This is a genomic window from Asaia prunellae JCM 25354 (assembly GCF_000613885.1).
Lineage (GTDB): Bacteria > Pseudomonadota > Alphaproteobacteria > Acetobacterales > Acetobacteraceae > Asaia > Asaia prunellae.
Genome location: NZ_BAJV01000009.1, coordinates 114,862 through 172,532, shown reverse-complemented (window position 1 = coordinate 172,532; position 57,671 = coordinate 114,862). Strand labels below are relative to the sequence as shown.

The window sequence follows — 57,671 nt, the reverse complement described above, 5'->3', positions numbered from 1 at the left end:
AAAAGCGCTAAAGAGTTCAGCAGCACCTGGTCAGTCTGACACCACTCTGGACGGAAGCTCTGTCCAGACGGCACGCAACAAGACAGTCATGCTTCGTACAGCCCGCGGCCGGTCAACAGCCCAGCAGCGCTGGCTCAATCGCCAGCTTAACGATCCCTATGTTGCTGCCGCAAGAAAACAGGGCTGGCGATCCAGGGCCGCTTTCAAACTCATAGAAATCGATGATCGCCTGAATCTGATCAAACCGGGCATGAAAATCATCGACCTGGGAGCTGCACCCGGTGGCTGGACACAGGTCGCCGTCAAACGTGGTGCCTCTGCTGTCGTAGGCGTCGATCTCCTGCCTGTCGACCCGGTAAGCGACGCAACCATTATCGAAGGTGACTTCACCGATCCGGATATGGCTACGCGCCTCATGGAACTACTGGGAGGGCCGGCAGATCTCGTTCTGTCTGATATGGCACCCAATACGACAGGTCATGCACCGACAGATCATTTGCGAATCATGGGACTTGCCGAAGGCGCGCTGGATTTTGCCATGCAGGTTCTCGCGGTTGGCGGCGGATTCGTTGCAAAGGTGTTTCAGGGAGGGTCAGAACGCCAGATGCTTGACCCAATGAAGCTGGCCTTTTCCAGTGTTCGCCACCTCAAGCCACCAGCTTCTCGCAAGGAGTCAAGCGAGCTTTATGTTGTGGCGACCGGATTCAGACCCGATCGCCTCAAACAGGACTGATTATTCCACGACATCCCACAGCCAGGCGGCGCCACGTACGCCTGAGCTGTCGCCGTGCTTGTTACGCACGATTGGTGTTGTGCATGTCGGGGTAATGACATGACGCGCCAGCAGAGGCGGAACGCGTTCGTAAATGCTGTCGAGATTGGATACACCGCCACCGAGCACGATGATATCCGGATCGAGGAAGTTGATCGCCAGCGCACAGGCGCGAGAGAAGCGATCCATGTAACGGTCCAGAGCGCCGATGGCTGCGATATCTCCCCCAGCAGCGGCCTCTTCGATGCCGGCCGTGTTATGATGGCCGATACCTTTCCAGTCCTTGGCAAGCTCCGGCCCACAAAGATAGCGTTCGAGACAGCCCTCGTTGCCGCAGAAACATTTGGGCAAGGGGAATTCTTCGAGCCGGACCCAGGGCAACGGTGTGTGTCCCCATTCCCCTGCAATACTATGACGACCGCCAATCACCTTTCCGTCAACAACAATACCGGCACCCATACCCGTACCGATAATGATGCCGAAAACCGTGCGATTGCCAGCACCTGCGCCATCAGCCGCTTCGGACAAGGCAAAACAGTTCGCATCGTTTTCAACACGGACTGAACGATTGAGCGCACGGTCCAGATCAATACCGAAAGGCTGGTTGTTGAGCCAGGTCGCATTGGCATTCTTGATAAGCCCGGTCTCGGGTGAAATAGACCCCGGAATACCGATACCAAGCGTGGAGCTGAGCTGACCTGGCTTGGCCAGATGCGACGGCACACTTCCAAGCCGCTGATCGACACTGGCAACCAGATCGCGCACAGCGATCACGGCATCTTCATAAATTCCCGGGTTGGGAACACGCTCACGGAGCTGCAGATCGCCCGCGCGATCAAGAACCGCGATTTCGATTTTAGTCCCACCGAAATCGATGCCGAGGCGATAATCAGCCATCTCATGCCTTACTGAAGTTGCTTGTGAAAACTCGTGGCGCATGTTGCGGACGAACGCGGTCTTAGTAAAGACGTATTGGCAAAACAGTGTGCGATCTTGAAACACAGCCCGAGCTTCGCGCATAGTCCCCTGATGACGTCTCCCCCTTCCGAAACCCTTCTTGATGTACGTGGGCTTGCATGCCCATTGCCGGTCTTACGGGCCCATCGGAGCCTGAAATCCATGCAGGCAGGCGCCCGTTTGCGTGTCCTGGCAACCGATCGCGCAAGTGTTGCAGACTTTCAGTCGTTCTGCCGTGAAACAGGTCATGCATTAGTTGCATTTTCTGAAGACGGAGAAACGCTTTCTTTCGTTATCCGTCGCAAATCGGACACAGCTGTGTCACCCCCTGTTACGGAATAATCATAGTCATTACTTCCTTGGGCTTGGAGAATGGAGTGCGACAGGCTATCCCTCCTCCCGACAAGCCGTCTCTGGTGACGGCAATTTTCCGAAACAGCGGAGCGGGACGGCATTATCGGCATGGACGCACAGCTTTCACAGCTCTCTTTCGAAGATGCCCTGTCCGAACTTGACAGGATCGTACGCGGCCTTGAGAGCGGTCAAATGAAACTTGAAGACGCCATAAGTGCCTATGAGCGGGGTGCTACCTTGCGCCGCCATTGTGAAACCAAGCTCTCGGAGGCCGAGATGCGTGTACGTGCCATCACCCAGCGCGATGGTTCGGCAACAGCTGCGCCCCTCTCCGAATTTGACGAGAATTCTGGCGGAAAAGCTCCATGACGACCTCTACCCCTTCTTTTGTCGCATCGCCTGAAGCACTGGCATCGTCGTTGCACACAGCCGCGCGCGCCATTGAGATAGCTATTGATCGCCTCCTCCCCATGGTTGATGGTGACGAATCGGTTCTGCTCGAAGCCATGCGCTATGCCGCACTGGGCGGTGGCAAGCGTCTTCGCGGCTATCTGGTGACCGAAATCGCGTCTATTTTCGGCGCTGAGCCCGAGGGCGCTCTGCGTGTTGCGGCCTCGGTCGAGATGCTGCATGCATACAGCCTCGTTCACGACGATCTTCCTGCAATGGACGACGATGATCTCCGTCGCGGGCAGCCCTCGACCCACAGGAAATTCGACGAGGCAATTGCCATTCTAGCTGGCGATGCGCTTCAGACTTCGGCTTTCGAGATCCTGGCCGACGAAGCAACACATTCAGATCCGGCGGTACGCATTGCGCTTGTGACAGCGCTTGCCCGAGCGTCCGGTGCAGCCGGCATGGTCGGTGGACAGGTGGTCGATATACGTGGCGAAGGGAAGTCCCTTCCCCTCAATCAGGTCCGCCGGCTTCATGCGATGAAAACAGGCGCACTCATCCGCTATGCTGCCGAAGCCGGTGCCATCCTTGGCGGCGCGGACCAGATACAGCGCGATGCGATCATCGCCTACGGGCGCGATATCGGCACTGCCTTCCAGGTTGCTGATGACGTGCTAGATATGACGGCCAGCGCTGAAGAACTCGGCAAGACCGCCGGCAAGGATGAAGCCTCCGGCAAATCAACCTACGTTTCCCTGCTCGGAATTGACGGTGCACGCGCCGAGGCGTCACGCCTATCCGAACAGGCCACACAGGCCCTGACCTCTTTCGGGACCGAAGCAGCCGCGCTCAGAGCCCTTGCACAATACGTCGTCGAGCGCAGGAATTAAGAGAATGAGCGATAACACCAAGCCGAACACTGCCACATCCATTCCGACGATGGGCCGCTTTCCTCACCTTGATCGCGTGGTCGTTCCCGCCGATCTGAGGAATTTCTCGACCGAGCAGCTCAAGCAGCTTGCCGAAGAACTGCGCTCCGAAACGGTAGATGCCGTTTCCACGACGGGCGGCCATCTCGGCGCCTCGCTTGGCGTTGTCGAGCTGACTGTTGCCATGCATGCCGTATTCAATACGCCTGATGATCGGATCATCTGGGATGTCGGTCATCAGGCTTATCCGCACAAGATCCTTACCGGCCGACGCGATCGTATCCGTACGCTACGTCAGCCCAACGGGCTGTCCGGTTTCACGCGGCGCTCTGAAAGTGAATACGATCCGTTTGGTGCTGCCCATTCCTCGACGTCGATTTCTGCCGGTCTGGGCATGGCTGTGGCCCATCATCTGCGCGCAACCGAAGATCCCTCCTATCATGAACGCAATGTCATTGCGGTAATCGGCGATGGATCGATTTCGGCAGGCATGGCATACGAGGCGATGAACAACGCTGCCGTGGCCGGTGCCGGTGCCAAGCGTCTGATCGTTATCCTGAATGATAACGAGATGTCCATTGCGCCGCCTGTCGGCTCGATGTCCAATTATCTCTCGCGTCTCATGACCTCAAGCAAGTTCCTGAGCCTGCGTGATCTGGCCGGCAAGCTGGCCAAGCGCCTCCCCGCCGGGCTCGAGCGCACCGCCAAGCGTGCGGACGAACTGACACGCGGTCTCATTACGGGCGGTACGCTTTTTGAGGAGCTTGGCTTCTATTATGTCGGTCCCGTTGACGGGCACGATATGAACCAGCTCGTGCCGATCCTGCGGAATCTGCGTGACGCCGATGAAGGTCCGGTTCTGCTGCATGTCATCACCGAGAAGGGTCGCGGCTACAAGCCCGCTGAATCGGCCGGAGACAAATACCACGCCGTCAACAAGTTCAACGTTGTCACGGGCGAGCAGAACAAGGCACCCGCTGGCCCACCGAGCTACACCTCTGTCATGGCACGCGAGTTGCTCCGGCATGCCGAAAAGGATGAACGCATAACGCGATCACAGCCGCTATGCCATCCGGGACAGGCCTCGACAAATTTGCAACGAAGCACCCTGATCGTTTCTTCGATGTCGGTATTGCTGAACAGCACGCCGTAACCTTTGCCGCAGGCATGGCCTCGGAAGGACTGCGTCCGTTCTGTGCCATTTACTCGACCTTCCTGCAGCGCGCCTATGACCAGGTGGTGCATGACGTTGATCTGCAGAACCTGCCGGTCCGCTTTGCAATCGATCGTGCCGGTCTGGTCGGTGCCGATGGTGCAACCCATGCCGGGTCGTTCGACCTCAACTACCTCTGTTGCCTGCCGAACATGGTCGTCATGGCACCGAGTGACGAGGTTGAGCTGACTCATATGACAGCCACGGCCTGTGTCTATGACGCGGGGCCGATCGCATTCCGTTATCCGCGTGGCAGCGGCACCGGACTCGAGCTACCTGAGGCTGGCGAGATTCTCGAAATCGGCCGTGGCCGTATCGTGCGTGAGGCCGCACGTCAGCCGGGTAACAAATCTGGTGTGGCCATTCTCTCTCTTGGTACACGCCTGACCGAATCGCTCAAGGCAGCCGATCATCTTGCTGCGCAGGGTATTGCTGTTACCGTAGCCGATGCCCGCTTTGCCAAACCGATCGATACGGCACTGGTCGAACGTCTGGCACGCGAGCACGACGTGCTGATCACGATCGAAGAGGGTGCGGCAGGTGGCTTCAGCAGCCTTATCGTACGTCATCTTGCGGAAACCGCCCTGCTTGATCAGGTAAAGTTCCGTCCGATGGCTTTGCCTGACACCTATATCGACCACAACCTGCCCGACGTTCAGTACGATGAAGCGGGGCTCAATGCGCCGCAGATCGTCACTGTTGCCCTGTCGGCCCTGGGTGCACAGAACGCCCAGCAGACGGCCTGATGGCCAAAAAGCGGGCTGATGTATTGCTTGTGGAACGCGGACTCGTCGAGAGCCGCGCCCGCGCACAGGCGCTGATCATGGCGGGACTTGCCTTCAGCAAGGACCGCCGCATCGCCAAGGCAGGCGACATGCTTGCTGAAGACGCCCCGCTTGATCTGCGCGGGCAGGATCATCCCTGGGTGTCGCGTGGAGGGCTGAAGCTCGACCACGCGCTCGACCATTTCGGACTTTCCCCTTCCGGTGCAACAGCAATTGACGTAGGCGCTTCTACTGGCGGCTTTACCGATGTGTTGCTTACCAACGGTGCAAGCAAGGTTTTTGCTGTCGATGTCGGCCACGGCCAGATTGCCTGGAAGCTGCGGTCTGACGAGCGTGTCGTGGTCATGGAAAAAACCAATGCCCGTACGCTCGACACGACCCTGATCCCGGACACAATTTCCGTTGTCGTATGCGATGCCAGTTTCATTGGCCTTCGCACAGTCCTGCCCCCGGCTCTGGCACTCTGCCAGCCGGGCGGCTGGGCCGTTGCGCTGATCAAACCCCAGTTTGAAGCGGGGCGCGCCGAAATCGGGGCCAAGGGCGTCGTGCGGGATCCGGCGGTGCATGAGCGTGTCTGTGCAGAGATACGCCGCTGGTGGGAAGGGCTGGAAGGCTGGCAGGTTCTGGGTATAGAACCCAGCCCCATCACAGGTCCGGAAGGCAACCGCGAATTCCTTATCGCCGCGAGACGTTCTTCCTGATCCAGAAAATTTCCGGAGGGTTACTGCCTCCGGGAGTGAGCGCATTCTTCCGTTCCCGTTCGAAGAATGGTTTTTCTTGCGTTTTGCGGGCTCTTCCATGATAGAGCAGCCCCATGTCCGACATTTCGACCCCTCTCGACCTGAATGAGCAGGAGCGTGCGCGCATCCTCGCCAAATCTGCTCTTTTCGCTCCCCCGCCCGCAGTGCTGCCGGATGGACGTCGCGACCTCGTGGGCCTGTCCCGCGAGGAGCTAATTGCGGAAATGGCCGAGTTTGGCGAGAAGCCGTTCCGAGCCAAGCAACTCTGGCACTGGATCTATCATCAGGGCGCGACAGATTTTTCGCGTATGAGCAGCATCGCCAAACCGCTCCAGGCAAAACTGGCCGAGCGTTATGTGGTCGGGCGACCTTCAACGTCTCTGGAGCAGACTTCCAGCGACGACACACGCAAATTTCTCTTTCGCTTTCGAGACGGACAGGAAGCCGAGACCGTCTATATCCCTGATCGTCGTGAAGACCGGGGCGCGGTCTGTATTTCGTCACAGGTCGGCTGCACCTTGTCCTGTACATTCTGTCATACAGGCACCCAGAAACTGGTACGCAATCTCGGTGCCGCCGAGATTGTCTCCCAGTTCATGGCTGCCCGTGATTCCTACGGTGAGTGGCCGAGCCCGAAGGGTGAAACGCCGCGCCTGCTATCGACTATTGTACTGATGGGCATGGGAGAGCCGCTCTATAATTACGACAACGTGGCCAAGGCCATGCGTATCGTCATGGATGGCGAAGGTATTGCCCTGTCACGTCGTCGCATCACGCTCTCCACCTCGGGCGTCGTGCCGATGATGGATCGCTGCGGTGAGGAGCTGGCGGTCAATCTGGCCATTTCCCTTCATGCCGTTACCAATGATTTGCGTGACAAGATCGTACCGCTCAACCGGAAATACCCGATAGAGGAACTGATGGCGGCCTGTCGTCGCTACCCGGCAGCCTCCAATTCACGGCGCATCACTTTCGAGTACATCATGCTGCGCGGAATCAATGACAGCGAAGCCGATGCCCGAGAACTGGTGCGTCTGATCAGGGGATTACCTGCCAAGGTCAATCTGATTCCGTTCAATCCATGGCCCGGCTCTGATTTCAAACCCTCCACCCGCGAGCAGCTTCAGAAATTTTCGTCCATCGTCATGGATGCAGGATTTGCCTCACCGATACGCATGCCACGCGGACGTGACATTCTCGCCGCCTGCGGTCAGCTGAAAACCGAAAGTGAACGCCAGCGTCGCAATGCCACAGCAGAGGCTGAATAACAGGAACTGGTTTATCCCAAAGACTGGTCTGATCGGGAGACGGGTGATAAGAAAGGCTTTGAACTCGTTATCTTTATAGAGGGAAGCCTGGCCTTATGACCGCCCGGGACATCAAGAAAGTCGTTCTCGCCTACTCGGGCGGGCTGGATACTTCCGTTATCCTTCGTTGGCTCCAGAAGGAATATGGCTGCGAAGTCGTGACCTTTACAGCCGATCTGGGTCAGGGTGAGGAACTCGAGCCTGCGCGTCGCAAGGCAGAGATGTTCGGCGTGAAAGAGATCTTCGTTGAGGATCTGCGCGAGACCTTCGTGAAGGATTTCGTCTTCCCGATGTTTCGCGCCAATGCGCTTTACGAAGGGCAGTATCTGCTTGGCACCTCAATCGCACGTCCGCTCATTGCACAACGTCAGATCGAAATTGCCAAGATGGTCGGCGCAGACGCCGTGGCCCATGGTGCCACCGGCAAAGGCAATGACCAGGTTCGCTTCGAGCTTGGCTATTATGCGCTTCAGCCCGACATCAAGGTCATTGCGCCCTGGCGTGAGTGGAACCTGACCTCGCGCACGAAGCTGCTTGCTTTTGCCGAAGAAAACCAGATTCCCGTCACCAAGGACAAGCGCGGTGAGGCTCCCTTCTCGGTCGACGCCAACCTCCTGCACTCATCCTCGGAAGGCAAGATCCTCGAAGATCCCGCCGTAGCCCCGGATGAGATCGTCTTCCAGCGTACCATCTCCCCGGAAAACGCCCCCGATGTTGCAACCGAAATTGCCATTGATTTCTTCGAAGGGGATCCGGTCGCATTGAATGGTGTCACTCTCTCTCCTGCAGAACTGCTGACACGCCTGAACAAGCTCGGTCATGACAATGGCATTGGTCGCCTCGACCTTGTCGAGAACCGGTTTGTCGGCATGAAATCGCGCGGCATCTACGAAACACCGGGTGGTACAATCCTGCTTACGGCACATCGCAGCATCGAATCCATCACGCTCGACCGTGAGGCCATGCACCTCAAGGACAGTCTGATGCCGCGCTATGCAGAGATCATCTATAACGGCTTCTGGTTCTCGCCGGAGCGCTACATGCTTCAGGCACTGATAGATGCAAGCCAGAAATCAGTAACAGGCCGCGTACGCCTCAAGCTGTACAAGGGCAATGTCATCTGCACCGGTCGCGAAAGCCCGAACAGCTTGTATGATACACGCGTTGTCACCTTCGAGGATGACGAGGGCGCCTATAACCAGATCGATGCACAGGGCTTCATCAAGCTGAATGCCCTGCGCCTGCGTCTCGGAGGCCAGATCGGCCGCACCGGCGGCAAACCCTGATCGCCAGATCCTGATCGCTTCACGCGATTATCGGCTTCTGCTCCCTTCACCGTCCTGCGCGGGTGAAGGGAGCAAGGCCATCGCAAGTTCCAAGAGGTCCAGACATGCGTATGCTCCGCTCCATCAAGACCCTCGTTGCCGGGGCGTCTCTCGTCGCTCTCGCCGCCTGCGGTGGCCCGAAAGAAGAGCCGGAGCTGACACCTGAACAGTTCATGGCAAAAGTTCGTGCTGAACCCGGTGTCAAAACCCTCCCCGATGGCCTTGCCTACAAGGTCCTCAAATCCGGCCCGAAGGATGGCGAGCAACCATCCAAGGGGCGCATGATGATGCTCATCTATGAAGGTCGTCTGCCCGATGGCGGTATTTTCGACAGTTCCGAGCAACATGGTAACGGCGCCTATATGCAGATGGCGCTTGACGGGCTCGTACAGGGCTGGATGGAAGCATTGCCCATGATGCATGTAGGTGACACCTGGATGCTCTATGTCCCACCAGCACTGGGCTATGGCAAGCGCTCCATGGGCATCATTCCCCCCAACAGCCCGCTGGTTTTCAAAATCCAGCTTCTTGGTCTCGGCGGTCAGGAACAGTAAGGCCTCAGGATGCGATCCCTTTTTGCCTTTGCACTGATTGCAACGCTAGCCTTGTCAGGCTGCGGCAAAAAAAGCCCGGGGCAAAAGCTTTACGGCCCGAATTGCGGGATCTGTCATCATGGAGGCAATGGCCTGCCCGGCGAAGTCCCACCACTGGTGGGACGCCTTGATCTGATCGCCAGAACACCCGAAGGACGTGATTACCTTGCACGCGTCATGCTTAACGGGCTCGACGGCCCGATCATGGCCAATGGCACACGCTATAATTTCTCGATGCCGAGTTTCCGACGCCTGAGTGATGAGCAGCTCAGCCTGATCCTGAACTGGCTTATCTCACGCGGGGCGACCCAACCTGTTCCGGTCATGACACCAGAGACATTTGCATCGGCCCGAAAGCAGGAAATCGGCTCGAACCGCGTTCATGAACTGCGCAAGGCTCTTGAAAGCAAGGAACAGATCCCCTGATCTGTCGGTAAAATACGCTCAGCGAAAATAAGGCCGTTCTACTCTGGTGACGTCCAGTGAGTATCGCAACGCGCTTCGTATAGCTCGTCATCGCCCGTTTCCAGGACCTGACCTGTCTGGCGCTTTTTTGCAGTCCAACGGGCCGGCAATGCACAGACATGACAGCGCGCAGTGAGAAGAACATAACGATCGGCTCGGACACGCAGACGCGCCATCACGGTAAAGTCCTGCCTTAGAAAGTCCGTATCAAGCCCGGCTACAGTGATATTGACCCCTGCAGCCAGACTTGATTCGATATCGGCCACCACATCTCCTTCGTAATGAGGAGGGATCATGAAATGACCCTCATCAAGCAGAATATGACGAAAATTCGCAAAATCCTCAGGCCAGCGCGAAACTGAACGCGCAGGACGGGACAATCCTATCCGGCTGTGAATACTTGCCCCCGATCGTGTGTCAAAAGCGGGTGCGAGACAGAGCGTCGCCTCCTGTGGGAGATGGTCCTGAAGAAGATGCGCCGATTTTCCGGCAAACATCGGTCCGGCGTAAACCGTCAGAATTCCCCTCGGCAACACGTGCTCTCCCTGCAGACTGGCACCCGGAAAAAGAAATGCCGTGCTGGCCTTACAGCCATTTGCGCGATCCCGGCAATCTTTCCCCTTGACCATACGCCAGACGCATTCGACAACATCGGGCATGCAACGTGTATTTTCCGGCATTCAGCCGACCGGCGTCCCTCAGCTTGGCAATTATCTTGGTGCAATCCGCAATTGGGTGCGGTTGCAAGAGGATCATGATTGCGTGTTCTGTCTCGTCGACATGCACGCTCTGACCGTCTTTCGTGAGCCAGGACAGCTGCGCCGCGACACTCTTGCACAGGCTGCCTGCCTGATCGCTTCCGGCATCGACCCTGAAAAACACGTTCTCTACAATCAGTCGGCTGTCAGTGCTCATGCACGCCTGGGATGGATTTTCAATTGCGTCGTGCGCCTTGGCTGGCTGAACCGCATGACGCAGTTCAAGGAGAAAGCAGGCAAGGATCGCGAGCAGCATTCTGCCGGTCTCTTTGTCTACCCGGCACTCATGCAGCCGATATTCATGCTTTCCACGCCACACGTGTGCCCGTGGGAGAGGACCAGAAACAGCATCTCGAAATTGCCAATGATATCGGCGCCAAATTCAACCACGATTACGGGGTGGATTTCTTCCCGATAATCGAAGCGCTGATACCGCCTTCGGCAGCTCGTATAATGAGCCTGCGGGACGGGACGAAAAAGATGTCCAAATCTGATCCTTCTGCCCAGTCACGTATCGAACTCACCGATACGGCAGATGATATTGCGCTCAAGATACGCAAGGCGAAATCAGATACCGAGCTTTGCCTTCGGAAACCGCGGGGCTGGAGAACCGCCCCGAGGCGCGGAACCTTGTCACCATCTATGCAGCCATGGCCGATCAGAGCAGTGAAGACGTGCTGGCCCGTTTCGGCGGTCAGGGCTTTGGTCCATTCAAGGCGGCGCTGGCTGAGCTTCTGGTCGAGACGCTCTCTCCTGTTGCAAGTGAAACGCGTCGCCTGCTTGAAAACCAGGATCATATTGAAAACATTCTGCGTCAGGGTGCGTCCCGTGCCAGTGCGATCGCAGAACCCATTGTCAGTGAAGCCGAACGGCTCGTCGGTTATCTGCGCTGAACGTAGATCAGGAAAAAGGGACTATCCCCCTCATGCAGCAGGCCTTCCATCGCCTTTCGATACGCACAAGAGGCAAGGGTATGACCATGATCACTGCCCCTGTTCTCGATTGGGTTGCCTCCACAGGCATTGAGGATGGTCTTCTGACACTCTGGTGCCGTCACACCTCGGCATCACTCATCGTGCAGGAAAATGCAGATCCGACGGTACAGCAGGATATTGCCAGCTTTTTTGACGATATCGTTCCTGAATCACGAGCCTATCGTCATGATTACGAAGGGGTAGATGACATGCCCGCCCATATCCGCTCGGTGCTGACGAACGTTCAGCTCTCGATACCGGTCATGAACGGCAGACCTGTACTTGGCACATGGCAAGGCATCTATCTTTTCGAGCATCGACGCATCCCTCACAGCCGCGAGATCGTGCTTCATTTTCTGGGCTCGTAGCCTGATGTCCCCGCCTCGTCATATCGGGGCCATGCTCGGGCTCGTATTCGCAGGGCTGCTTTATGGCATCCAGCCGGCCAAAGCCGGGCCCATCCTTGATGTCACCCAATTCGGCGCGCGTTGCGACGACAGCACCGATGACACTCAGAGCTTTCAAACAGCCATCAACAAGGCGAGTGCCAAAGGCGAGATCCTGCACATGGCAGGCATCTGTCGGGTCAGAACGCTGCGCGTTCCTTCTGACGCCAAAACATTCATTCTGGAGGGTAGCAACGGCACGCTCCGGTTCATGGAGGGTGGGCTCGTACTCAGCGCACCGAAACCAGGCATTCCGGCGATCCCCTATATCATACGCAATCTGCGACTACGTTCAGCCAATGCCTATACGGACACGGCAATCAGCGTTACCGGTGCTTTCAAAGGACTGGTCGATAACGTCAATATCGATCGTTTCAAGAATGGCGTCGCACTCATTGCGACGTCGGACAATATTGTTCGGGGATCGTTTTTTGATTCGTTCGGCGATTCCAACGCCATCATGATCAGTGGCACCATGGCTTCCGAACAGAAGGTATCTGCCTATGCCTCGAACAATACCGTGACCGACGTGACCGATATCCATGGCACAGGCGTCTTTATCGGGCCGGGCGTGCAGGGAACGAAAATCCGCAATCTGCGTGTACTCGAGGCCTGGTACGGAATCTACGCCGTCGACGGAAAAGACGATGAGGATCTCAGTGTGTCGGATTCCTATCTCGAAGGCAAAAGAGCCGGGCTCTTTGCCGATGGGGTCGATCTTACCCGCGTTGTCAATTGCAGTGCAGATCTCCCTTCAAGTGGCGCCGATCCGGACTGGGCGGGCTTCCATATGGATCGGATGTATGGCGGCATCCTGGCCAATTCCAGTGTGTGGGGCGCAGCCGCCGCTCATTCGCCCGTCATCGTGGTGGGGGGCAATATTAACGTTACTGGCAATCAGGTCACGGGGCCGGCAGAAGGCCCGTGCATGAGACTACTCCCTTTTCCCAAACCGGATGACTCGCCACTTCTGGTTTCAAACAACACGTGCTGGGCCTCGGGAGGATATGAGCTCGCGAGACAAGGCCCTGTTGCAGGAAACAACAATCTCTGGTCGCGCCCGGATAATCACCATCTGATGACGCGCAACTTCCTCGTGCCATGAACGCCCCCTCCCCTTCAGGGAGCGCTCATGAGCCCGGTCACCAGCGCTTGAGCCAGAAACGAGCGGGACAATTATCCTGCCTCTGTGGCGAATCGAGATAACTCCCGGCGCCCGGAAATTCGTTCATCCGGTCCGGGCGCAGCGTGAACCATAGCTGGGTCAACACGATCCTGCCTTCATGATCCGTCTCGCAACGCAACTGGAGCGCGCGGGGTGGAACCGCTCCTGTTGCGGAACGGAAGAACGAGAGAATCTCGTCATGTGCGACAGTGGTTCCTGCACGCTCAGCCAGAAACTGCATCATGGGTGAACGGGTAAAGCGCCTGTGAAGCGCACTGGCCTTGGCAAAGAACAGGCGCGGATCATAGCCAAAACAGACACCATGCTTGACCCATTCATGATCAATAAGCGATGGGCTCGTATGCGGCATGATTTCGCCAAGCGTGGTCAGCATGGCGTTATCAAGGACTGGAGGCGCTGCTTCCGGACCGAACAGCCCACATCCCTCACGCCACCACCTCTCAACCGGTATGTTCCGGGCTTCAAGCGAATGAGGTTCAGAGGCCCATAGACCATGTAGACCCACCAGGGAGAGATGAGACTGTTCCGCAGTACAGCCGGAGCCTGCGGAACAGAAACCGGGCTGCCAGGTCAGGGCCAGCGTATTATGGTCGAAATCGCCATGAGTCTGCGGTACGAGTTTTGAAGGCGCGGGCTCAGGACCGACACAACCTGCCAGAAACAGAAGCGAAAGACCGACAAACCCACGTATCACAAGTAGCCTCCAAGAATACGGGCATGATGGGCAACATGATCGCCTATCACACTCTGGATGAACCAGTAGGAGTGATCGTACCCTTCATGATAACGGAGTGTCAGAGGCTGCCCGGCACTCAGGGCAGCCTTCTCGATCAGATCGGGACGCAATTCCCTTTCAAGAAACTGGTCAGCGCTTCCCTGATCAATCAGGATTTCGCAAGGATGGCGCTTGCCTTCCTCAATCAGCGCGACAGCATCCCACGCCAGCCAGTCTTCCCTGTTTTTACCCAGATAGGCCATAAAGGCCTTCTCTCCCCAAGGTACGATAGCAGGATGAACGATGGGAGCGAGCGCACTGACAGACTGCCAGAGCGAAGGATGGCGCAAGGCATGAACGAGCGCCCCATGCCCGCCCATGGAATGCCCCATAATGCCGAACGGCGAGGAATGCTGATCGAAAAAATCTCTCACGAGCATTGGCAGCTCCCCGGAGAGATAGCTTGCCATACGGTAATGCCTGTCCCACGGCTTCAGGGTCGCATCGAGATAGAATCCTGCCCCCGTACCCAGATCATAGCTGTCATCTTCTCCTGCGACACCGGCCCCTCGAGGAGAGGTATCGGGAGCAACAAGCATAAGACCCCTTGCTGCGGCATCGGCAATAATGGTCGATTTCTGCAGAAACGTCTCATGTGTGCAGGTCAGACCGGCCAACAGAAAAAGCACCGGGACCGCCTCGCCCCTGAGCGCTTTTCCGGGCTGAAACACCGTGAAACTGGCATCCAGACCCAGTGTAGAGGAGGAATGAGTGATCGTACTGACCACCCCTCCGTGACAGAGCTGACGCGATACGGTCTCGATACTCATGCGTCGAATTCCACGACCGAACGAATCGATTTGCCCTGACTCATCAGATCAAACCCGTGATTGATTTCTGAGAGTTTCAGATGCTGGGTAATAAGGGAATCGATATCGATCCGCCCTTCCATATACATATCGACGATTTTCGGCACATCGGTACGACCACGTGCGCCGCCGAAAGCAGAACCGATCCAGCGTCTTCCCGTGACAAGCTGGAAAGGACGCGTGCTGATTTCCTGGCCAGCACCTGCCACCCCGATCACACAGGAAACACCCCAGCCGCGATGGGCGCACTCAAGCGCCTGACGCATCAGTCTGACATTGCCGACGCATTCGAAGGTATAATCAGCGCCCCCACCTGTCAGTTCTACCAGATGGCCCACCAGATCGCCGTCCGGTCCCAGATCGGACGGATTAACGAAGTCGGTCATGCCGAAACGCCGCGCAATTTCGGCGCGCTCCGGATTGAGATCGACACCAATGATCTGTCTGGCGCCAACCATCCTGGCACCCTGAATGACATTGAGCCCGATACCACCAAGACCAAACACCACAACGGTAGCATTGGCCTCGACCTTGGCAGTAAACAACACAGCGCCAAGACCCGTGGTCACACCGCAACCGATATAGCAGATCTTGTCCAGCGGAGCGTCGCTGCGCACTTTGGCCAAGGCGATTTCCGGCAGAACCGTGTAATTGGCGAAGGTCGAGCACCCCATGTAATGATGCACCGGCTTGCCACGATAGGAAAAACGCGTCGTGCCATCGGGCATCACTCCCTTTCCCTGTGTCGCCCGGATGGAGGTACAGAGATTGGTCTTGCGCGAAAGACAGGACGGACAGGACCGGCACTCAGGTGTGTAGAGCGGAATAACATGATCGCCGGGTCTGAGAGACGTTACACCAGCGCCCACTTCACGCACTATACCGGCGCCCTCATGACCGAGAATTGCCGGAAACAACCCTTCCGGATCTTCGCCTGACAAAGTGAATTTATCCGTATGACAGAGTCCTGTGGCCTTTATCTCGACCAGAACCTCTCCGGCACGGGGACCCTCGAGCTGTACAGTATCGATCTCGAGAGGGCGACCGGCTTCGAGAGCAAGAGCGGCAATGACATCCATCAGGAAGAACTCCGGTGAAAAAAGGAAGATTCACGATACGTCACAAGACAGTGATCGTTTTAACGAGTTTTATACAAGGCGTCTTGAATAAGATGCCCCCGTTCGAAAGCTCTAGACTGAGGACCGACACACCTTGATCGTCGACAAGAATTACGGCCTGTGGATCCTGCTCCGGGAGACTGCTCTCCCCCTTGGCATACTCGCTCTTTGGGACCTTGTTGTCGTCATTCTCTATCAGGTTTTCCACCAGGAATGGATGGAGCAGCCTGCCCTGCCGATCTCTCTCATGGGTTCGGCTCTCGCGCTCTTTCTGGGCGTACGCAACAATGCCGCCTATGCACGCTGGTGGGAAGGCCGATCCCTGTGGGGCCTGATCACGAACAACTCCCGCTCCTTCGCACGTGAAGCCGCAACCCTTCTGGGAGGCGCCCGGATCTTGCCAAAGCCATGGCCGCCTATCCCTATCTGCTGCGCACGGCACTCTCGAACACCGAGCAGGGTCCGGATGCAAAGCGCCTGCTTTCGCCTGAAATGTACGAACGCGTCATGGCACGCACCAACAAACCCAATGCACTGCTCTACGAAATTGGCCTGGGCGTTGCCGAGGAAGTCGAACGCAAGAAGATTGATGGTGCCGTTCATGGCACGATCGACCGCATTCTCTCCGATCTGGCGAATGCCAGGGTGGCCTTGAGCGTATCAAGAACACCCCTCTGCCGGTGCAGTATTCCGTCCTGCCTCTGCTGGTTGTGCATGTCTTCTGCATCGTGTTGCCCTTTTCCGCGGTACAGACACTTGGCTGGATCACGCCACTCGGCTCAAGCCTGGTCGGGTTTCTCTTCCAGGCACTCGACAAAAGTGGGCGCGATCTTCAGGAGCCCTTCGTCCCCAGCCGACATGCCCTGCCCATGCTGACCATGGCCCGTAATATCGAGATCGATCTGCTTCAGCCTATTGGCGAGCCTGTTGGAGGGCCGATTCCCGCACAAGGTGGTGTCCAACCCTGATGACACCACGAGACAAGCTGAGGAATTTCTGATATAACCCTCGGCTATGAGCACGTTCAAAACCCCTCCCAAGGGAGGCATGACAGACGCGATGGCGCGTAGCGCCGCTGCGCTTACCGCAACTCAGGCTGACACTCATGCCGGAGACGACGATCCCTTCCAGGAGGGAGATTCGATTGTCTATGCCGCGCATGGTGTCGGTCGTGTCGACCGTATCGGCATTGACGAAATTGCCGGAACGAAACTGGAAATCATCCAGATCTCTTTTCCCGGCAATCAGATGACTCTGCGTATCCCCCTTTCGAAGGCGCGCAAATCCGGTCTTCGGAAGATCGTGACACGTGACATCGTTGAGAAGGCAATGTCGATCATCAAGGGCAAGCCTCACATCAGCAAAGGCATGTGGGCTCGTCGTGCAGTGGCGTATCAGGAAAAGATCAATTCCGGTGATCTGATCCAGATTGCCGAGGTGCTCCGCGACCTGCGCCGAAACGTTGACAGTCTTGATGGCAGTTTCAGTGAACGCAAGCTCTTTGAAGCTGCCCAGGAACGCTTCGTCAGCGAAGTCGCTGTTCTTGAGAACAAGGACCCCACTGCGGTTCTCCAGGCTCTGACAGAGACCATGAAGGCTGCCTGAACCTCAAGGCATCCTTTTCCCCTCACCGGCGTTTCTTCCTCCGATAAGATCTGGCGGCCCCTCATGGGCCGTCCTTTCCAGAGAAAAAGGAGAACGCCGCGTGACGGAGCAAACAACAAAACGGTTCGCCAACAAGAAAATCCTTATTACCGGAGCCTCACAGGGCATTGGCGAAGACGCTGCGCTGCATTTTGCTCGCGAAGGCGCCCAGGTTGCGATCAACGGGCGCAAGGCCGAGAAACTACGTCCCCTTCTGGACCGCCTTCCCAAGCCCGTCAGCGGGGAACATCTCATCGTTGCCGGCGATATGGCGGTTGAGGCAGACGTCGATCGTGTGATGGAAGAGACGCTCAAGGGTTTCCAGGGACTGGACGTTCTGATCTGCAACGCAGGGATGCAGATTGAATGTCCCTCGGAGGATATCGCACTCAAGGATTTCAACGCCGTCATGGCGGTCAATGTCACTGCTGTGGTGCTCTGCGCACGAGCTGCCCTGAAATACTGGCGCCAAAACGATCACAAAGGTAATATTATCGTCAACAGTTCGGTCCACCAGCAGGTGCCCAAGCCTCATTATCTTGGCTACTCTGCGAGCAAGGGCGCCGTCGGAAACATCGTGCGTACGCTTGCTCTGGAATATGCCCGGTTCGGCATTCGCGTAAATGCTGTTGCTCCCGGAGCCATCGTCACACCCATCAATGATGCCTGGACCAAAGACCCCGAGAAGTACAAAGCCACAGCTGATCATATCCCGATGCGCCGACCGGGTGAGTGTCGTGAAATCTCCGACGCAATGGCCTTTCTTGCTTCAAAGGAATCAAGCTATATTACGGGGCAGACCCTGTTCGTTGATGGCGGCCTTACGCTTTATGCCGATTTCGAGCAGAACTGGTCATCTTGAACTGATCGAGACCCGTTTCCATGTCAACCTCGCCCACCGTCCTTGTCGTCGAAGATGATTTTCTGATCAGAACCTGTCTGATCGAATTTCTTGAAGACAGTGACGTCGCTGTACTGGAAGCAGATAACTGCGCTACGGCCAGACGTTTCATTCACAGCGATCGTGTGCTTGATCTTCTGATCATGGACATTTCTTTGCCTGACGGGAGTGGGACCGATCTTGGTCAGGAAAGTCGGCAGATCCGCCCGGATCTGCCGATTATCTACACGACAGGCCATGGCATGAGACTGGAAAATACCTCTTCAATCGATAGGGTCATGACCAAGCCTTATCAGCTTGATGCCATTCTCAACATCGTCCATGAACTGGTTCCATCAAGTTAGGACATGGGAACGCCTCACACCGAAATGCGGGAACGTCTGACTGACGCCTTTCTGTCAGGTGATGCGGAAAGTTGTACCAGTCTCGCCCGGACCATGGCTCTGACCTCCGGGTTCGGTCCCCATCCCATCGAAATGCTCTTGCCTGTAGCAGAATCCCACGATCGCCGGGCAGAGTTACTGGCTCTGACCAACCTCTTGGCCGAGACTGCACCACAAGATGGCCGGTTACGCGAAGTCGGAGCAGCACTGCTTATGCAACTGGGGCAGCTGCAAGAAGCAGAACGCCGCTTTCGTCAGGTTCTGGACCAGCGCCCTGCGCACCTGCCCGCTCTGAACATGTTGTCCTGCACTCTAACACAGGCCGGCAAATTCGATGAGGCGAAACAGGTTCTTGAACAGATACATGCCCTCAATCCGCACGACCCCAGCTCCTTGTCCAACATTGCCTATATCATGGCTGCCAGCGATGATATGAATGAGGCGATCAAACTCTATCGACAGGCTATCCAGCTCAAACCCGATCACCCGCAGATGCGGCTTAACTATTCCATTGCCTTGCTCAAGGCTGGCTATTTCCAGCAGGGCTGGGCCGAGCATGAATGGCGTTTTTATCTGCCCGGTCATACCAGCCTCCCGCTCTCGCGGCTTCTGCCCAACATAACCTCAGGACTGGATCTGAACGGCAAGCATGTTCTGGTAACCCAGGAAGAAGGGTACGGCGACACATTTATGTATCTGCGCTATCTGCCGCTCCTGGCCGAGAAAGGCGCAATCATCCGTGTCTGGGGCGCGGATATCATGACAGATCTCTGCGCGCGCGTTCAGGGCGTCGCCCATGTCCAGTCCGGCGGTTCGACGCCTTTCTATGACTATCACTGTCCGTTTATCAGTCTGCCGAGAGCCTTTTCTGCTTCAGCCCATCCTTTTGGTGCGGACGTACCCTATATCCTGCCCGATCCAGTAAAAACGACGATATGGGCACAGAAAATGGCGGGTGATGGCAAGCTGAGGGTCGGTCTGGTCTGGGCAGGTGCACCACGGCGTGATCAGACTGAACCGTTCATGCTCGATCAGCGCCGTTCGATGCCACTGGAGACACTGAAACCGCTTTTTGATCTTGAAGGGACAAGTTTCTATAGTCTGCAGAAAGGCGTTGCTGCCATGCAGCTCGAACGAGGCAACTATCCGATCATTGATCTGATGTCGGACTGCCAGACCATGGACGACACGGCTGCATTGATCGATAATCTCGATATGGTGGTATCGGTTGATACCTCGGTCGTGCATCTTGCAGGCGCCATGAACAAGCCGGTCTTGCTCATGGACAGGGTTAATCCCTGCTGGCGCTGGATGACGAATCGCGAGGACAGCCCGTGGTACCCATCACTGCGCATTCTGCGTCAGACACACGCGTGGGACTGGAGCGGCGTCGTCTCTTCCGTGCGTTCCCTTCTGCACGACGCCGCAAGGCAAAAACGCCAATGAGTTCCAGCTACCAAGCCGCCAGACAAAGAATTGATACTCTTCTCTCACGGCCCGGTCGTGTTATTCTGGGGCTGGTTGGCGCCCCGGGTGGTGGGAAATCAACCCTCGCTGCGCGGCTGGCTGCAGACTATGCAGATATGGCAGTCGTTGTGCCCATGGACGGGTTTCACCTGGCCAACTGCGAACTGAAACGTCTGGACAGGGCTGGTCGCAAGGGGGCGCCGGATACGTTTGATGCAGCAGGGTTTACCGCCCTCCTCGACCGTATCCGTCATCAGGAATCAGAAATTATCTACGCACCGCTTTTCGCTCGTGAAATCGAGGAGCCGATCGCAGGAGCCATACCTGTTCTCCCGGATCGCAGGCTCGTAATCGTAGAAGGGAATTACCTTCTTTGCGATGGAGCCTGGTCTGGTGTCCGTACCTATCTCGATCAGAGCTGGTTTGTCGCAACGGATGAAGCGCTGCGCAACCAGTGGCTTGAAGCACGTCACGTGCATTATGGTCGTAGCATTGAGGACGCACGTCACTGGATTGCCGTAACCGATGCGCCCAATGCCAGGATTATCCTTCAGACCAGGGACAAGGCAGACTGGCTTTATGTTCCCGAAACAGCTCTTTCCTGATTTTATCCGGAAAGAGCCATTCCCCGTTTTCAGTAATCAAAGCCGTAACTCAGTCCTACGCTCGATCCCGGATCATTTTCCGGGGTCGTAAAGCCGGTAACCTGTCCCCCGGTACCAACCGTCGTGTTGAGTTTGAGGCGCTTGGTCAGATCGACCTGTACCTGAGCCTGTGTACCGGATCCACCTGTGGCCTGTTTGGCGCCCACATAAACACCCTTCATGACGTATTTTCCTGCTTCCAGACTAGCGCCGCCGTTATTCACGCCACTTCCGCCGCCTACAGCCAGACGATCCAGTCCGAGAAGCCCACGCACCTTGCCCAGTGGATCGAAACTGGAGCCACCAGTGATCTGGGCGACCGCAGCGGCCAGACTGGCCAGCTGGGTCGGTGAGAGTGAAGCGGTCGAACTGCCAAACAACAGCATCGCAAGCACCTGATCACGCGGTAGAGACGGCTGGGAGGTGAAATCGATTTTCGGGGCGCTGGCATACCCCCCCACGACAAGACTGGCCAAAGTACCCTGAACATTGCGGTCAGCGCGGAAGTCGAGCGACGGATCAAGCTTATGATCAACCCCCGACCCGTCAAAAGCAACACGCCCTTTGGTAAAGTTCAGATTGACGCCGGCGAGATTGAAAAAGCCACGTTTGAGGTCAAATCCGCCAGAAATATCAGGTGCCGTACTTAAGCCGCCAATATGCAGCTTACCCGACATTTCGGCATCAAGCCCATGACCACGAACAAAGAATTCGCCGGGTGAGAGAACCCGGATATCCAGTCCGATAACGAGATTACTGTTGCTGACTGCCTGCTTTTCGCCGGGTCTGATTACTGTCAGCTGAGGGACTGACGCGGGCATGGAGCTGGGAATATTCACCACGACTGACGGCAGATTGATCGTTCCGTCAACATCCAGCCTGGTCGAAAGCTGACCATGGGCATGAAGATCGGTATCGATCACGGCAGTCAACAGATCACTGGTGATCGGCTGGGCCTTGTGAGAAACAATCCTGATATCAAGCGGCAGACCCGGGCGTAAAAACCCGACTGAACCACTCAATCCAATTGTTCCTTTACCAGCATGCGCCACAACGTTTTGCAAACCCAGACTGTCATCGCTGGCAACGATCACGCCATTGATATCTGACAGTCGGACACCCTGACCATAATGGGCGAAATTGATAGCTTCCAGCGTGATGCGGCCATTCGCCTTGGGGGCCGTCACGGCACCATTAAGCATCATGTCGATCGCTGTTCTACCGCTCACGCCCATCCCCTGCGCTCCCAGCACCGCATTGGCCACGGACAGATCCGCATTGCCATTCACCTTCAGGCCAAGGTTTCCGCTCGTGGAGAGAGGCACGGTACCATTGGCCCGTAACATGATCTTGCTTCCCGCATCTGCCTGGGCTGAAAGCTGCGCTGTCTGACCTGACAGGATCGTATTGGCCTTCAGGGAAAGGGGCGGAAGCGATTCTCCGGGCCCACTGCGCAGCCTGAAACCATGCAGATTGACCGAGGCAGACCCTCCGGGTCGTGCAATCTCACCTGTTAGATCGGCCTGCGCCGAAAGAACGCCCACGGCATCAAAACCAGGCATGAAAGGCTTCGCCAGGGCGGGAGTTATCTGGCCAGCACGCACATGCAGGTCAAGCCTTGGCTTGATCGTTCCCGCCACATCCAGCGTTGCCGGTGACATGCCCTTTGGGGCGATCGTTAGCTGGAGACGATCCACGCCCATGATCTGTCCGAAGTCGATCCGGCTTCTGCCAGCAAGATGAATTGTCTCCCCCTTTACCAGAGCGGCAAAACGATCCAGCCTGACTGTTTTGCCGTTGAGATCCAGTATCAGAGCTGTGTCTATATTGGCCGGAGCAGCCATCACATTCTGAAAGACACCGCTGAGCGAAAGGGCTAGCGCATCGAGCGGTCCCTGCGCGGTAAGTTTCGCGGAGCCTTTGATGCTTTGGGCATCAATCCCGCCAAGGGCAAGTTTCAGATTCAGATCAGGTTTGGCGACAGGATTGCTGACTGTACCAGAAAGGTCGATCGCCCCCAGATGAGCTTCCGGCGTAGTGACTCCCCCTTTCACTGAAAGCGACATGACAGGAGGCGCCGTGTCGGAAGCCTCACTCGTACGCAAATCCAGAGCCAGACGCCCCCCTAAACGGTGCCCGGCGAGAGCACTGAAATCATTCAGGTTACCAGCAGTGATGGCAAGCGTACCCAGAGCCATCCGCGCCGAAGGGGGTATGGTCAGATGTGCCTTGCCTGTGAGGCTCGCCCAATCGAGTGTATTCAGCAAAATCTCTGCTGAACCATCACCACGTCGTGCAAAAGCAGCATCAAGCGCAAGCTTGCGCCCGTCCAGCTTGCCGTCTGCACGCAAGGTACCCTCTGGCGTGGTTGGCAGGTGAGCCATAGCGAGATCGAGAACAAGCGGTCCGGCCGGAACGTCGCTTGCACCCACCTCCCCTTTGAGCTGCATCTTGGCAGCAAGATCGTCCAGAGGGCCTTCCATATGCGTGGAGACAGCAACATGACCATGCAACTGCGGTGCGGTCGCCTTGAGATCGGGCAGAGCCAGAACAAGATCATTGTTCAGGGAAGAAGTCTTGCCGAGCTGCACCGATCCCTGATCATGCAAATGTAACGCACGCCCATCAATGGTCAGATCATCGATACGGATAATGCGCCCGGTCTTCTGGTCAGGAGCGGCTTTGACATCGAGCGCAATCGTGCCGTTCTCGCCTAACAGGGAGACGGCCTGCTTCAACCCGCCAGTAACAGAGAGCCGCCCCAGCATCCTGAGGCGGGACTCCCCCTCGGGCCTGTAGGTGAAATCAGCGTGGGTAACATTGTGGCCCGCGAGCGTGATCTTGCCCAGAGCCGCAAGCGGCTTCAGATCGGGGAGGATCAGATCAAGAGCCCCGCTGATTTCCGGTTTGAGTCTGGCAGAAGCATTCAGCTGGAAAAGATCATGGGAGACAGCCAAAGTGACCGGCTGCCCCTCAGCATTGGGCTGAGCGGTGATCTTTGCTTCGATCGGATTGCTGGCAAGCAGTGCACTGGGCATGCCCGGTACCCGCACCCCTTCAGCACGAAGAGTCAGTAACAGATTGTCAGCACGCGCCGTCTTGCTCTCATCACCGGAAAACCGTGCACTCAGATGATTGACTCCTGCCCCGGCGGCGGTCAACGAGTCAAGATCAAGCCTGCCATTGCCTGAAGGCGCCAGAAGATCGCCATGGAGTTCGGCAGCCAAGGAGAAACCGGACCAGGCCACGCCGGCCACAGGCGACATGGCCGGAGTTGAGGCCTGCAGACTGAGCCTCCATCATGACGGGGCAGATCAAGTTTACCCTGCGCATGCATTTTTACGGCACCAGCCGCCATATCAAGCACAAGGTGGTTGGCATTCACGGGGCCGGACAGATCGAGCGTGAGCGCAAGAGGGTCGAGGGTTTCCATACCCGAAAACTGGGTCACGAGCCCTTTTTCCCCATCCTGAACGACAAGGTGGAGGTCAAGCCTGTCACGCGGTGTGGAAAGCGCCAGCACAAGACTGGCCGGACGATCGAGCCGTTTGAGAGAAAGCCCCAGATCAGCTTTGGGTAGATGATCGAGATTTGGCCCATCAATGACAGGAGCCAGATCGGCAAGCATGAGATGCCCCTGAGCCATTGCACTGAGAGGAAAGCCTGCAAGAGACTTGCCCAGATCAATACGTCCGATATCGAGTTTGCGGAGATCGATCTTCAGATGCAGGGTCGAGGGACTGCTGGAAGACGGTTCGGCAACAGGAGCCGAGGGATCGGCTGACGGCAGGCGCTCGAACCGGAGTGTCTGGGCCTGGAGCAGAGACGCTTTGACCGTTTTGTGCAAAAGCGCCAGAGGCGACCAGTTCAGTCTTAGCCCGTCAATAGCCAGATAGGGCCCAAGATGGTCTTGAACGGTAAGGTGCTGCACATGCAGATGGTAAGGGAACGCACCATCAAGTCCCTGGATCTGAACCATACCGCCAGTCAGGCTGGCAGTTTCACGCTCGATGAACCGCTGTCCATAGGGGATATTCGCGAAGACAAGGATGCCAATCAGGACCAGTGCTACAAGCGCTACAGGCACACCCAGACAAAGGGCAAGACACCAGAGTGTGATACGTTTCCAGCGTGGACGGCGCGCTTTTGCTGTCACTGATCCCGAGGCAGGCTCCGGATGACTTTCGGGGGTCCGGCTCATCAGAAAGTCTCCCCGAGACCTATATAGAGTTCCCACTTATCGCCATGCGGGGGACGGTTTGCAGGAAGTGCCACATCAAGGCGTACAGGGCCTATCGGCGTGTAATAGCGTATACCTGCACCATACCCGACCCGGAGTTTCCCCTGGAATGGCCTACTGCCAACGCCGACCTGACCGGCATCTACAAAAGCGGCAGCTCCGAAACTCTTCAGGAAACGCTGACGAAACTCGACCGAACCCGCATCAAGCGAGGTACCACCAATACCGTATTTCCCGTTTTGTGGTCCGACACCCTGATAACGAAAACCACGCACCGTGCGGGACCGCCAGCATAAAGTCTCTGGTCAGGCGGGATCTGATAGGTGGATGCCCCCTGAACGGAGCCGACAATGCCACGTATGGCAATGACCGAACGTCCCGGCGTACTCAGCCCGATGCGATGAAGATCAAAATAGGTGGAAGCATTGGCGCTCATGATGGTGAAAAACGCGCTACCGCTCTCAAGCGACTCCGAAGGGGTGATATTGACCGAAGCCCTCATACCATGCGTTGCCGGATCAATCGGATTGGCGAGCTCAGTGCTGTCATAAACAGCGCCAAGTGGAAGCTGGGCAATCAGGTAACTGGTCGAGACACCGAACTGCCTGATTTTTTCCTGCTCAACCACCACACTGCCGTTGATGCTCCAACGCTTGTTGAGCCGCCGCATCAACCCGCCCCGCAGAAGAATCGCTGTCTGGTGATAGGAATAAAGAAGCTGTCTGATCCCCTCGACGCGCAGATTCAGATTCTGGTCACGCCGCAGAAAATCCGGCTTCAGGAAATCGGCATAGACGTCATAACCGAGCCCCTGCTGTGCCGAGCCACCGAGCCCGGTAACAAGCGCCGTCAGTTTGAGCTGTTCGGCAGCACCCAGGAGATTTCGATGAGTCCAGCTTGCACCAGCGCGGCCACCCAGATCTGTCGAATAACCGACCTGTCCTGACACGGTGTGACGCTTGCTCTCCGCCAGAGTGAAACGCAAAGGCATTGCCTGCGTGACATGTGGTGTGCCTTCACCACGCGCCAGGTTCACAAGAGGCGGCGCATCATGCACGCCTACGGAAGAGAATATACCAACACTTGCCAGGTCCTGACGGGCATTTTCAATCTGACTTGGTTGATAAAGCTGGCCTTCATGAATGAGCAGACGTCTGCGCAGAAATTTTTCCCGCGTCCGCTGCTGCCCGGTGAAGCTGATCGGACCAATATCAACAACCGGTCCCACACCGACGGAAAATTCGAGATCAAGCGTATGCGTAGCTGGACGAAGATAGGCTACCGGCGCAGCAACATTAGCCTGGGCGTGACCTTCTTCGAGCAGCGCCTGCTGCAGGTTTGTCTGCGCTGCGAGAACATCTCCTGCGATAGCTTTCTGTCCGGCCTCCAGACCAAAAGCCTTGCGTGCCTGGGCGTCGATCGCGACAGGTTGCGGTGGCATGACTGGAGCCTTCGCTTTCTTGTCCGTTTTTCCGGACCTGTCATTATTCTCCGTCGATCCCGGAGAAACCGGTTCGCCACTCAAAGGACCTGGAACCAGAGAAACCTTGCCGATATGAAATTGCGGTCCGGTAACAGTCTTGATCGTAATGCGCAGTTTCCTGCTGCCAGCAGCCTCTCCTGCGCCATTCCTGCCCGCCCCCAGCGTTGCCAGCCGATCGGGTAAAGCCGGATCGCGTCCATCGATTTCGCGACCGTCAGGCATGCTTGCAGTGATGATGACCTTGCCATCATAGAACCCGCGACTCTCGAGCGCTGTCTGCACACGATCATAATCGCCTCTGATACGGCCAGCCAGTGCATAGGGATCCACGGCCTTGGTCTTCTGCAAGGAGACGAGTGCAGATGATGCCTGAATCATCGGGTCGAGATCAGGATCCGATGAGGGCATGATACGGACGACATAAGCCTCGTCATGCTCCACATTTTTCTGACCAGCCTTGTCATTCTGTTTGGGTTCAGCACGTGCAAGGCGACTTTCACCTGTCGCCCCGATCAGACACAAAGCCACCAGGCCATGCGTCAGGAGAACGGCACCAGCACACCGCTCGTTGCGTTGCCTGTAAAACAGATGTCGAATGGAAACACGGCAAAACGACAGCAATTGCGCTCCTGCTGCTTGGTCGAAACCGGCAAAAATTGTCAGAAAAGAATGTCGAGATCATGTCATGGGTGTGTTTGCAAGAAAAGACGTGAGGAGGTTCTTTTCCCGGTTCGCAATCCCGGTCATGGCGTTTTGCAATCCCTCCATCAAATCATCACACCAGCGCGGTTGTCCGCCAGGAGCATTTCGCGTTAGATGTACGGTAATGACTGACGCGATTACGCGCCGCCGTCCCACGAGTGACGCTTCCGGCCCCGAACCCTGGACTGCCCCACTTGAGCCTGCTCCGGGGAACCGCTTTCTATGCCGTCTCCGTGCGATCAGGCGTATGGGACTGTCCTGTCTGTGGACCCTCGTCGCAAGCATCCCGCAGAGACTGCTGCTTCGACGCAAAAGTGCCGCAAAAATTGTGTTTGCCCGTTTTTACTGGGCAACGATCTGCCGCATTCTTGGTCTCCATGTGCGTGTGATCGGCTCTGCCGCCGGAACGATACGTGACAGCGTTGCTGTGCAGAATGGCGAGCGACCGATCATTTTTGTCGCAAATCATTCCTCCTGGCTTGATATCGCTGTGGCAGGCGGCATCCTGCCAACGGTTTTCGTGGCAAAACAGCAGATTGCGGACTGGCCTGTCATCGGCACCCTGGCCCGGCTCGGCAGAACGATTTTTGTCAGCCGGCAGCGCAACAATACCGGTCGTGAGCTACAGGCCATGACCGATCGTCTGAATAATGGCGACAATCTCATTCTGTTTCCCGAAGGAACATCGACGGACGGCACCCATGTTCTCCCTTTCATGTCGTCATTTTTCGCCATCGCCAAACCGAGCCGCATCGATCCGACCGTGCCTGCGCCGCCCTCGGTTCTGATTCAGCCGGTGTCGATCGTCTATGATCGCCTGGATGGCCTTCCCATCGGACGCGCAAGACGTACAGCACTCGCATGGTATGGGGATATGGAACTCGCTCCACATATCTGGTCAGTCACCCAGTGGCGTTCACTTGGCGCCACAGTCATTCTGCATCCGCCCGTAGATCCGGCCGACTTCCCGAGCCGCAAGGAACTTTCCTCTGCCGTTCAGTCAATCGTGGCGCTGGGTGTGGCCAAACTGCATCATAACCCCGACCAGATCGAGACAGCCGGACTCTGAGCGACAATCATCCCCGATGACGGGCTGAAAGACCCCGCTGATACATAAATATTACTCATGCATTTACCGCACCTTTCGGCTACAACTCCGATCTGGATATCCCAAAAAGGGCTGGTGGAACGCTCAGAAGACAGATTTCCTGCATTTCGGATCTCTGGTCTTGTTTCCATTCCCCGCAGAGTATCGCCAAGTGGCAAGAGGTAAGGACACGTGACCGTCGAGGCTTTCACCGACAGCAAGACTTCTGTGCAGAACGATGCGACTGCCAATACACGCGGCCTTCACGTCATCACCTGGGGCTGTCAGATGAACGTGTATGACAGCGCACGCATGACCGACGTTCTGGCACCGCTGGGCTATCGCGCCGTGGCAACGCCGGAACAGGCCGAAATGGTCATTCTGAATACCTGTCACATACGCGAACGCGCTGCAGAAAAGGTTTTTTCCGAGCTGGGACGCCTGCGCAAGATCAGTGAAGAGCGTGAGGCCTCGGGCCTGGGTCGTTCCATTATCGCGGTGGCAGGCTGCGTTGCCCAGGCAGAAGGCGAGGAGATTCTCGCCCGTGCGCCTTATGTCGATATTGTTCTCGGGCCACAGACCTATCATCGCCTGCCCGAGATGGTGGCTCGTGCAGCACGCGCCGGTGGTGCCGTGATTGACACTGATTTCCCGGTCGAGATGAAATTCGATTTTCTTCCTCAGGAAGCCGCCCCGCAGGTAGAAGGCAATCTGACAGCCTTTCTCACAATCCAGGAAGGCTGCGACAAATTCTGCTCTTTCTGCGTTGTTCCCTACACCCGGGGCGCGGAAACCAGCCGCTCCCTGCCTTCCGTGCTTGCTGAAGCGCGGCGCATGGTCGAGAGCGGTGTGCGCGAGATCACATTGCTTGGTCAGAACGTGAACGCCTATCACGGGGATGACGGACAAGGCGGTACGGCCGATTTGCCAATACTGGCCAAAGCCCTGTCAGCCCTGCCGGGCCTTGATCGCATCCGGTACATGACCTCTCATCCACGCGACATGGACCAGTCCCTGATAGACGCCCATCGTGACAATCCGGCGCTGATGCCCTTCCTGCATCTCCCTGTCCAGTCGGGTTCCGATCGCATTCTGAAAGCCATGAACCGTGGACATACGGGGGACGAGTACCGTGCCCTGATTGCACGACTACGCGAAGCCTGTCCCGATCTCGCCCTATCATCCGACTTCATAGTCGGTCATCCGGGTGAGACGGAAGAAGACTTCGAGGCAACGATGCAGCTGGTGCGCGATATCGGCTTTGCACAGGCTTTCTCGTTCAAATATTCGCCGCGTCCCGGAACGCCTGCTGCCGGTCAGCCCTTTCAGGTCGACGAAGCCGTCAAGGACGCACGTCTCCAGCGCCTGCAGGCACTGCTGCGTGAGCAGCAGGATGCCTTTAATGCAGATATGGTCGGTCGCACCCTGCCTGTGCTGTTTACAGGTAGGGGCCGCAAACCCGGTCAGATCTCCGGGCGTTCACCCTATCTCCAACCGGTGCATGTCGAAGGATCCGATGATCTTATCGGCCAGACAGTACCGGTTGTGATAACCCAGCGTCTGACCAATTCGCTGGCTGGTACACTCTTACGGGAGAGAGTCTGCGCTTGAGCCACCCTACGGCACCCCAGTCGCATCCCGGATCCGGGACCAATGATCGCAACTCCAGGCAGCAAGTTCCGCCTGATACCCTGCCTCAGGAACAAGGCCATCGCACTTCTGCGCTGCGCTTTGGAGATAACATTCTTCTCCAGCAATTGCTGGGCGACCATGATCGCCATCTGATTCGTCTGGAGCAGGGTTTTGACGTACGTCTGACCTGCCGCGGCAACAAGATTGCCATCACGGGTGAAGCCGCATCAGTGGCGCGCGCCCAGGCCGCCATAACGGCGCTCTACAACCAGCTTGAGCATGGCGGAAAGATCGACGGACCTGTCGTCGACAGCGTTATTCGCCTGTCTGCGCTTCCTCGCCCCTCGCGACAGGCAGAGACCCGCACTGCGTTCTCCCGCCCGGCAGAATCCGGGCAACGCGATTCAGCTCCCCCTGCTCCCCTGCAGGATCTGCCAGCCATACGCACAAAACGAGGTGCCATTGCGCCACGCTCACGCGGTCAGGCTGCCTATATGGAAATGCTGGCCAAAACCGAACTGACGTTCGGTATTGGCCCTGCAGGTACGGGCAAGACCTATCTCGCCGTCGCTCAGGGTGTAGCTATGCTCCAGGCGGGCCAGGTTGATCGTATCATCCTTTCTCGCCCCGCGGTTGAGGCGGGAGAACGTCTCGGCTTTCTGCCGGGCGACTTGCGTGAGAAGATTGATCCCTATCTGCGCCCGCTCTATGACGCGCTGAATGATATGCTGCCAGGCGATCAGGTCGCCCGTCGCATGGCCAACGGCGAGATCGAGGTGGCTCCGCTGGCCTTCATGCGTGGCCGTACCCTCGCCCATGCTTTCGTCATTCTTGACGAGGCACAGAATACCACTCCGGCCCAGATGAAAATGTTCCTGACCCGTATGGGACAGGGTGCACGCATGGTGATAACGGGTGATCTCAGCCAAATCGATCTGCCTTCGGGCGTCGCATCCGGACTGCGTGAGGCCGTCGAGACCCTTGAAGGCCTGCCCGGAATTGGTATTACCCGTTTTGAGTCTGCCGATGTTGTCCGCCACCCGCTCGTGGCACGCATCGTGGACGCTTATGATCAACGAGTGGCTGCGGCACGGGATTACTCCCGAGGCAGGTCGCGCCGGGAATACAATGGAACCTCGAAGTAGTCTTACCCCATCCGCCGAAGAACCGTCCTCTATCACGAGGGCGGCGCTTCGCTCACGTCTCGATTTGATCGTAGCCGATCGTCGCTGGCGCGCCAGCGTTCCAAATCTGGAAATGCTCGTTGCACGCTGTGTGGAAGCAAGCTGGCCTTGGCTCGATCGCGACCGCATTCCGGCTTTCCTTCTTGCGGGTGACCACGCAATCCGGACACTCAACGCCACATTCCGCGACAAGAACAAACCGACCAATGTCCTCACTTTCGAGGAGAACGGTGGCTTTGGCGATGGCGATATCGCCTTGGCGTATGAAACGGTTCGGCGCGAAGCCAAGGCTAGCGGCAAGAAGTTTCCGCATCATTTTGCGCATCTCGTCATTCACGGGCTTCTGCACCTTGCCGGTCACGATCACCATCGCCCGGACGAAGCGCGGCTGATGGAAATGACCGAATCCCGTATCCTCGCCCGTCTGGGAATTCCGAATCCCTGGCGTCTGGGCGGAGGGCGCGGAGCATGAGCGAGAGTGACGAGCATCGCCAGCGCCCTGCCAAAGGGTTATTCGGCATTTTCAACCGCAAAAGCCGCGAACAGGGCTTGCGTTTGTCCATCGCAGCACTTGTCGAAGAAGCCGCCACGCCACACCCCGAGACGGGAAATCGCCCGGAGCTGGATAGGCAGGAACGTGCCCTCATCACCAATGTGCTGCATCTGCGTGAAAAGACGGCAGACGACGTCATGGTGCCGCGCGCCGACATTGTCTCGATGTCGGCTGATATCACGCTTGATGAGGCCCTTGATTTCATGCGGCGCGAAAACCATTCCCGCGTACCGGTCTATCGCGAGCATCTCGACAACGTCATCGGCATGATCCACGTCAAGGACCTGATTGCCTATATCGGTACGTCCGAAGCCTTTGATATCGAACCACTTCTGAGACAGCCTCTTATGGTGGCTCCCCAGATACCAGTGTTGGATCTGCTGCTCCAGATGCGCCAGCGACGTACGCATCTTGCTCTTGTTATTGATGAATATGGTGGTGTGGACGGACTGGTCACGATCGAGGATCTGGTCGAGACCATCGTCGGTGATATCTCTGACGAACATGACGAACCCGTTTCCGCAATGATCCTGGAGCGGGCGGATGGTTCTTTTGACCTTGATGCACGTCTGCCGGTTGATGAGCTCGAATCTTTCATGGGTCCCGTGCTCACAGATGCAGAGCGTGAGGCCGAAATCGAAACGGTAGGCGGGCTTGTCTTCAGACTGGCCGGGCATGTCCCCATACGCGGTGAGGTGTTCACTCATGAAAGCGGTCTTGTTTTCCGGGTAACCGATGCCGATGCACGCCATATCCGTGCCTTGCGCATGCGCGTCCCTGCCGACTGGGTGCGCAGCGATATCGGGACAATTGATCGCAAGACCGATATACGCTGACCGATCAGGCGATCAGGCTGCCCCCCGGCACTTGACGCCGACGCCCCTTCCGGTCTTCAAAACTTTGACATCATCCAGCAGGAGCGTTTCCCATGTCCGTTTACAGGCGCAGTTTTCTGGCAGCGATCCCTGCCCTCGCCCTCCTGTCGAAAGCCCGCGCTGAAGGCACCCAGGCGACGGATCAGCGCCTGACGCCTCGCACGCTCGGTAATCCAAGAGCACCAGTTACAGTGAATGAGTGGTTTTCTCTCACCTGTACCCATTGCGCGCATTTCGAAATGACGGTCTTTCAAGATGTGAAAGCCAAGCTCATCGATACGGGCAAGGTTTTCTATGTCTATCATGACTTCCCGCTTGATCAGATCGCCCTTCTTGGCGCGATGGTCGCACGCTCCTTGCCCGTCGACCGCTATGTACCATTCGTGAACTCCATGCTGGCGACCCAGGATCGCTGGGCTTTCGCCCGTGACATTGATCCCAAGAAGCAGATCCAGCAGATGGCCGCGCTGGCTGGCATTTCTGCCGAAAAATTTGCCAAGATCGACGCCGATGACAGCTTCCGTCAGGCTCTCGTCGCCCAGCAGGATGCCGATCAGGCAAAATACAATATCGGTGGCACACCGTTCTTCATGTTCAACGACCAGCCTTACAATCAGGAACTCCTGACTTACGAGGCATTCGAATCCCAGGTCAGGAAGGCTGGCGGCTGAGACCGGATTCGGCTACATGCGCGGGCGAGCCTTGCCGTAGGTCAGGGCTCATCCACGCACTGCACACAAGGCCCGCTGCCCGATAAAGGGCCCGTGTGCTTACCATAGAGGACCCCGCTTTTCGCGTATGTCAGCCAAGATCACGCGCCTGCGGATAGCGGGTTTCAAAAGTTTCGCCGATCCAGCAACGATTGACATTCTCCCAGGACTGACCGGCATTGTTGGACCCAACGGATGCGGTAAATCCAATGTTGTCGAAGCCCTGCGCTGGGCAATGGGAGAGAGTTCCGCCCGAGCCTTGCGTGGTGGGGAACTCGATGACCTGATTTTTGCAGGAACGAGCGCTCGTTCAGCCCGCTCTCTGGCTGAAGTAACGCTCTGGCTTGAAGAAGCGACTGGCCTCGCCCCTCCCCCTTTCGCCGACTCCGATGCGCTCGAAATCTGCCGACGCGCAGAGCGTGGTTCAGGCAGCGATTTCCGTCTCAATGGTCGTCCGCTGCGCGCGCGCGATATCACCACGCTTTTTGCCGATCTGTCATCGGGGGCAAGAAGCTCATCCATTGTCAGCCAGAACCGCGTCGCTGCACTCATCAGTGCAAAACCCGAGGAACGCCGCTCACTGCTTGAGGAAGCGGCAGGAATCACTGGCCTGCATGCCAGACGCCATGACGCTGAGCTCAAGCTGCGTCAGGCTGAAGGCAATATGGAACGATCGGAAGATCTTCGCCAGCAGATCGAGATCAGACTCGAGCAACTCGAAACCCAGTCAGCCCAGGCGCGCGCCTATCGCGGTCTGTCAGAAACAATCCGTGACGATGAAGCGGCACTTGCATGGCTCCTCCTCAGGCGTGCTGAGCAATCTGTCGAGCGAACTGCTGCCCAGCTGCATGCAGCAGAGGCAGAACGTGACGAATCGGCTGCTTCTGCCCGGCAGGCTGAGCAGGAAGGTACCTCGCAAAAAAATCGTATTCTTTCGCTTCGCGAACAGGTCGAAACCCTGCGTGAGGCCCGTGACAAGAAACGGGTATCGACAGAGACCACGCGTGAGGCCCTGACCCAGGCCCGCAATGCGTCCGAACAAAGCGCCCAGCATCTGAACCAGCTTGAGGCCGATCAGGTACTCGCTCTCTCCCGCCTTGAGGAAACGAGGTCACGGCAGGAAGTTCTGACTACCGCAATAACAGCGCTGGACAGCCAGCTGAGTGATTTGCCGGGCAAACATGTTGAGCTGAGCGCTCTGGCCCGATCAAGCACAGAGGCGTTGAGCGCAGCAGAAGAGAAACGACAGGCTCTCACTGACAGACTGGTAACCCAGCGACTGGCCGCTCAATCGCTGCAGACAGAACACGAGAGCCTCACACACCGTATCGCGACACTTGAACTTCAGGAAAAGCAGCTCGCAACGGCACTTGCGGAGATCAATGCCAAACTCCCTGACGAAACAACTTTGCATTCTTTGCAAAGCGTTCTGGATAGCAAACGGCACCAACGCAAAGACGCCGAGGCAGAGCTGATGACGTTGACCCGTGCTCATCAGGAAGCACGCATGGCCACGTCTCAGGCAGAACAGGAGGTCAGTCGTGCAAGTGCTGAAGCCGAACGGACGCGTGACGCCCTGGAACGCCTCAATCTTCGCCTCCAGAGCCTTGGCACCCAGTGTATCGCCCATGAGGCCGAGCTTGCCTCACTGGCGGAAGCCTCACTCAGTGAGGAAACGCTTTCTGCTTACGATGAAAAGGCCCAGCAGTTGCTGGCCGAGCGCGATCAAGCCCGCGACGCGGCTGAGCAGACCAGACTGGCTCTGAATGAGCACCAGCACGAGCTTTCCCAGATTGAGGCAGAATCGCAGAGCCTCAGCCGACAGCGGGTAATTCTGGAGCGTGAGTATGCCCAGGCACAGGACGCCTGTGCACGCCACGAAAATCAGATTGCCGGGATCGCCTCTCAATGGGCAGAACTCGAGGCCCAGAATGCGGATCCGGGTCAACTCAACAACGCCCGTATGGCCCGTGAAGCAACAGAAGCACGTATCGCTTCTCTTCATCTGCAAAGCGAGACGCTATCACACGACCGTCATCGAACCCGGCAAGAGCTTGAAACATGTGAGAAAGAGCGTCGTGACATAGAGGCCAAAGCCTTGGCCTTGCGCGCACGTCATGAAGCCCTTGTCGCCACACAACAGACCGAGGCTCTGCCCTCTCCCCTGATTGACACGCTCATCATCCCACCAGGGCTTGAACGCGCCGTTGCTTCGGCACTTGATGAAACGCTGAATGCCTCCCTTGATGAGGTGCAGGAACGCGCCTGGGCACTGCTTCCGCCCATCGAAGCGCTCCCCCTCCCTCAACCGTCTCTTCCTCTCTCCTCATTGCTGGGCTTTCCCCCCACGCTCTCTCGCTGTCTGAAAGCGATCGGACTGGTGGAAGACTCTGCAACGGCTCTTGCTCTTCAGAACAGACTGCTTCCGGGCCAGTCCCTTGTGAGCAGGGAGGGCGCCTTGTGGCGTTGGGATGGCTATCGCAAAGCGGGCAATCTGACCTCCAATGCGCTGAATCGTGTCGAGCAACTTGCATCATTACGCGCATTGAACGCCGATATCGACGCCCTGGAAAAAGCGCTTCTGCCCCTGACCCAAAACGTCGAAGCTCTCTCACAGCAGGAACAGGCTCAGACCACCCAGCTCACAGTCCTGCGGGAAACGCTACAGCAGGAAGAGGCCGGACTGAAAACCTGCCGTCAGTCAGAAACCGCTCTTGTGTCCCAACAGGAACAACTCAGCAGTCAGCATGACCGGCTTGCACAGAATCGCGACGAAGTCATCATACAACTCAATGAGATGGCCTCACGTGTCGCGACAGCACGTGAGGCGCTTGCTTCCCTAGCCGCAGAAGAAACGATCCAGACACAGAAAAGTGCAGCACAGGAAAAACTGACCCGTAGCCATCTCGCAGCCGAGCAGACCATGGAACGGGTCAGACATCTTGAGGTCGCCTGTAGTGATGCGCAGGAAAAGGCCACGCGACTCAGATTGCAGAAGGAGTCTGATGCAACAAAAGCGCGCACGCTTGACGCGGCTCTGGCCCAGGCGCGAGAGGATCAGGCTGAGCTTGAAAGCCAGCAGGACCGGTTGAACCGTGTAGACCACAAGGCTTATCTGACGACGTGTCAGAAGGCCCTGAATACGCAGCGTGATGCTCTCGGTGCACTCGAAGCAAGAGTGGTCGCAACGCGCCAGATCGTTGATACCCTCGGCAAGGAGATCGGCACGGCCAGTAAGGCGTTACAGGCCCAGCGTGATCTCAGGCTGAGTCTGACGAGCCGCCTTTCAGCTCTTACACCGCAGCATCAGGCAGTACAGAAAGCACTTGCGGAAGCTGAAAAACAGCGTGTTCACCTTGCCCCTGTTCCAGACCTTTCCCCTTTGGAGCGTGAGGTCAGAGAAGCCCAGTCCAATGAGGCAAACTGCCGGGCGACCGATCAGAAAACACGTGAGGCGTTGCGTGAGACTGAAATCTCTCTGGAACGAATAACACAGGAGAAAGAGCAGCTTGGTCTGCGTCTCAGCGAAAACGAGGCTCTCTGTTCGACCTTGCAGGACGATCTGACAAGACTGCAAGAACGGCTCACTCAAGGTGAAAAGGGACTCTCCTCGAAAAGGGACGAGGAAACACGTCTCGAAATGGCCTCGGTAGAGGAAATCTCAGCGCTCGAAAACGCTGAAGATGCTTTCAGCAGTGCAGCCTCGGCGCTGGCGGGTATCGAATCCGCCTTGGAAGCGCTTGCCGAAACGCGCAGACAGGCAGAAGCACGCTCAGCCTCAGCGCGCGAAAACGCTATTCGCCTGCAGGAACGCCTCACCCAGGCATGCGCACAGCTCGAAAAACTTGAAGATACCAGAAACACCATATCGCAAGAGGGTTTCGATCTCCCACTGACAGAGCAGAGCGAGACAACCCTCAAGAGGCGTCTTGCCCGTAACCAGAAAGAGCGCGAGGCGCTTGGCCCTGTAAATCTTCTGGCCGAGGAAGAATACGGCGAGGCACGCACCCAGTCAGATCATCTGGCACGAGAACATGATGAACTGACCTCGGCAATTGGTCGCCTGCGGGGCTCGATCACTATGCTCAAGAAAGAGGGACGCGAGCGTTTACAGGCCGTTTTCGTTGAAGTTGATCGCCATTTCCAATCCTTGTTCGCGCGCATGTTCAATGGCGGCAAGGCACATCTGGGTCTGGTGGGCAGCGACGACCCGCTTGAAGCCGGGCTGGAGATCTTCGCCCAGCCACCGGGCAAGAAACTGTCAACCCTTTCACTTCTGTCCGGCGGTGAACAGGCTCTCACCGCTCTGTCGCTGATCTTTGCAACCTTTCGATGCCAGCCTGCACCACTCTGTATTCTCGATGAGGTCGATGCCCCCCTCGATGACGCCAATGTCGAGCGTCTCTGCGGACTACTCAGGGATATGACCGAGGAGGCCCAGACACGCTTCCTGATCGTTACCCACCATCAGTTGACCATGGCGCATATGGACCGACTTTTCGGCGTGACGATGCAGGAACGCGGGGTCAGTCAGGTTCTCTCGGTCGATCTCTCTCTGGCAACCTCTTTCGCCGAAACGGGTTCTCTTGCTGTAGCTACGTGATCGATACCCGTTATAACCATGTCTTTATTGTGTTTTCCTGCCATTGGCGCCCATAATGCACGTTTGACGACATAGTCCGGAAAGGCCGAGCCGATTTCCTTTGTTCCTCCTTATCTCCCTGACCTGACGACGCTGAGCGCCGGTCGCGGTTTACGCGTGGTGGGAGATGTGCATGGAGACCTTACCGCATTCGAACATGCTGTCGCGACGGATCGATTTATCATCCAGCTTGGCGATCTGATCGATCATGGACCTGACAGCGCCGGAACATTACGTCTCATGCTCGACCTGATTGACGATGGGCGTGGTATGTTTATCCTCGGCAATCATGACCGCAAGCTTGGTCGTGCGCTGGAAGGAAGACGGCTGCGCCGCGATCCACCTCTGGAAGAGACCCTGAACCAGCTTTCAGGACCGGTGCAGGCCGGTCTGCGCGAGCGCGCCTACGAAGCAATCACCGAAGCCCCTGCCTGGATTGTGCAGGGTAATCTTATCTTCGTTCATGGCGGGTTTCATACCGATATGCTCTTCGAGCTCCGCCGCCTGCACTGGGTGCGATGACCCCTCTTCTGTCCCGCGCCTGTTCGGCGAGACAACGGGGCGCATGCAGCCCGACGGATACCCGGAGCGTCGACTGCGCTGGATCGATCATATTCCCGCCGATCATGTCGTCTATTGCGGACATGATCGCGCTCGACTGATGGTCGTCCATGGATACGCGACGGACGCAATGGCGGACGCGCCATTTTTACTGACCTTGGCGCCGGAAAAGGCGGCCATCTTGCCTGGATTGATCTGGATGTCTGAACAAGAAACACGCACGATCCTCGAACAGCATCGTCAGAGTATCGACAATATCGACGCTGCCTTGATCCATATGCTTGCCGAGCGCTTTCGCCAGACCCAGGCAGTAGGAGAACTGAAAGCACGATCAGGCCTGCCTGCTGCCGATCCGGAACGGGAATCACGACAGATTGAAAGACTGAGGCAGCTGGCCGTATCCGCGCGGCTCGACCCTGACTTCGCGGAAAAGTTTCTTGCCTTCATCATACGGGAAGTGATCCGACATCATGACTCAATTGCCGGGCGAAGCCCGCGCTGAACCGGGGAGCGTGACATGCCTGCGCATCATCTTATTCTTGTCAGACATGCGCAGGCCGCGCAGGACTGTCTCGGTGTACCGGATCGGGACAGACCTCTTACGCAACAGGGAGAGCAGGATGCCCTGATTGTGGGGGACAGGATCGCACAGGCTGACATTCCCCTGTCCGACGTCCATTTGTGGCACAGCACCGCAAGACGTACGACACAGACAGCGCAGGCCATTGCCGAGCACCTGCCTCCTTCACGTATCGTCCATGGCATGGAAGCGCTGTACGACCTCAATCTGTACGGCATTCTGGAACTTGTTCGCGAAACACCCTCGACGATAAAGACGCTCATTATTGTTGGGCATAATCCGGCCATTGCGGAAACCTGCCACCATCTTGCAAGCAACGCAGTTGATGGACCAATCGCTCGCGAATTGATGAAGGGTTATGAACCCGGCACCTCGACCGTTTTCAACGTTGCTTCAGACTGGGCGGGTCTTTCCCCCAATACGACGACATTGCGGGCTGTACTTCACCCATAAGTTGATTGCCTCTTCCGCAGTAAATTCCTAAGGCAGATTCATGGCTGATCACGACAAAAACGGATCCACTTCCGAAACGGCGACTCTCAGCATAGGCGAGCGTTCTGCCGGCTTCCCGATTCTCAAGGGTACTCTGGGCCCCGACGTAGTCGATATTCGAAAGCTCACTGCCGAGACGCAGATGTTCTCTTTCGATCCGGGCTATGGCGAGACGGCTTCATGTCGCAGTGCCATAACCTTTATTGATGGTGATGAAGGCATATTGCTTCATCGGGGCTATCCGATCGAACAGCTGGCGACCGAAGCAAGCTTTACCGAAACTGCCTATCTTCTGGTCTATGGTGAACTGCCCAGCCGGGAGGATTATGATCGTTTCCAGCAGGATCTGAAGGAGCAGGCGCTGCTTCATGAGCAGATCCGCAATTTCTTCAACGGCTTCCGTCGCGATGCCCACCCGATGGCCATTCTCTGTGGCACTGTGGCAGCTCTCTCGGCTTTCTACCCTGGTTCTGTCGATATCTCGAATGAGGCTGCTCGTGATCTTGCGACACGTCGCCTGATTGCAAAAGTACCCACCATCGCTGCCTGGGCTTACAAATATACGATGGGCGAACCCTTCGTGTATCCTGATAACAGTCTCAGCTTTTCAGAGAATTTCCTGAAAATGCTGTTTGCCCGTCCGAATGCGGAATATCGGGTTAACCCTGTTCTGGCACGGGCTATTGATCGCATTCTGATCCTCCATGCTGATCATGAGCAGAATGCCTCGACCTCGACAGTACGTCTGGTAGGTTCCACCGGATCCAATCCCTTTGCCTGCATCGCTGCCGGTATTGCGGCCCTGTGGGGCCCTGCTCATGGCGGGGCAAACGAAGCCGTTCTCAGCATGCTGGCCCAGATCGGCACACGCGAGAATATCCCGTCCTTCATTGCTCAGGTAAAGGACCGAGAGAGCGGCGTACGCCTGATGGGCTTTGGCCATCGCGTCTACAAAAATTTCGATCCACGCGCCAAGATCATGGAACAGACCTATCATGAGGTCGTTGCCGAGCTCGGCCTCAAGCATGACCCGATGTTTGATCTGGCCGCTGAACTTGAACGTATTGCCGTCAACGATCCCTATTTTGTGCAAAGACGTCTTTATCCGAATGTCGACTTCTATTCAGGACTGATCCTGAAAGCGATGGGCATTCCTACCTCGATGTTTACCGTCCTCTTCGCTGTAGCCCGCACAGTTGGCTGGGTCAGTCAGTGGCGTGAAATGATTGAGGAACCAGGTCAGCGCATCGGCCGCCCTCGCCAACTCTATATTGGCGAGTCACGCCGTGATTATGTTCCACTTTGCCGACGCGGCTGAGAACGCCCATCGGACCATGAAAAAAGCCGGAGAATTTCTCCGGCTTTTTCTTTACTCTCAACACTGCAGAAAGCGTTATCTCATTATGCTCTGGATCAGAGTGAACCTAGCAATCACAACCAGGCGTTTCACCCTTGTCCTGACGGACAATATGATGATCAATCCACTCTGACACCAGACGACGCGCTTCATTGAGCGAAGCTTCAGGATGGTGAATACGATACAGGGTCGTGCATGCGGTAAAAGCCTGGATATCAGGCTGACCCACATCCCGCAGTTCTTCATACGCTGTTATGACAGCGCGTTCGCACTTTCGGGTAATGCGGTTTAGATCGACAGTCACGCAAACAGATCCTAGTTGAGAATTATTTTCAATTGGCGCATTCTAAAGCTTTTCCAATGGTAAATGCAAGCATCGCCTATCGAACGAATACGAGAGGATTTTCTCTTCTTATTTCTCTTACTTTTATCGCAAAGGCCGGATAATCCTGCACGCCAGTAAGATCATGGAGTGAAAACAGATGGCTCTCAGCAACGAGATCAATGGTGGCGCAATCCGTCAGACACAGTGGGACCGGGATGCTGCGCTGACAACAGCGCGCATCCTGCTGGAAATAAAGGCCATCAATTTTCGCCCCGAAGATCCGTACACGTTGACCTCTGGCTGGAAATCACCCGTCTATATCGACTGCCGCAAGATCATCTTCTTTCCGCGCGCTCGTGCCAAGATCGTTGAACTGGCCGTCGAGAAGATCGGTCGTCATATCGGCTATGAAAGCATTGACTGCGTTGTAGGCGGCGAAACTGCCGGCATTCCCTTTGCCGCATGGATTGCCGACCGCATGATGGCGCCCATGGCCTATGTACGTAAAAAGCCCAAAGGCTTTGGCCGTAATGCGCAGATTGAAGGCGATGTGCCTGAAGCGATGCGTACGCTTCTCGTCGAGGATCTGACAACTGATGGAGCCTCGAAAGTTCGGTTTGCCAACGCATTGCGAGCAGCCGGAGCAATCATTGATCATACTTTTGTCGTGTTCTTCTATGGCGTATTTCCTGGCGCACAGAAAACCCTCGCAGATATGAATGTCTCGCTGCATTCGCTCTGCACCTGGTGGGATGTGCTGGAAGCCTGTTCCGGCGCCGATTACTTTTCCGAAAGCGATATCCACGAAGTGCGTCGCTTCCTCGAAGATCCGTGTGGATGGTCCCGCGCCCATGGTGGCGTCGGCAGTGCCGAAGAGGCCGCTGCGCTAAAGGCGAAGGCGGAAGGCTGACTTGCCCTTCCCTTCGGGGCGTGTCCTCGCTTTTGACTCAGGAATAGGTGGTCTGGGTGTCGTGCAGGCCTTGCGCTCGACACTGCCTGGAGACACACGGATCGACTACCTGGCAGATAACGCGCTGTTTCCCTATGGCGAGCAGGAAGACACCCTGCTCGTGACACGTCTTGTTTCGCTCATAGGGGAACGGATTGCTCGACTCCGCCCCGATGTCGTTCTGATCGCCTGCAATACGGCCAGTACCATTGCCCTTGATGCGCTAAGGCAAAACTTCGACGTTCCGTTCGTCGGTTGCGTTCCGCCTGTGCGCTGGGCAGCCCGCGTCACTCAGAGTCGGGTCTTTGGCCTTCTGTCTACAAGAGGCACGGCGCGACGCCCCTATCTGCGCAGCCTGCGCGACAGCTACGCAGCCGATTGCGAAATGATCGTCCATGGGGCACGCGCTCTGGCAGATCTGGCAGAGCAGGCTTTTCTTGGATATCCGGTCGATGATGCGCTTGTTGCTGAAGAGCTTCGTCATCTTTTCGAAGCGCCCATGGGAAACCGCATCGATACGATCGGTCTTGGGTGTACGCATTACACTTTTCTGACCGAATCCTTCCGGCGTCTATGCCCACCCGAAATTCATTTGCTGGATCCGGCTCTTCCGGTCGCACAGCAGGTTGGCCGCATTCTTGCGATGCAGACAGTCTGTCCGGAACGGGAAGATCGTCCTGAAACCCTGACCCTCACTGGCCATCCCGTCGACAGCGTGGCCCTGAAACGGGCCATTGCACGTCTGGGCTATGACGACATCACTGTGCTGGAAAACGTGGACGCGTCCTGAAAAGACGGCCTCTGATCGAGGCACATCGCGTCAATTGGCGCGGCTGACCGTGTAGGAAGCCGCGTCACTCATCAGCCTGCGGATCGGACTATCAGGGAACACAGACAAGGCCTCTATCGCAGCATCAGCATAGAGACGTGCACGATCCAGCGTAGTCTGGATCGCACCCCGTTTTTCGATCAGGGCGAGTGCATGGGGCAGATCGTCTTCCGTCTGTTCTCCGGTCTCGATCACACGCAGCCAAAAGGCGCGTTCGCTCTCGTCACCAGCCTGAAAGGCAGCAAGAACCGGCAAAGTGATCTTGCCCTCACGCATATCATCACCGACCGTTTTGCCGAGAACCTGCTGATCGGCGGCATAGTCGAGCGCGTCGTCGACGAGCTGGAAAGCCATGCCGAGATTGGTCCCGTAAGCATCAAGAGCCGCTTCTTCCTGTTCCGATCGGTCTGCCACGACAGCACCAACACGACAGGCAGCGGCGAAAAGAGCCGCCGTCTTGCCGTGGATGACTTCAAGATATTTCTCGATGGGAGTGGAGAGATCGTTCTGCGTTGCCATTTGCAGCACTTCACCCTCGGCAATGGTCGCTGAGGCCGCTGAGAGAATGGCCATCACCTTCAGGGAACCATCTGCAGTCATAAGCTGGAATGAACGGGCGAAGAGAAAATCACCGACGAGAACCGACGCCTTGTTGCCAAAAACCGCATTGGCCGATGCCAGCCCACGACGCAGCGTGCTTTCGTCGACAACATCATCATGGAGCAGCGTAGCCGTATGAATGAACTCCACACAGGCAGCGAGGCCGACATGACGCTGGTTCAGGGCGGAGGGCTCATAGCCACACAGCCGGGCCGAGGCGAGTGTCAGAAGCGGTCGCAGTCTTTTGCCGCCTGCCGCCACCAGATGGGCCCCAAGCTGAGGTATCAGCGGTACCGGACTCTGCATACGTGCGACAATTTCGCGATTGCAGGCTTCCATGTCTTCACGGAGAAAATCAGAGAGCGCATTCAGGGCAGAACGTTCTCCACCAGCCGGGCCGGCTACATTTTTCTGTTCCTGCGCCTTCTTATCGGTCAGGCTGTCGGCACCACCCAAGGCAACTCTCCACTTCCTACTTGGCCACTGACGACCCTGATGCAGTATAAGACACGAGTCGGCGTCTAGCCCGGCACAGGAACATACCAAGGCAGAAACCGACTTTCATGCATGACCCAGCTTGGCCGGAGAACCAGCCCTCTGACAGTCAAAACCATATGAGCGGCAGGACCGCTCCGGTCAACCCGGCCTCCCTAAAAGCTGGGGCGGCTGCCGTCACTACAGACAAGACAATGGAAGGATATCTGCTCGACCGTCGCGTACGCTACAGACAATTTGTCCAGGGATATCGCACTGGAATTGAACCCGTCCTTATGGCGGCTTTCGTCCCGTCACAGCCTGGACAAAGTGTTCTCGAGGCTGGCTGTGGTGCAGGAGCCGGACTTCTTTGCCTCACGACACGCTGTCCCGACGTCACCGGGGTGGGGCTGGAAGCCGATGAGGCGACAGCCCGGCTTGCAACACAGAACATGCAGGATAATGACTGCGGGGGGCGGGTAAGGATCCTGCATGGCAGTATTCCCGATGTTCCTTCTGCCCTTCGGCATCTCACACCCGGAGTGAATGGCCGTTTTCATCACGCCATGGCCAATCCTCCCTGGCATCCGGCTGATCATACAGGAGCCAGCGACGCCCGACGACGTCTTGCCATGACAATGCCTGAAGGCGGTTGGGAGGAATGGATCGCGACACTGTCACGCTGGGTAATACCTGGAGGTACCCTGACTCTCGCCCTGCCAGCTGCAGTGATAGACCGGGCCTGCGAGGTGCTGCGTCAGTCAGCTTTCGGAAGCCTCACCCTCTTGCCGCTATGGCCCAAGCAGGGGCGATCAGCCAAGATCGTTCTTCTCCGCGCTACCCAAAGCGGCAGAGGGATGTTTACCCTTCTGCCTGGCCTTGTGCTGCATCACGATGAGGGTGGCTACACGACCCAGAGCGACGCCATTCTTCGCCAGGCCAGGGCATTACCCTGAGCCCGTAACGGAGTTCTTCTGACTTCGCTGAAACAGGGAGGCGCTTTTGTCCTCCCCCTCCCTATATTTAGGAAGCGAAAACATCCGCTTCAAAAGCTTCTTCCCACGACCCTGTGGTAGAGGCACGGGAATATTCAGTCGCACGATTTTCGAAGAAATTGGCATGTTCAACAGCATTGAGCATGTCATCAAGCCAGGGCAACGGGTTCTCTTCAATGCCATAGAACGGGTCGAGACCAAGCTGGGTCATACGACGATCGGCAATGAAACGGATATAACGCTTCACCTGGTCGGCGCTCAGCCTTCCACATCACCCATCTCGAATGCGAGATCAATAAATGCATCTTCGTGCTCGACCGTCGTCGCACAGATCTCAGCGAGCTCATTACGGAAATCTTCGGTCCAGATCTCGCTGTTTTCGCGCACGAACGTACGGAACAGACGGATCATCGACAGGCAGTGCAGCGTCTCGTCACGCACTGACCAGGACACGATCTGCCCCATACCTTGAGCTTGTTGAAGCGCGGGAAATTCAGAAGGATCGCAAAGGAGGCAAAAAGCTGAAGCCCTTCCATGAAGGCGCCAAACGCCGCCATGGTCTTGGCGATTTCGCGTTTGTTATTGATGTTGAAGGACTGCATGAAATCATACTTGTCCTTCATCTCCTTGTATTTCAGGAAGGCCGAATATTCGGTTTCCGGCATACCGATCGTATCGAGGAGATGCGAATAGGCCGCGATATGGATCGTCTCGATATTCGAGAACGATGACAGCATCATCAGCACTTCAGTCGGTTTGAAGACCTGACTGTAATACTTCATATAAGCCGAGTTCACTTCGACATCGGCCTGGGTAAAGAAACGGAAGATCTGCGTTACCAGATGGCGCTCACCTTCACTCAACGTGCGATGCCAGTCTTTCACGTCATCGGCCAGCGGCACTTCTTCCGGAAGCCAGTGCACACGCTGCTGGATCAGCCATGCGTCATAAGCCCATGGGTAACGGAAAGGCTTATAGACCGGATTGGCGGTCATGAGATCGAAATGCTGCTCCTCGGCGAGGGGAGCGCCTTGGTTCTTTGTCTCGCTCATTGGCTTTTCCTGTTTCTGATGTGCCTGGAATGGTTTCCTGCCGGATGCTGTGCATTCTTTTCCGGAGCAAGTGTCAGGACTGTATTACCCTGTGCATCGACGAGCAGCAGGTTTCCCTTCTGGAGAGACCAGGTCTTGACCTGATCAAACGCCGTGAAAACGGCTGTTTCCTGGGCCATCCGCACACCCGGACATGCCATGCGTGTACCGGCAACCGGCCCGAACGAAAGATCATGTTCCGTTGCAGTGACATGTCCCATCATGCGGTTACAGCCAGCTGTACCGGATAGAGAGCCATCAGCACCAAAAACAATAACGGCCGGTGCCTCGGGAGCTGTCCGGTTTTCACCGATCTTGTCGATTGTCCAGCTTCCGACCAACGCTACCGGCAATAACGCTGAAACCGGCTCAACAACAATCTCATGCTGTTCAGGTACCGCCCCGGTCGCAATGACGGCCTCCTTGCTGGTGTAGAGCAGCCGGTCTCCTGCCCGTATTTCTGCTCGCAACATATAGCGATGACCAGGCTTGAGAGACGATTGATCGTAGGAGAGCGCGTAACCGAAACCCTGGGTCCCGACGGGAGCAAATACCGTCTTGCTGAGTGTCACGGCCGGGGCATCGGCAAGACTGACATCCTCAAGCATCACGGCGAGCCGGGTACCTTCTGGCAGATCTGTCCTGCCTTTGACCGTAACCGCGCCTCGCACCACTGTGGACAGGTCGGGTTGTATCTCATCGGCCTGCGCTACCCCGGGGAGTATTACCGTAGGCATAGTCCCCAATACGAGGGCTGCAATCGCGAATGCCTTTACTGACATGACAGGCATTCCTCGTAGCTCGTGGTCTCTCTCGGCTTTTTGGCAGCTTCCGCAGTATTCGAGCTGTAGTCTTCTTCTTCAAGAATATTGGTCTTGAGCGCCATATCGCTCACGGCATCAGCACGCTGGATCGAGAGAGAACGGCAGTAATAGAGAGACTTCACGCCGCGCTTCCATGCCAGATAATGGATCTGATGCAGGTCGCGCTTGTGGATATCGGCCGGAAGGAACACATTGATCGACTGTGCCTGGCAGATGAAGGGTGCACGGTCAGCCGCATGCTCGATCACCCAACGCTGATCCAGTTCGAAGGCCGTCTTGTAGACATCCTTCTCATCCTGCGTGAGGAAATCCAGATGCTGGACCGACCCCTTGTTCAGCGTGATGGAAGACCAGACAGCGTCGGTATTCTGACCTTTCTGTTCCAGAAGCTTGAACAGATGGCGGTTGCGCACGGTGAAAGAGCCGGAAAGCGTCTTCTGCAGGAACACATTGGCAGAGATCGGTTCGATACCAGGGCTCGCATTGCCAGCGATGATCGAGATCGAGGCTGTCGGCGCAATCGCCATCTTGTTCGAGAACCGCTCCATGAAGCCGTATTCCTCGGCATCGGGGCACGGGCCCAGAACTTCTGCGAGATGCTTTGATGCCGCGTCAGCCTGGGTCTTGATCTGCTCGAAGATACGCTTGTTCCATACGCGCGCCATCACGCTTTCGAACGGAATGTTCCGGGCCTGAAGGAAGGAATGGAATCCCATCACGCCCAGACCGACCGACCGCTCACGCATGGCGGCGTAACGGGCGCGTTCCATATCGTCCGGTGCACGATCAATGAAGTCCTGCAACACGCGATCGAGGAAGAGCATGACGTCTTCGACAAATTGCGGGTTGTCCTTCCACTCATCCCAGGTTTCGAGATTGAGCGAGGACAGGCAGCATACGGCCGTGCGGTTCTTGCCGTGATGATCAAGCCCGGTGGGCAGCGTGATTTCGGCGCAGAGATTGGAGGTCTTGACCTCCAGTCCGGCAAGTTTGTGATGCTCGGGACGCGCCTTGTTCACATGATCGGAGTAGATGATATAGGGCTCGCCCTGCTCCATACGCGCCGTAAGAATCCGGATCCAGAGCTGGCGCGCAGAGATGCTGCGAATAACGGACATGTCCTTCGGCGAACGCAGACCCCATTCCGCGTCCTGCTCGACGGCGCGCATGAAATCATCCGTGATAAGAACACCATGATGCAGGTTCAGAGCCTTGCGGTTCGGATCGCCTCCCGTAGGACGACGCATCTCAACGAACTCTTCAACCTCCGGATGCCAGACAGGCAGATAGACAGCAGCAGAACCACGACGCAGCGAGCCCTGTGAAATAGCCAGGGTCAGGCTGTCCATGACACGGATGAACGGAATAACACCCGAGGTCTTGCCGTTTCTGCCGACATTTTCACCAATCGAGCGCAGATTGCCCCAGTAGGAACCAATGCCGCCGCCCTTTGAGGCAAGCCAGACATTTTCATTCCACAGATCGACAATTCCACGCAGACTGTCATCCGCCTCGTTTAGAAAGCAGGAGATCGGCAGACCCCGCGTGGTGCCACCATTGGACAGTACCGGCGTGGCAGGCATGAACCAATGCTGCGAAATGTAGTCATACAGACGCTGGGCGTGGGCCGCATCAGCGCCATAATAGGAAGCAACCCGACCGAACAGGTCCTGATAATGCTCACCCGGCAGAAGATAACGGTTATCGAGCGTGGCCCGGCCGAAATCTGTCAGAAGCGCATCACGTGAACGGTTGACGCGCACTGCGTGGTGGCCTTCAAGCTGCACCACGTCATCGAACATGTCAGGCTCTGACTCGATCTCCTGTGGTGCACGAGCGCAAGGCTCGGGCAGGACGTCGGCAGACGCAGAAACAGTCTCACTTGTCGTGTCGTCTAGCAGGCTCACCGGCCATCTCCCCAAGATCAAACCGAGATCAAGATCTCAAATTCCGAGTGTCCTCTTGGCTCAAGACCCACCCCCGATACAAGCAATATATCGGGTTAAATTTAGCGCCCGGCACTACATATGGTGTTGACAGGACAGGAAGCCCTTGAAGAACATAGAGTTCCTGGAAGGCGATTTGTTTACTCCCTGCACGGGAGTGACAATGAAGTCACAACCATTCCGGTGAACGTTTTGGGTGCACGCCGCGTTGGCTAGGCAGCAGGTCCGCTAGGGGCCCGGAACATCAGGAGAATGCGTATGACAATCAAGAAAACAGCCAGTGCCCAGTGGAGCGGTGGCCTGAAAGACGGCAAGGGCAGCATCTCAACCCAGAGCGGCGCCTTGTCGAGCCAGCCCTATGGCTTCAATACGCGATTCGAAGACAAGCCGGGCACGAATCCCGAAGAGCTGATTGGCGCTGCTCATGCAGGCTGCTTTACCATGGCCCTTTCGATGATCCTGGGTGAAGCCGGCCTGACCGCCACTTCCCTCGAAACGACAGCAACCGTGTCGCTCGACAAGACCGACTCAGGATTCGAGATCTCAAAGATTCATCTCGACCTCAAGGGTAGCGTCCCGGGTGCTGATCAGGCGAAATTTGAGGAGCTGGCCACAAAAGCCAAGAACGGCTGCCCGGTCTCCCAGCTGTTCAAAGCTGAGATTACCCTGTCGGCAACCCTGTCCTGACAGAACTCTCCCCCTTCATGGCAGTTACAGATTGCCATGAAGGGGGCCTCTCAATCGTTGTAACGATGCCAGCTGTTCTGGGCGTGATCGCGCAGAAGATGATCGAGCAGGATACAGGCCATCATGGCTTCGGCAACCGGAACCGCACGTATTCCGATACAGGGGTCGTGGCGCCCCTTGGTAATAACGTCGATATTCTCACCCTGTCGATTGATTGATGGCACCGGGACAAGAATAGAGCTGGTGGGCTTGATGGCAAAACGGGCAAGGATGGGCTGTCCTGTCGAGATGCCGCCCAGAATGCCGCCAGCACGATTGCTTTCAAAATGCAGAACACCTTCATGCATACGCATGGGATCGGCATTATCTTCGCCACGCAATGCGGCAACGCCGAGACCCTCTCCGATCTCAACCGCTTTGACACCGTTGATACCCATCAGGCCTGCAGCCAGATCGGCATCAAGCTTGCCATAGAGTGGCGCGCCCAGACCGGCAGGGAAGTTCTCAGCGACAACTTCAACGAGAGCCCCGATAGACGAACCATCCTTGCGAATGGCCGCAAGCAAAGCCTCCCACTCGATTGCCGTCACAGGATCAGGACAGAAAAGCGGATTTCTCGCCACCTCATCCCAATCCCAGCGCGCACGATCGATCGCAAGCCCACCGACCTGCACCAGGGCGCCACGAATACTGGCTTCCTGACCCAGAATCTCCGTAATGGCCCGACGTGCCACACCGCCTGCTGCCACCCGACAAGCGGTCTCGCGTGCCGATGAGCGGCCACCACCACGATAATCACGATGACCGTATTTCAAATCATACGTGACGTCTGCGTGACCCGGCCGATAACGCTGGGCGATATCGGTATAATCCTTCGAGCGCTGGTCCGTGTTTTCGATCATCAGGGAAATGGGAGTCCCTGTCGTCCTACCCTCGAAAACACCTGACAGGATGCGGACCTGATCCGCTTCCTGTCGCTGGGTCGTAAACCTGGATTGGCCCGGCCGCCGACGATCGAGCCAGGGTTGGATATCTGCTTCGGAAAGCGTTATGCCTGGTGGGCAACCATCGATCACGCAGCCAATGGCCGGACCGTGACTCTCTCCCCAGGTCGTGACCCGGAAAAGCGTTCCAAAACTGTTATCCGACATCTCAGCCTTCTGATGAAACGACGGCGATATCGGGAGCAGACGGATTCTTCATGCCCACAACATGATAGCCGCAGTCAACATGATGGATTTCTCCGGTCGTTCCGGACGAAAGTTCGGAAAGAAAATACAGCCCGGCGCCGCCAACATCCTTGAGCGATACATTCCGCTCCATCGGCGCATTGAGCTGGTTCCAGCGCAGAATATAGCGGAAATCGCCAATGCCATTCGCTGCCAGCGTCATGATGGGCCCCGCCGAGATTGCATTGACCCGGATATTATCCCTGCCGAGATCCGCAGCCATGTACCGGACCGATGCCTCAAGGGCCGCCTTGGCCACCCCCATTACATTGTAATGAGGCATAACGCGCTCTGCTCCCAGATAGGAGAGAGTCAGCAGTGATCCACCCTCATTCATGATGGCTGCTGCGCGACGCGCTACAGCCGTAAACGAGAAACAGGAAATATCCATGGCTTTGAGAAAGGCATCACGTGGCGTATCGACATAGCGCCCACGAAGGAACTGCTTGTCAGCCCAGCCAATGGCATGAACAACAAAGTCGATCTTGCCCCATGCCTTTTCGATCTCATCGAAAGCACGGTCGATATCGGCGTCATCACCGACATCGCAAGGGATAACCAGAGACGCACCGACGCTTTCTGCCAGAGGCTTCACGCGCTTGCCCAGTGCCTCGCCCTGATAGGTAAAGGCAAGCTCCGCCCCCTGAGCGGCGCAGGCTGAAGCGATGGCCCAGGCGATGGAGCGGTCATTGGCGACGCCCATCACAAGGCCGCGCTTGCCCGTCATCAGCGTCCCGGTGGGGAGATCGAACGAAGCGGTGGACATGAGGCAGATCCCGGTTAATGTCAGAAAAAGAAATAATAATGATCTGTTACGTCGCACATGCCCGCTGCGCAAACAAGTCTGCACGCGACACGTTAGAGAGGCGACGAAGACTGATCGACTTCAAACAGAAGGCTCCCTGCCATGCCCGCCGATAGCAGCTTACCGCTCATACCGCTCGACGCCGATCCTTTCCTCCTCTTCGCAGAATGGATGAAAGAAGCCGAAGCCAGCGAGCCAAACGATCCGAATGCCATGGCTATCGCTACGGCAACCCCCGGCGGCGTGCCCTCTGTCAGGATGATCCTTCTCAAGGGTGCGGATGAGACCGGATTCGTGTTCTATACCAATCTTGAAAGTCGCAAGGGGGGTGAGCTCCAGGCCAATCCCCATGCCGCGCTCCTGTTTCACTGGAAATCCCTGCGCAGACAGATCCGTATTGAAGGGCAGGTCGAGCCGGTCAGTGCAGAAGAAGCTGATCGCTATTTCGCAAGCCGCAGTCGCAATTCGCGTATCGGTGCCATTGCCTCGGACCAGTCGCGCCCCCTGCCCGATCGCGCCACATTCGAGGAGCGCATCAATCAGGTCACCAGACAATTCGAAGGCAAGGAACCCGAGCGACCGGAGAACTGGTCCGGGTTCAGGCTTGTTCCCCGGCAGATCGAGTTCTGGCAGGACCGCCCCTATCGCATGCATGATCGTGCAACCTGGACACGACAGGAAAACGATTGGGCCGTGACCCGCCTTTATCCCTGACTTTTCTCCCGGTTCGTAATCGGACCCGGATTTGTATTCTTACCGACGATATAGCGAGAAACCTCATGGCCAACGACGTCCGAAACATCCTTGTTCCGCTCAACGGCGCGGGCAATATCGATGCCGTTCTGCGTGTGGGACTTATCCATGCCCGTGCCTTCAATGCCCATCTCTCGGCTGTGCTTGTCGGAGATGATCCCAACGAAATGGCAGCTCTGACCGGCGAAGGTCTGTCCAGTTCGATGATCAATGAAATGATGGAAGCCGCCGAGCATGAAGCCCATCGGCGTATGCTGCAGGTACGCCTGAAATTCGATGCTTTTATCAAGGAAAATGATATCGAGCCCAAGCACGGTTTTCTAGAAACGACCCTCTCACCGAATCCCGTCTGAGCGCTTCGCTCGAATTCCTGACAGGATCGGAACATGAGGCCGTAACCTGGCGTGCCCGACTATCCGACATCACCCTGATGCCTCATCTTGGCCCCAATGATAACGCCCGTGCTTCCGAGGTGCTTCACGCAGTGCTGTATGACAGTGGGTGCCCGTTGGTCATTGCTCCCCCCAGTCCGCCCGTGACCTCTGGTACACGTCTCTGTATTGCCTGGAACGGGACCGCCGAGGCTGCCTCAGCTCTGCGCGGTGCCATACCTTACGCCAGACAGGCGCAGGCCGTGCAAATTCTGACCAGCGTTGACTATCATCGTCGCGGTCCGGAGGCGGATACGGTACAGGACTATCTGAAACTGCATGGCATCAATGCGGAAATCCGGGCCTTCAAGAGCATCGAACGCGATGTCGGGGCTGGCATTCTGGCTGCCTGTGCCGATTTTGGTGCCGATATGCTCACGATGGGCGCCTATTCACATTCGCGCCTGCGTCAGATGATTCTCGGGGGGGCCACACGTCATGTCCTTGAAACTGCAGGGATCACCGTGCTCATGAGCCGTTGAGTCTTTTGCCATGCAACGCCGGACATGCTACCGGCGCTGTATGGGTGTTTTCCTTCTATACGCCGCATGAGCCGCCTGAACCTCAAGCACGCAGCAAGCCGGTCCCTTCTTGCTCTTGCGCGTGCCTATGTCGATCTGACCATACGCACCACGCGCTGGACAATCACGGGATCGCCCGAATCCTACCCAGCCCTTCTGCAGAATGACGACCGTACAGAAGATGGCTGTATCACCGCGGCATGGCATCGCACCCTTCTGATGTTGCCCGCAATGTGCCGCTGGGCACATCGTATCAAGCCGGATCTCGACATAACGGTAATGATCAGCCGCAACCGTGATGGTCGCTTTATCAGCGATCTCATCGCCCCATGGAACATTGCCAGTATCGAGGGGTCAAGTGACCGCAACGGCAAGAACAAGGGCGGCAGCCGGGCTCTGCGCGAGGCCTGCACTGTACTGAATAACGGCGCGATCTTCATGATCACGCCCGACGGCCCGAGAGGTCCGGCCGAGACTGTCCAACCGGGTATCGAAGCCCTGATGCGGCTGACCGGCAAACCGCTGGTGCCGATCGGAGCCGCCTGCACGGGGTTCACCCTGCCAAGCTGGGACCGGTTACGTGTTCCACTTCCCTTCGGCAGGGGCTACCTGCTCTACGGCGCGCGCTGCTATTCCCCGATGCTGGCAGAAGACATTGCTGCGAGGCTGAAAACACTCTCTGCCCGCGCTGAAACCTGCCTCTCCCTGGGGCGCGCAGGTCTGGCCGATCGTCTATGGATGATAATGGGCATTGCGCTTGTACCCCTGTTGCGAGCCATGATGCTCATTCGCCTCCGACGTGGCAAGGAGCGTCTGGATCGTCTTCCCGAGCGACGCGGACGTACCCGAGTCATTCGGCCTGAGGCCCCCATACTATGGCTTCACGCCGCCAGCGTGGGCGAAACGCACTCGATCCTGCCTCTTATCCCGGTTCTGGCCGAACGCCATCCCGGACATCATTTTCTGATCACTTCCGCGACTGTCAGTGGTGCCGATATCATGGCTGCCTATCGTGATCAGTCAGGCACTCTGGCAGACCGCCTGAGTCATCAGTTTATTCCCTATGATGTCCCTCTCTGGACAAAACGCTTTCTCGATCACTGGCGTCCTTCAGCGTTGCTTCTGACCGATAGTGAACTCTGGCCCGGCCTTATACTTGCCTGTACGAGGCGGGCCATTCCCGTGGGTATCCTGAATGGACGTCTGTCCAGACGCTCGTGGCAACGCTGGCAGAAAATGAAACGGTTCACCTCGCCTCTTTTCCAGCGACTGGATTTTGTCGCAGCCCGTGGCGAGGAGGATGCCAGCCATTTCACTGCGCTCGGCGTGCGCGACGTCAGATGTTTTGGCGATCTGAAACAGAATGCTCCTGCGCCCCCGGTCAATCAGTCAGAACTCGATAATCTGATAGCCCATCTAGGAAACAGACCTGTCTTTCTTGCCGCCTCAACTCATGAAGATGAGGAAGAAATCATTCTCGGTGCGACAGCCCTTGCCCGTCGGAAAATTCCGGACCTGCTCACTATCATTGTCCCCAGACACCCGATACGCGGCGCCCAGATCGCCGCTCTTGCTGCTTCACCGGCACCAAGACGGGCACTCGGTCAGATACCAGAAGATGCAGACACGCTCTGGATTGCTGATACACTTGGTGAGCTGGGATTGTTCTATCGGTTATGCACCTGCGCACTGATCGGTAATTCGCTTCGCGCGCCTGGCGGTGGTCATAATCCGTTCGAGCCGGTCCGACTCGATGTCATCCTGGCCACCGGACCTCATCACGACAATTTCCGTCAGGCTTTCCGGCAACTTCATGGCCTCGTAACGACTATAACGGGAGAGGAGGAACTGGCCGGGTGGATCGAAACAGTGATAGGTGACCCGATGGCCTGGAAGGTCAGAGCAGAAGAAGCCCACGCAAGAATTGCGCCGCAGAGCGCTATACCTTCGGCCCTCCTTGATCGGATCGCTACGCTGTGCACCTGAAATTTGGGCCGCCCCGTTTCTGGCAAGACAAGAAGCCGAACTGGCAGGCAAAGGCACTTCTGCCCCTTTCCTGGTTGGTAGGTGCCATAATCCGTCTGCGCGCCTTTCGTACGACGCCCGTCATTTCTCCCTTGCCGGTTCTATGCTGCGGCAATCTGAGCGTCGGAGGCACCGGCAAGACCATACTGGTACGCGATCTGGCGCAGCGCCTGGCGAACCGGGGAGAGCATCCCCATATATTAAGCAGAGGCTATGGCGGAAGACTCGATGGCCCGTTGCGCGTTGATACCGCCATTCATACCGCTCGCGACGTCGGAGACGAGCCTTTCATGCTGGCACAGGAATTTCCTGTCTGGATCGGTGCCGATCGTAGTAAAACCGCTCAATGCGCTGTCGATTCAGGCGCAACCTGCCTGGTCATGGATGATGGCCTGCAAAACCCGACCCTGAAACAGACCTTCAGACTGGTGACAATGGATGGCGGAATTGGCCTGGGTAACGGCCAGACACTACCTGCTGGCCCCCTTCGGGAATCGCCGACCAGAGGTTTGAGCCGGGTCGATGCCGTGATTCTTATAGGACGCGACGATACGCAGGTCGTAACGCTTCTGCACCTGAACTGCCTTACCTCTCCGCGAAACTGATTCCCTCAGCCGCAATCAGACGGCTTCAGGGAAAGCAGATCATAGCCTTTGCAGGGATCGGACGGCCTGCCAAGTTCTTCGACATGCTGGCAGAAGCCGGAGCCCCCCCTATACGCAGGATCGCTTTCGACGATCATCATGACTATACTGAGCGAGACTGCGTCGTCTTTCTGTCCTTTCCCGACAGGCTGGCACTGTTCTGGTAACAACCCGGAAAGATTGGGTGAAACTGCCGGACTGGTTGCGCAGGGATGTCATTGTCATCGATGTCGAGCTTCTCTGGTCTGATCCCGATGCTCCTGAACTGTTGCTGGACCTGCTTCTGACGAATGTGTAGAGCCGCGTCATGAGCGACAGATCCAAAGTTTCCTTGCTGAATTACGCCGAATATCTTCTGGCCCGCGCTCTTCTGGCCGGATTATCCCTTCTGAAACCGGATACAGCGTCCGACCTCGGTGGCTGGGTTGCCCGCAGGATAGGACCGCTCCTGCCTGTCTCACATGTGGCAGATGCCAACCTTGCCCTTGCATTTCCCCTGAAGACACCAGCTGAACGTGCTCGGATCATTGTTGAGGTATGGGACAATCTTGGCCGGACCGTGGCCGAATTTCCTCATCTGGCCTCCCTGAAACAGGACACCTCATCAGGACCAGGCTGGAGTATCGAAAATGCTTCTGTTCTTGCAAAACTGGCTGAAGAAAAACGACCAGTTATTTTCTTTTCCGGCCACATCGGTAACTGGGAAATGCTTCCGCCGCTGGTTGCGCGTCACGGTCTGGCTTTTGCCTCCTTTTATCGTGCTGCAGGCAACACGCTGATCGACAGGCTGATCATCAGACTTCGATCAAAAGCGATGGGGTGTGATGTACCCATGTTTGCCAAAGGAGCAAAAGGCGCCCGCCTTGCCCTGCGCCACCTCTCACAGGGACATCATCTGGGCATTCTGGGCGATCAGAAAATGAATGACGGCATCAGAAGCCGTTTTTTCGGTCTGCCTGCCATGACGGCTTCGGCAGCAGCAAGCTTTGCGGTCAAATATGACTGTCCGATTGTAACGGGGCGAATCATCCGCCTGGGTCCAGCCAGACTGCATCTGGAGGTGGGGCCGGTACTGATACCTGACCAGACAGCCGGAAGACAGGATGAAATTTACCACCTGACACAGAAACTCAACGATCAAATAGAAAGCTGGATCAGGGAAATACCTGGGTGCTGGTTATGGCTGCACCGAAGATGGCCCAAAGAATTCTATAAAAAGAGAAAGATATAGTCCTGCAATAAAGACCCGCATTGGTTTCGAAAAGAAAATTTACGCGCCGGCGATCCGAACCATTGCTTTTTTGCAACACTGCCCATTCTTCATGACAAAAAATGTGCGCTGCATTCAATTATACGTTGAGACCGTCGGGTTTTGCCGTCTAGCCTCAGAGTTGCACCAGAAATGAGGACGCAACGTATGGCCCAGACGCTGCCGTTTCCCAAGAACGAAACTCCAGCACCTCTCAGCAATGTGATTCCACTGCGCTTCAACGTGCTTCCCCGC

49 protein-coding genes and 7 pseudogenes (2 of these 56 only partly in view) are annotated in these 57,671 nt (G+C 56.8%); 41 read left to right on the top strand and 15 right to left on the bottom strand.

Annotated elements, in window-relative coordinates:
- Nucleotides 1-733, top strand: partial view of an RlmE family RNA methyltransferase gene (locus JCM25354_RS09435; RefSeq protein ID WP_025885834.1) — the 3' portion only. 65 nt of this gene lie to the left of the window's left edge; the window shows 733 of its 798 coding nt (coding positions 66-798); its start codon lies beyond the left edge, outside the window; the stop codon is at nt 731-733.
- On the opposite strand, the gene JCM25354_RS09430 is transcribed toward JCM25354_RS09435, so the two are convergent.
- The gene (locus JCM25354_RS09430; RefSeq protein ID WP_025885833.1) at nt 734-1,669 is read right to left on the bottom strand and encodes an ROK family protein; all 936 of its coding nucleotides are present in this window, start codon (nt 1,667-1,669) and stop codon (nt 734-736) included.
- A 132-nt stretch (nt 1,670-1,801) separates the two neighbouring features.
- On the opposite strand from JCM25354_RS09430, the gene JCM25354_RS09425 reads away from it, so the two are divergent.
- The 9 genes and pseudogenes from JCM25354_RS09425 to JCM25354_RS09385 all read left to right on the top strand — a co-directional run bounded on the left by JCM25354_RS09425 (nt 1,802) and on the right by JCM25354_RS09385 (nt 9,797).
- Nucleotides 1,802-2,071, top strand: a complete 270-nt coding sequence (locus JCM25354_RS09425; protein WP_025885832.1) for a sulfurtransferase TusA family protein — start codon at nt 1,802-1,804, stop codon at nt 2,069-2,071.
- A gap of 120 nt (nt 2,072-2,191) precedes the next feature.
- Nucleotides 2,192-2,452 carry an exodeoxyribonuclease VII small subunit gene (locus JCM25354_RS09420; protein WP_025885831.1) on the top strand — a complete coding sequence of 87 codons (261 nt, stop codon included), beginning with the start codon at nt 2,192-2,194 and terminating at the stop codon, nt 2,450-2,452.
- Complete coding sequence (locus tag JCM25354_RS09415) at nt 2,449-3,369, top strand: polyprenyl synthetase family protein (RefSeq protein ID WP_025885830.1); 921 nt, start codon at nt 2,449-2,451, stop codon at nt 3,367-3,369. The genes JCM25354_RS09420 and JCM25354_RS09415 overlap by 4 nt, the downstream gene beginning before the upstream one ends.
- Nucleotides 3,370-3,373: 4 nt before the next feature.
- A pseudogene (gene dxs / locus JCM25354_RS17955) lies at nt 3,374-5,367 on the top strand (1-deoxy-D-xylulose-5-phosphate synthase).
- Nucleotides 5,367-6,107: a TlyA family RNA methyltransferase gene (locus tag JCM25354_RS09405; protein ID WP_025885829.1), complete on the top strand. Its 741-nt coding sequence runs from the start codon at nt 5,367-5,369 to the stop codon at nt 6,105-6,107. The pseudogene dxs and the gene JCM25354_RS09405 overlap by 1 nt, the downstream one beginning before the upstream one ends.
- A 113-nt stretch (nt 6,108-6,220) precedes the next feature.
- Nucleotides 6,221-7,414, top strand: coding sequence for a 23S rRNA (adenine(2503)-C(2))-methyltransferase RlmN (gene rlmN / locus JCM25354_RS09400; protein WP_025885828.1), 1,194 nt, complete (start codon nt 6,221-6,223; stop codon nt 7,412-7,414).
- Between the two features lie 95 nt (nt 7,415-7,509).
- Complete coding sequence (locus JCM25354_RS09395; protein ID WP_025885827.1) at nt 7,510-8,739, top strand: argininosuccinate synthase; 1,230 nt, start codon at nt 7,510-7,512, stop codon at nt 8,737-8,739.
- 104 nt (nt 8,740-8,843) lie between these two features.
- Nucleotides 8,844-9,332 carry an FKBP-type peptidyl-prolyl cis-trans isomerase gene (locus tag JCM25354_RS09390; RefSeq protein ID WP_025885826.1) on the top strand — a complete coding sequence of 163 codons (489 nt, stop codon included), beginning with the start codon at nt 8,844-8,846 and terminating at the stop codon, nt 9,330-9,332.
- Nucleotides 9,333-9,341: 9 nt separating this feature from the next.
- Nucleotides 9,342-9,797 (top strand): c-type cytochrome, encoded by a 456-nt coding sequence (locus JCM25354_RS09385; protein ID WP_025885825.1) that lies wholly within the window; start codon nt 9,342-9,344, stop codon nt 9,795-9,797.
- A gap of 38 nt (nt 9,798-9,835) precedes the next feature.
- Here the strand turns inward: JCM25354_RS09385 and JCM25354_RS09380 are convergent, their stop codons facing one another.
- Nucleotides 9,836-10,495, bottom strand: a complete 660-nt coding sequence (locus JCM25354_RS09380; RefSeq protein ID WP_025885824.1) for a thymidine kinase — start codon at nt 10,493-10,495, stop codon at nt 9,836-9,838.
- On the opposite strand from JCM25354_RS09380, the pseudogene trpS reads away from it, so the two are divergent.
- The 3 genes and pseudogenes from trpS (at nt 10,494) to JCM25354_RS09365 (ending at nt 13,119) form a co-directional block, all read left to right on the top strand.
- Nucleotides 10,494-11,487 (top strand): annotated as a pseudogene (trpS, locus tag JCM25354_RS17950) (tryptophan--tRNA ligase). The gene JCM25354_RS09380 and the pseudogene trpS overlap by 2 nt on opposite strands.
- Before the next feature lie 32 nt (nt 11,488-11,519).
- The gene (locus JCM25354_RS09370; protein ID WP_025885823.1) at nt 11,520-11,936 is read left to right on the top strand and encodes a secondary thiamine-phosphate synthase enzyme YjbQ; all 417 of its coding nucleotides are present in this window, start codon (nt 11,520-11,522) and stop codon (nt 11,934-11,936) included.
- A gap of 4 nt (nt 11,937-11,940) precedes the next feature.
- Nucleotides 11,941-13,119 (top strand): hypothetical protein, encoded by a 1,179-nt coding sequence (locus tag JCM25354_RS09365; protein ID WP_025885822.1) that lies wholly within the window; start codon nt 11,941-11,943, stop codon nt 13,117-13,119.
- Between the two features lie 37 nt (nt 13,120-13,156).
- Here the strand turns inward: JCM25354_RS09365 and JCM25354_RS17945 are convergent, their stop codons facing one another.
- The 3 genes from JCM25354_RS17945 to JCM25354_RS09350 are packed head-to-tail and all read right to left on the bottom strand — an operon-like array spanning nt 13,157 to nt 15,863.
- Nucleotides 13,157-13,894, bottom strand: a complete 738-nt coding sequence (locus tag JCM25354_RS17945) for a ribonuclease T2 family protein (protein WP_243443999.1) — start codon at nt 13,892-13,894, stop codon at nt 13,157-13,159.
- Complete coding sequence (fghA, locus tag JCM25354_RS09355) at nt 13,891-14,745, bottom strand: S-formylglutathione hydrolase (RefSeq protein ID WP_025885821.1); 855 nt, start codon at nt 14,743-14,745, stop codon at nt 13,891-13,893. Before fghA ends, JCM25354_RS17945 begins: the two co-directional genes overlap by 4 nt.
- Nucleotides 14,742-15,863 (bottom strand): S-(hydroxymethyl)glutathione dehydrogenase/class III alcohol dehydrogenase, encoded by a 1,122-nt coding sequence (locus tag JCM25354_RS09350; protein WP_025885820.1) that lies wholly within the window; start codon nt 15,861-15,863, stop codon nt 14,742-14,744. The genes fghA and JCM25354_RS09350 overlap by 4 nt, the downstream gene beginning before the upstream one ends.
- A 133-nt stretch (nt 15,864-15,996) precedes the next feature.
- On the opposite strand from JCM25354_RS09350, the pseudogene JCM25354_RS17940 reads away from it, so the two are divergent.
- From JCM25354_RS17940 to JCM25354_RS09315, 6 genes and pseudogenes are all read left to right on the top strand, one after another.
- Nucleotides 15,997-16,870: pseudogene (locus tag JCM25354_RS17940) on the top strand (bestrophin family protein).
- A gap of 46 nt (nt 16,871-16,916) precedes the next feature.
- The gene (locus tag JCM25354_RS09335) at nt 16,917-17,507 is read left to right on the top strand and encodes a CarD family transcriptional regulator (protein WP_025885817.1); all 591 of its coding nucleotides are present in this window, start codon (nt 16,917-16,919) and stop codon (nt 17,505-17,507) included.
- A gap of 100 nt (nt 17,508-17,607) precedes the next feature.
- On the top strand, nt 17,608-18,408 hold the full coding sequence (locus tag JCM25354_RS09330) for a glucose 1-dehydrogenase (protein WP_025885816.1): 801 nt from the start codon (nt 17,608-17,610) through the stop codon (nt 18,406-18,408).
- Between the two features lie 20 nt (nt 18,409-18,428).
- Nucleotides 18,429-18,791: a response regulator gene (locus tag JCM25354_RS09325; RefSeq protein ID WP_025885815.1), complete on the top strand. Its 363-nt coding sequence runs from the start codon at nt 18,429-18,431 to the stop codon at nt 18,789-18,791.
- 3 nt (nt 18,792-18,794) lie between these two features.
- Entirely contained in the window at nt 18,795-20,276 is a 1,482-nt protein-coding gene (locus tag JCM25354_RS09320) for a tetratricopeptide repeat protein (RefSeq protein ID WP_025885814.1), read from the top strand.
- Nucleotides 20,273-20,902, top strand: a complete 630-nt coding sequence (locus JCM25354_RS09315) for a nucleoside/nucleotide kinase family protein (RefSeq protein WP_025885813.1) — start codon at nt 20,273-20,275, stop codon at nt 20,900-20,902. The genes JCM25354_RS09320 and JCM25354_RS09315 overlap by 4 nt, the downstream gene beginning before the upstream one ends.
- A gap of 29 nt (nt 20,903-20,931) precedes the next feature.
- Here the strand turns inward: JCM25354_RS09315 and JCM25354_RS17935 are convergent, their stop codons facing one another.
- The 3 genes and pseudogenes from JCM25354_RS17935 to JCM25354_RS17930 all read right to left on the bottom strand — a co-directional run bounded on the left by JCM25354_RS17935 (nt 20,932) and on the right by JCM25354_RS17930 (nt 27,072).
- Nucleotides 20,932-24,207, bottom strand: coding sequence for a translocation/assembly module TamB domain-containing protein (locus JCM25354_RS17935; RefSeq protein WP_243443998.1), 3,276 nt, complete (start codon nt 24,205-24,207; stop codon nt 20,932-20,934).
- Nucleotides 24,099-25,142 carry an AsmA family protein gene (locus tag JCM25354_RS22505; RefSeq protein ID WP_243443997.1) on the bottom strand — a complete coding sequence of 348 codons (1,044 nt, stop codon included), beginning with the start codon at nt 25,140-25,142 and terminating at the stop codon, nt 24,099-24,101. The genes JCM25354_RS17935 and JCM25354_RS22505 overlap by 109 nt, the downstream gene beginning before the upstream one ends.
- A pseudogene (locus JCM25354_RS17930) lies at nt 25,142-27,072 on the bottom strand (autotransporter assembly complex protein TamA). The gene JCM25354_RS22505 and the pseudogene JCM25354_RS17930 overlap by 1 nt, the downstream one beginning before the upstream one ends.
- 418 nt (nt 27,073-27,490) lie before the next feature.
- Here JCM25354_RS17930 and JCM25354_RS09300 point away from each other — a divergent pair.
- The 11 genes and pseudogenes from JCM25354_RS09300 to JCM25354_RS09250 all read left to right on the top strand — a co-directional run bounded on the left by JCM25354_RS09300 (nt 27,491) and on the right by JCM25354_RS09250 (nt 41,000).
- Nucleotides 27,491-28,435 carry a lysophospholipid acyltransferase family protein gene (locus JCM25354_RS09300; RefSeq protein ID WP_025885812.1) on the top strand — a complete coding sequence of 315 codons (945 nt, stop codon included), beginning with the start codon at nt 27,491-27,493 and terminating at the stop codon, nt 28,433-28,435.
- Nucleotides 28,436-28,645: 210 nt separating this feature from the next.
- A complete protein-coding gene (gene miaB, locus JCM25354_RS09295) occupies nt 28,646-30,064 on the top strand; it encodes a tRNA (N6-isopentenyl adenosine(37)-C2)-methylthiotransferase MiaB (RefSeq protein WP_025885811.1) in 1,419 nt (472 codons plus the stop codon).
- An 80-nt stretch (nt 30,065-30,144) separates the two neighbouring features.
- Nucleotides 30,145-31,230, top strand: a complete 1,086-nt coding sequence (locus JCM25354_RS09290; protein WP_051537336.1) for a PhoH family protein — start codon at nt 30,145-30,147, stop codon at nt 31,228-31,230.
- Entirely contained in the window at nt 31,214-31,741 is a 528-nt protein-coding gene (gene ybeY, locus JCM25354_RS09285) for an rRNA maturation RNase YbeY (RefSeq protein WP_025885809.1), read from the top strand. The genes JCM25354_RS09290 and ybeY overlap by 17 nt, the downstream gene beginning before the upstream one ends.
- Nucleotides 31,738-32,658 carry a hemolysin family protein gene (locus tag JCM25354_RS09280; RefSeq protein ID WP_025885808.1) on the top strand — a complete coding sequence of 307 codons (921 nt, stop codon included), beginning with the start codon at nt 31,738-31,740 and terminating at the stop codon, nt 32,656-32,658. Before ybeY ends, JCM25354_RS09280 begins: the two co-directional genes overlap by 4 nt.
- A gap of 92 nt (nt 32,659-32,750) precedes the next feature.
- On the top strand, nt 32,751-33,368 hold the full coding sequence (locus JCM25354_RS09275) for a thioredoxin domain-containing protein (RefSeq protein ID WP_025885807.1): 618 nt from the start codon (nt 32,751-32,753) through the stop codon (nt 33,366-33,368).
- A 127-nt stretch (nt 33,369-33,495) separates the two neighbouring features.
- A complete protein-coding gene (locus JCM25354_RS09270; protein ID WP_025885806.1) occupies nt 33,496-38,010 on the top strand; it encodes an AAA family ATPase in 4,515 nt (1,504 codons plus the stop codon).
- A gap of 93 nt (nt 38,011-38,103) precedes the next feature.
- A pseudogene (locus tag JCM25354_RS17925) lies at nt 38,104-38,817 on the top strand (metallophosphoesterase).
- A complete protein-coding gene (locus tag JCM25354_RS09260) occupies nt 38,810-39,112 on the top strand; it encodes a chorismate mutase (protein ID WP_025885805.1) in 303 nt (100 codons plus the stop codon). Before JCM25354_RS17925 ends, JCM25354_RS09260 begins: the two are co-directional and overlap by 8 nt.
- 15 nt (nt 39,113-39,127) lie before the next feature.
- Nucleotides 39,128-39,643, top strand: coding sequence for a SixA phosphatase family protein (locus tag JCM25354_RS09255; RefSeq protein WP_025885804.1), 516 nt, complete (start codon nt 39,128-39,130; stop codon nt 39,641-39,643).
- Nucleotides 39,644-39,683: 40 nt separating this feature from the next.
- On the top strand, nt 39,684-41,000 hold the full coding sequence (locus tag JCM25354_RS09250; protein WP_025885803.1) for a citrate synthase: 1,317 nt from the start codon (nt 39,684-39,686) through the stop codon (nt 40,998-41,000).
- Nucleotides 41,001-41,106: 106 nt separating this feature from the next.
- Here the strand turns inward: JCM25354_RS09250 and JCM25354_RS09245 are convergent, their stop codons facing one another.
- Entirely contained in the window at nt 41,107-41,343 is a 237-nt protein-coding gene (locus tag JCM25354_RS09245; RefSeq protein WP_025885802.1) for a hypothetical protein, read from the bottom strand.
- 178 nt (nt 41,344-41,521) lie between these two features.
- On the opposite strand from JCM25354_RS09245, the gene JCM25354_RS09240 reads away from it, so the two are divergent.
- Nucleotides 41,522-42,274, top strand: coding sequence for an orotate phosphoribosyltransferase (locus JCM25354_RS09240; RefSeq protein ID WP_025885801.1), 753 nt, complete (start codon nt 41,522-41,524; stop codon nt 42,272-42,274).
- Between the two features lies 1 nt (nt 42,275).
- Nucleotides 42,276-43,103, top strand: a complete 828-nt coding sequence (gene murI / locus JCM25354_RS09235) for a glutamate racemase (protein ID WP_035447194.1) — start codon at nt 42,276-42,278, stop codon at nt 43,101-43,103.
- A 30-nt stretch (nt 43,104-43,133) separates the two neighbouring features.
- Here murI and JCM25354_RS09230 read toward each other — a convergent pair whose 3' ends face one another.
- Nucleotides 43,134-44,198, bottom strand: coding sequence for a polyprenyl synthetase family protein (locus tag JCM25354_RS09230; RefSeq protein WP_025885799.1), 1,065 nt, complete (start codon nt 44,196-44,198; stop codon nt 43,134-43,136).
- 107 nt (nt 44,199-44,305) lie between these two features.
- Here JCM25354_RS09230 and JCM25354_RS09225 point away from each other — a divergent pair, with 107 nt between their 5' ends.
- Nucleotides 44,306-45,172, top strand: a complete 867-nt coding sequence (locus JCM25354_RS09225) for a tRNA1(Val) (adenine(37)-N6)-methyltransferase (RefSeq protein ID WP_025885798.1) — start codon at nt 44,306-44,308, stop codon at nt 45,170-45,172.
- Nucleotides 45,173-45,239: 67 nt separating this feature from the next.
- On the opposite strand, the pseudogene JCM25354_RS17920 reads toward JCM25354_RS09225, so the two are convergent.
- The 3 genes and pseudogenes from JCM25354_RS17920 to JCM25354_RS09210 form a co-directional block, all read right to left on the bottom strand.
- Nucleotides 45,240-46,263, bottom strand: a pseudogene (locus JCM25354_RS17920) (ribonucleotide-diphosphate reductase subunit beta).
- Nucleotides 46,260-47,084, bottom strand: a complete 825-nt coding sequence (locus JCM25354_RS17915) for an META domain-containing protein (protein ID WP_025885797.1) — start codon at nt 47,082-47,084, stop codon at nt 46,260-46,262. Before JCM25354_RS17915 ends, JCM25354_RS17920 begins: the two are co-directional and overlap by 4 nt.
- Nucleotides 47,075-48,928, bottom strand: coding sequence for a ribonucleoside-diphosphate reductase subunit alpha (locus tag JCM25354_RS09210; RefSeq protein WP_084294704.1), 1,854 nt, complete (start codon nt 48,926-48,928; stop codon nt 47,075-47,077). Before JCM25354_RS09210 ends, JCM25354_RS17915 begins: the two co-directional genes overlap by 10 nt.
- A gap of 402 nt (nt 48,929-49,330) precedes the next feature.
- On the opposite strand from JCM25354_RS09210, the gene JCM25354_RS09205 reads away from it, so the two are divergent.
- Nucleotides 49,331-49,759, top strand: a complete 429-nt coding sequence (locus JCM25354_RS09205; RefSeq protein WP_025885795.1) for an OsmC family protein — start codon at nt 49,331-49,333, stop codon at nt 49,757-49,759.
- Between the two features lie 50 nt (nt 49,760-49,809).
- On the opposite strand, the gene aroC is transcribed toward JCM25354_RS09205, so the two are convergent.
- Together aroC and fabI are read right to left on the bottom strand one after the other, a co-directional pair.
- On the bottom strand, nt 49,810-50,910 hold the full coding sequence (aroC, locus tag JCM25354_RS09200; protein WP_025885794.1) for a chorismate synthase: 1,101 nt from the start codon (nt 50,908-50,910) through the stop codon (nt 49,810-49,812).
- Between the two features lies 1 nt (nt 50,911).
- Nucleotides 50,912-51,754, bottom strand: coding sequence for an enoyl-ACP reductase FabI (gene fabI, locus JCM25354_RS09195; RefSeq protein ID WP_025885793.1), 843 nt, complete (start codon nt 51,752-51,754; stop codon nt 50,912-50,914).
- Nucleotides 51,755-51,895: 141 nt separating this feature from the next.
- Here fabI and pdxH point away from each other — a divergent pair, with 141 nt between their 5' ends.
- From pdxH to JCM25354_RS09165, 7 genes and pseudogenes are all read left to right on the top strand, one after another.
- On the top strand, nt 51,896-52,507 hold the full coding sequence (gene pdxH / locus JCM25354_RS09190) for a pyridoxamine 5'-phosphate oxidase (protein ID WP_025885792.1): 612 nt from the start codon (nt 51,896-51,898) through the stop codon (nt 52,505-52,507).
- A 65-nt stretch (nt 52,508-52,572) separates the two neighbouring features.
- Nucleotides 52,573-52,899, top strand: a complete 327-nt coding sequence (locus JCM25354_RS22500) for a hypothetical protein (RefSeq protein ID WP_243443996.1) — start codon at nt 52,573-52,575, stop codon at nt 52,897-52,899.
- A gap of 77 nt (nt 52,900-52,976) precedes the next feature.
- A complete protein-coding gene (locus JCM25354_RS22495) occupies nt 52,977-53,459 on the top strand; it encodes a universal stress protein (protein WP_243443995.1) in 483 nt (160 codons plus the stop codon).
- Between the two features lie 66 nt (nt 53,460-53,525).
- Nucleotides 53,526-55,484 carry a glycosyltransferase N-terminal domain-containing protein gene (locus tag JCM25354_RS09180; protein WP_025885791.1) on the top strand — a complete coding sequence of 653 codons (1,959 nt, stop codon included), beginning with the start codon at nt 53,526-53,528 and terminating at the stop codon, nt 55,482-55,484.
- A pseudogene (gene lpxK, locus JCM25354_RS17905) lies at nt 55,481-56,465 on the top strand (tetraacyldisaccharide 4'-kinase). The gene JCM25354_RS09180 and the pseudogene lpxK overlap by 4 nt, the downstream one beginning before the upstream one ends.
- Nucleotides 56,466-56,474: 9 nt before the next feature.
- Nucleotides 56,475-57,398, top strand: a complete 924-nt coding sequence (locus JCM25354_RS09170; protein WP_025885790.1) for an LpxL/LpxP family acyltransferase — start codon at nt 56,475-56,477, stop codon at nt 57,396-57,398.
- A 186-nt stretch (nt 57,399-57,584) separates the two neighbouring features.
- Nucleotides 57,585-57,671: the start of a hypothetical protein gene (locus JCM25354_RS09165; RefSeq protein WP_025885789.1), read on the top strand. Its footprint extends 276 nt past the window's final position; only the first 87 of its 363 coding nucleotides appear in the window; the start codon lies at nt 57,585-57,587; its stop codon lies off the right edge, out of view.

What these genes read in the sequence shown, in the direction of transcription:
- JCM25354_RS09255 (WP_025885804.1), top strand. Translation starts at nt 39,128, where the DNA reads ATGCCTGCGCATCATCTTATTCTTGTCAGACATGCGCAGGCCGCGCAG.
- JCM25354_RS09320 (WP_025885814.1), top strand. Translation starts at nt 18,795, where the DNA reads ATGGGAACGCCTCACACCGAAATGCGGGAACGTCTGACTGACGCCTTT.
- rlmN (WP_025885828.1), top strand. Translation starts at nt 6,221, where the DNA reads ATGTCCGACATTTCGACCCCTCTCGACCTGAATGAGCAGGAGCGTGCG.
- JCM25354_RS09420 (WP_025885831.1), top strand. Translation starts at nt 2,192, where the DNA reads ATGGACGCACAGCTTTCACAGCTCTCTTTCGAAGATGCCCTGTCCGAA.
- JCM25354_RS09425 (WP_025885832.1), top strand. Translation starts at nt 1,802, where the DNA reads ATGACGTCTCCCCCTTCCGAAACCCTTCTTGATGTACGTGGGCTTGCA.
- JCM25354_RS17915 (WP_025885797.1), bottom strand. Translation starts at nt 47,084, where the DNA reads ATGTCAGTAAAGGCATTCGCGATTGCAGCCCTCGTATTGGGGACTATG.
- JCM25354_RS09390 (WP_025885826.1), top strand. Translation starts at nt 8,844, where the DNA reads ATGCGTATGCTCCGCTCCATCAAGACCCTCGTTGCCGGGGCGTCTCTC.
- JCM25354_RS09365 (WP_025885822.1), top strand. Translation starts at nt 11,941, where the DNA reads ATGTCCCCGCCTCGTCATATCGGGGCCATGCTCGGGCTCGTATTCGCA.
- JCM25354_RS09210 (WP_084294704.1), bottom strand. Translation starts at nt 48,928, where the DNA reads ATGTTCGATGACGTGGTGCAGCTTGAAGGCCACCACGCAGTGCGCGTC.
- JCM25354_RS09240 (WP_025885801.1), top strand. Translation starts at nt 41,522, where the DNA reads ATGGCTCTCAGCAACGAGATCAATGGTGGCGCAATCCGTCAGACACAG.
- JCM25354_RS09430 (WP_025885833.1), bottom strand. Translation starts at nt 1,669, where the DNA reads ATGGCTGATTATCGCCTCGGCATCGATTTCGGTGGGACTAAAATCGAA.
- JCM25354_RS22500 (WP_243443996.1), top strand. Translation starts at nt 52,573, where the DNA reads ATGGCCAACGACGTCCGAAACATCCTTGTTCCGCTCAACGGCGCGGGC.
- JCM25354_RS09270 (WP_025885806.1), top strand. Translation starts at nt 33,496, where the DNA reads ATGTCAGCCAAGATCACGCGCCTGCGGATAGCGGGTTTCAAAAGTTTC.
- JCM25354_RS09350 (WP_025885820.1), bottom strand. Translation starts at nt 15,863, where the DNA reads ATGGATGTCATTGCCGCTCTTGCTCTCGAAGCCGGTCGCCCTCTCGAG.
- JCM25354_RS09275 (WP_025885807.1), top strand. Translation starts at nt 32,751, where the DNA reads ATGTCCGTTTACAGGCGCAGTTTTCTGGCAGCGATCCCTGCCCTCGCC.
- JCM25354_RS09225 (WP_025885798.1), top strand. Translation starts at nt 44,306, where the DNA reads ATGCATGACCCAGCTTGGCCGGAGAACCAGCCCTCTGACAGTCAAAAC.
- fabI (WP_025885793.1), bottom strand. Translation starts at nt 51,754, where the DNA reads ATGTCCACCGCTTCGTTCGATCTCCCCACCGGGACGCTGATGACGGGC.
- ybeY (WP_025885809.1), top strand. Translation starts at nt 31,214, where the DNA reads ATGGAACCTCGAAGTAGTCTTACCCCATCCGCCGAAGAACCGTCCTCT.
- JCM25354_RS09395 (WP_025885827.1), top strand. Translation starts at nt 7,510, where the DNA reads ATGACCGCCCGGGACATCAAGAAAGTCGTTCTCGCCTACTCGGGCGGG.
- JCM25354_RS09315 (WP_025885813.1), top strand. Translation starts at nt 20,273, where the DNA reads ATGAGTTCCAGCTACCAAGCCGCCAGACAAAGAATTGATACTCTTCTC.
- JCM25354_RS09250 (WP_025885803.1), top strand. Translation starts at nt 39,684, where the DNA reads ATGGCTGATCACGACAAAAACGGATCCACTTCCGAAACGGCGACTCTC.
- JCM25354_RS22495 (WP_243443995.1), top strand. Translation starts at nt 52,977, where the DNA reads ATGCCTCATCTTGGCCCCAATGATAACGCCCGTGCTTCCGAGGTGCTT.
- JCM25354_RS09260 (WP_025885805.1), top strand. Translation starts at nt 38,810, where the DNA reads ATGTCTGAACAAGAAACACGCACGATCCTCGAACAGCATCGTCAGAGT.
- JCM25354_RS09405 (WP_025885829.1), top strand. Translation starts at nt 5,367, where the DNA reads ATGGCCAAAAAGCGGGCTGATGTATTGCTTGTGGAACGCGGACTCGTC.
- JCM25354_RS09415 (WP_025885830.1), top strand. Translation starts at nt 2,449, where the DNA reads ATGACGACCTCTACCCCTTCTTTTGTCGCATCGCCTGAAGCACTGGCA.
- aroC (WP_025885794.1), bottom strand. Translation starts at nt 50,910, where the DNA reads ATGTCGGATAACAGTTTTGGAACGCTTTTCCGGGTCACGACCTGGGGA.
- pdxH (WP_025885792.1), top strand. Translation starts at nt 51,896, where the DNA reads ATGCCCGCCGATAGCAGCTTACCGCTCATACCGCTCGACGCCGATCCT.
- JCM25354_RS09370 (WP_025885823.1), top strand. Translation starts at nt 11,520, where the DNA reads ATGCAGCAGGCCTTCCATCGCCTTTCGATACGCACAAGAGGCAAGGGT.
- JCM25354_RS09300 (WP_025885812.1), top strand. Translation starts at nt 27,491, where the DNA reads ATGACTGACGCGATTACGCGCCGCCGTCCCACGAGTGACGCTTCCGGC.
- JCM25354_RS09380 (WP_025885824.1), bottom strand. Translation starts at nt 10,495, where the DNA reads ATGCCCGATGTTGTCGAATGCGTCTGGCGTATGGTCAAGGGGAAAGAT.
- JCM25354_RS09180 (WP_025885791.1), top strand. Translation starts at nt 53,526, where the DNA reads ATGAGCCGCCTGAACCTCAAGCACGCAGCAAGCCGGTCCCTTCTTGCT.
- JCM25354_RS09205 (WP_025885795.1), top strand. Translation starts at nt 49,331, where the DNA reads ATGACAATCAAGAAAACAGCCAGTGCCCAGTGGAGCGGTGGCCTGAAA.
- JCM25354_RS09385 (WP_025885825.1), top strand. Translation starts at nt 9,342, where the DNA reads ATGCGATCCCTTTTTGCCTTTGCACTGATTGCAACGCTAGCCTTGTCA.
- JCM25354_RS09280 (WP_025885808.1), top strand. Translation starts at nt 31,738, where the DNA reads ATGAGCGAGAGTGACGAGCATCGCCAGCGCCCTGCCAAAGGGTTATTC.
- JCM25354_RS17935 (WP_243443998.1), bottom strand. Translation starts at nt 24,207, where the DNA reads ATGTCGCCTGTGGCCGGCGTGGCCTGGTCCGGTTTCTCCTTGGCTGCC.
- JCM25354_RS09335 (WP_025885817.1), top strand. Translation starts at nt 16,917, where the DNA reads ATGAGCACGTTCAAAACCCCTCCCAAGGGAGGCATGACAGACGCGATG.
- JCM25354_RS09170 (WP_025885790.1), top strand. Translation starts at nt 56,475, where the DNA reads ATGAGCGACAGATCCAAAGTTTCCTTGCTGAATTACGCCGAATATCTT.
- JCM25354_RS22505 (WP_243443997.1), bottom strand. Translation starts at nt 25,142, where the DNA reads ATGAGCCGGACCCCCGAAAGTCATCCGGAGCCTGCCTCGGGATCAGTG.
- fghA (WP_025885821.1), bottom strand. Translation starts at nt 14,745, where the DNA reads ATGAGTATCGAGACCGTATCGCGTCAGCTCTGTCACGGAGGGGTGGTC.
- JCM25354_RS09325 (WP_025885815.1), top strand. Translation starts at nt 18,429, where the DNA reads ATGTCAACCTCGCCCACCGTCCTTGTCGTCGAAGATGATTTTCTGATC.